Origin of the sequence: Arsukibacterium sp., from assembly GCF_033722355.1 — a bacterium.
GTDB lineage: Bacteria > Pseudomonadota > Gammaproteobacteria > Enterobacterales > Alteromonadaceae > Alishewanella.
On sequence record NZ_JAWVZF010000001.1, the window covers coordinates 1 to 57671 of the forward strand.

A 57671-nucleotide genomic window follows, 5' to 3' on the forward strand; every position below is an offset into this window, starting at 1 on the left:
GGGTTAAATTCGCGAATTTGCTCGTCACTGACATCCCAGGCCCATAATTCACAATAGACGCCAATTTCCCGCACCCGGCGGGCGATAAGCTGGGTGTACTGCGAACCAAAATCCAGAATTAAAATACGATGGTGGTGAATGTTCTTGCTCATAACAACCTTTGCAAAATAAGGCGGCGGGCCAGGCCCGCCGCGTAAACTTAATGTTGTCAGCCTAACCGGTAGTTAGGCGCTTCCTTGGTAATCTGCACATCATGTACGTGCGACTCACCCATACCGGCGGCGGTAACCTTGACAAATTCTGGTTTGGTACGCAGGGTCGTCATATCCGGGCTACCGGTTAACCCCATGGCAGAGCGCAGGCCACCCATTTGCTGATGAATAATATTTTCAATCGGGCCTTTGTAGGCCACGCGGCCCTCAATGCCTTCCGGAACCAGTTTCTCGGCATTGTTACTGCCCTGGAAATAACGATCTGACGAGCCGTTACGCTGCGCCATTGCACCGAGTGAGCCCATGCCACGGTAAGATTTATAGTAACGGCCCTGGTACAGCTCTACTTCGCCCGGGGCTTCTTCGGTTCCGGCAAACATTGAGCCCACCATGACGCAGTGCGCTCCGGCAACCAGAGCTTTGGCCACATCGCCGGAGAAACGGATACCACCATCGGCGATAATGCAAACGTCAGTGCCTTTCACGCCTTCTACCGCATCCGAAATGGCAGTAATTTGCGGCACGCCACAACCGGTAACAATCCGGGTGGTACAAATTGAGCCCGGGCCAATGCCGACTTTAACAGCATTAGCACCGGCATCGGCCAGCGCTTTAGCGCCTTCTGCCGTAGCGACGTTACCGGCGACAATTTGTAAATCGGGGTATTGGGCGCGGGTTTGTTTCACCCGGTCGATAACGCCCTGTGAATGGCCATGTGAGGTGTCAATTAACAGAATATCGACGCCGGCTTCCACTAAGGCGGCGATGCGCTCGTCGGTGCCCGGACCAACACCGACAGCGGCGCCCACCCGCAGCCGGCCTAATTCGTCTTTACAGGCATTGGGCTTACTGGCGGCTTTATAGTAGTCGCGCACAGTAATCAGGCCTTTTAATTTAAAGTTGTCATCGACCACCAGCACTTTTTCAATCCGGTGCTCGTGCATCAGTTTAAAAGCCTGTTCACGCGGGGCATTTTCGTTAACAGTAACCAGCCGCTCGCGCGGGGTCATTACCGAGGTGACTTTGGCCTGCAAATCGGCTTCAAAGCTCATATCCCGGCCGGTAACAATACCTACCAGGTTCTGCTCTTTATCCAGTACCGGAAAGCCGGAAAAGCCATGCTGCTGCGCCAACGCCTGCACTTCGCGCACTGTCATACCGGCAGAGGCAGTTACCGGATCAGAGACCACACCGCTTTCGAACTTTTTCACCTTACGAACATTAGCGGCCTGCTCTTCAATGGTCATATTCTTATGAATAAAACCCAGACCACCTTCCTGCGCCAGCGCAATCGCTAAGCGGGCTTCGGTTACCGTGTCCATAGAGGCCGATACCATAGGAATATTCAGCGTGATGCTTTTGGTCAGTTGAGTGCGTAAATCCGCAGTATGGGGTAAAACGGTAGAGTGCGCCGGTACCAGTAACACATCGTCAAAGGTAAGGGCTTCTTTCTTGATCCTGAGCATTGCAACAATCTCGCTGTGAAGGATGAAAAGATAGGGAATGTTGCGGCGCAATTTTAAAGGATTTATGGCGACAGAACAATCAGTTTTTTCTTTTTGTGTTAACAGTGGGCCTTGGCGTAAACTAGCATTAAAGCAGTTAATTGTAGGCTAATGATGCAAAACCCCGATATTTATACCGTTTCCCGTTTAAACAGCGAAGTCAGGCTGATTCTGGAGCTACAGTTTCAGCGGTTGTGGCTGGTGGGCGAGGTATCTAATTTCGTGCAGGCCGCATCAGGCCACTGGTATTTTTCATTAAAAGACCAGGCCGCGCAGGTAAAGGTAGCGATGTTTAAACAGGCTAACCGCAATGCCTCGGTAAAACCGCAAAACGGCCAGCAGGTATTAATCCGGGCAAGGATCAGCGTGTACGAGCCGCGCGGTGAGTATCAGCTGTTAGCGGAAATGATCGAGCCGGCGGGTGATGGTTTGCTTAAGCAGCAATACGAGCAGTTAAAAGCCCGCTTGCAGGCCGAGGGGTTATTTGACGAAGCACGCAAAAAGCCGCTGCCGGCGCATATTAACCGGGTCGGGGTAATTACCTCGCCCACCGGTGCGGCCATCCGCGATATTGTCAGTGTATTAGGGCGCCGCGCGCCGGCTATTGAAGTGATAATATACCCCTGCCTGGTCCAGGGCGAACAGGCGGCCGGCCAGCTTCGGCAGATGCTGAGCACCGCGATTCGGCGCAGTGAAGTGGATGTACTGATTATCGGCCGCGGCGGCGGTTCGCTGGAAGATTTATGGTGTTTTAATGATGAGCAACTGGCCCGTGCTGTGGCGCAGTGCCCTATTCCGATTGTCAGTGCGGTCGGCCATGAAATTGATTTTGCGCTAACCGACTTTGTTGCCGATGTGCGCGCCCCTACCCCGTCGGCTGCAGCAGAGCTGGTATCGCCCGATCAAAGCCATTTACTGGAGCGTCTGCGCCGGCTGCACAGCGCGTTAGTGCAAGCGCAGCGTAGCCAGTTAAACCGCTTAAAGCCAGACCTGAAGCAACTGGAGCAACGGCTGTTAGCACTGCACCCAAAACGGCGCTTACAACAACAGCAACAACGCTTAGACGAGCTGCAGCTGCGCTTGAACCGGGTGATTAGCCAGCAGCTTAGTAATGCCAAACGCCAGCAGCAGTATTTACAGCAAAGCCTGCAGCACTTATCCCCAGCCAAAGCGATTAAGCAGCAGCACGAACAATTACAACAACTACAACAACGGCTGCAACGCGGTATCAGCCAGCAGCTAAAACAGCAGCAGCAAACCCTTGGCCGCTTAAGCAACCAGCTAAACACCGTAAGCCCGCTAGCAACCTTAGCGCGCGGTTACAGTATTACCTTTGATGACAAACAACAGGTGCTAACCTCCAGCCGCCAGCTAAAAGCCGGGGATAAGGTAGCAATTAAACTGGCAGAAGGTGGTTTTGATGCCGAGGTAAAAAAGCTGAATTGAGGTTCATCATTTTGATTTCTGCGGGCTAAGCTTAACGATCATGATAATGAGGAAGTGATTCAGCATCCTGAACATTCTGCAGAAACTAAAACCGGCCCAGCGACTGTTGCAGCCGCGGTTACTGATAGGTTTATATGAAACGACAAAAAACATCATAGAAAAAGGCCGGTATTTGATACCGGCCTTTAGCAAAGTACGCCAGTTAAACGTTATTAAAACGATCCAACCAGACTCAGCATGGCGTTAATAGGCGCGCCCACTGTTGCCTGATGCGTCGAGTGCGCATTCGGGAAGTACAGCTCGTCTGTCAGGTTTTCAATATGCAGCTGCAACCGAAGGTTGTGAGAAATATCATAGTATGCATAGGCGTCAACCCGGGTATAGCTTGGCAGCACCGCGCTATTGCTGCTATTGATAAAGCTTTCACCCTGGTAAGTGGCACCAATACCGACACCAAACGCATCATTTACCTGATAACTGCTCCAGACTGAAAAGGTGTTCTCAGGCAGTTCAGCCGGGGTGTTGCCGGTAGGGCCGCTGCGATTAACAATTTCACCTTCCATATAACTGTAATTTGCTGATACTGACCAGTCGCTGGTCAGCTGACCACTGAACTGCAGCTCGAAACCAGAAATTTCTGAGTCAATCACATCCAGGGTCGCCGGATCGTTATCCGCTACCTGCGGTGAGCTTTGTTCATTTTCAAACAACGCCGCCGTGAAGCTCAGCCCTTTGGCAAAATCCCATTTAATACCCAATTCCTGGTTTTTAAACGTATCAGGGTCTAACTGATTATTGCTGCCATTAATATCGGCATACTGCTCACCACTGCGGGGCAGAAATGATTCACTGTAGCTGGCATAAACAGAAACGTTCTGCTGTGGTTTATAAATAACGCCGGCGCGGGGAGAGATTTGCTCATCGGTACGAGTTCTGTTTTCCTGCACTGACGGCAGGGCATTAAAGACTTCGATGTCAAACCGGTCAAAACGGGCACCCAGCACCAGTTGCAGTTTTTCTGACAGCTTTATTTCATCCTGCAGATAAAATGAAAACACATCCAGATTAACCCGGGTGTCATCATTTAGATCGCTGAAGGTGGCAGTAACAACCTGGCCGTCAGCATTAAGACCGGTTAAAGCACGGAAATTTAATGGCCGCTGCACATTAAATGTCTCGCGGTCATCCATGTTGGAATCAAATACCGGATTAAAACGGTTCTGATCAGAATCAGTCTGGATAAATTCAGTACCAACAATCACAGTATGGCCAACCCGGCCTGTGTCAAATTCGCTGATAAGATTGCCTGACAGGATCAGATTCTGCCGTAAGGTATTATCGACATAACCGTCCAGCTGAACGGTATTATTGCTCTGATTATAGCCACTGGCATAGAAATTAGAGTAGACCTTATCATAATCGCCATAATGGGCACTGAGGTTACCCTTCATCGTATCCGTGAAACGGTGTTCCAGCGCGGCTCTGAATACATGTGCCTGTAGCTCATGATAATTATTTTCAGGATCGGCAAACACGATATCTTTTAACGCGGCCACTGGCTTGCCATCGCTGCCGGTTGGAATACCACGGTCAATAAAGCGCTGATGATCAACATATTCATAAGACAAATCGACAGCGGTATCTGAGCTTAATTCAATTCTTGCTGTTGGGTTAAAGCCGTAACGATCGCCATCGTAGAAGTCACGATGATTATCAAGTTGTTCAACCATCGCATTAATACGCACTGCAGAGGTGTCGCTGGTAGCAAAATTAGTGTCAATTTCCGCATTGATACCACCAAAAGTATTCAGCTGGCCTTTGTAGCCGGTAAATGCCTGACCAAGCTGCGCTTTTTTCGATACCCGGTTTAAGATGCCGCCGGTGCCGCCCCGCCCGAATAATAACGCATTAGGCCCCCGCAAAATTTCCACTTGCTCAATATTGTACAGAGCGCGGTAGTACTGAACATCGTCACGGTTGCCATCAATATAAAAGTCAGCGGTTGAGCGGACGCCGCGAAATACTACTGAATCGCGATGGCCCTCGCCCTGTGAAGTATTTACGCCGGGGGTGTAGTCAATAATCTCGCCGATACTGGTATAGCCGCGCTCAGTGATTTGCTCGGCAGTGATGATTGATAAGCTTTGCGGCACGTCAATGATCGGAGTCGGTGTCTTTACCGAATTTGATTCATTAATAGACAGGTATTGCCCTTCAACAACGATTCTTTCTACGTCCTTAATATCCTGAGCTACGGCGGTGTTGCTTAAGATCACCGCAGCAGCAATGCTCGTTAGTTTGAATTTCAATTTACATTCTCCACATCTTTAATTGCGTTTTTATGATTCTGAGGTATCGCTGATGTCGGCCAGACCGGAAAGTATCTCTGCTGTCCCGGTGTTGAGGTGCCAACCCGTTTTTATTTGCGGCAATGGTAATACGAATAGTTATTAATTGCACGCTCATTGCGGAAATTTTTTGTCTGAAATAAGAATTAGTCTTGATTGCCAGCAGTAACCGGCTGATTATTTCGTCGCCGGCCAGGAACTTGATAAGATGCTGCCTGATTAATAACAATGCATCTGCATCAGGTAGTGGCAAAAACTCATGTCCCACAATACCATCACAATAAACCAAAAGCGGCAGCCACTGGACCACCTGCAATCGGTCTGGTTATTCGGCTATGGCTCGTTAATTTATAAAGCTGATTTCCCTTTTCTCAAGCGTAAGCCCGCTTGTATTTATGGCTGGCAGCGCCGCTTCTGGCAGGGCTCGCATGATCATCGCGGTACGCCGGAGGCACCGGGGCGGGTGCTGACGCTGACAGAAGCAACGGGCGAACGCTGCGCCGGTATGGCCTATCAGGTTACGCCTGATACCTTTGAGCATCTGGACCACCGTGAGAAAAATGGTTACCTGCGGGTATTTACTGAACTGCACTGGCTGGACGAACCGGGCCGGCAGGAGGGCCTGGTGTATTTAGCCGGCGCTGATAATGACGCTTATCTGGGGCCGGCCAGTGACGAGGCAATCGCTGCTCATATTGCTGCAAGCACAGGGCCCAGTGGCCCTAACAGTGAATACTTACTAAAACTGGCTGAGGCGCTGCGGCAAATGAATGAGCATGATGAGCATGTATTTGCAATCGAGCGCGAGCTGCTAAAATTAGTAAATCGGTAAGCTAGCGGAACTGCAGAGGATGTCAGACTCAACAGGTCAGGTATCAAAAAAAGATATCGTTACGGCACTTTTAGATAACTATGGCGAAACCTACGCACAGGAGCTGTCTGTCAAGCTGGAGAAGGGTACGCCGGCACCGCTGTTTCAGTGGTTATGTGCCTGCGTGCTTTTCAGTGCCAGAATCAGTAACGATATAGCCAAAGATGCGCTGCGGGCGCTTAAAAAAAGCGGCTGGACCACCGCAGATAAAATGGCGAAGAGCAACTGGAAGGACCGGGTAAAAACCCTGAATGACGCTGGTTACGCCCGTTTTGACGAGCGCACAGCCACGATGTTGGGTGACGTTGCAAACGCCATGCAGGAACACTACAACGGTGATTTACGTAAACTACGTAAGGCAGCGGATCGCGACCCGCAACAGCAGCGCAAGCTGCTGAAGAAATTTAAAGGCTTAGGCGATACCGGCGTTGATATTTTTATGCGGGAAGTGCAAGCAATCTGGCAAGAAATTGCACCTTTTGCTGATAAAAAAGCGCTGAAAGCTGCCGGAAAATTAGAGTTAGCAGACGATGCCGAGCAACTGGCAGAGCTGGTCAGCGATAATAACGAATTAGCAAAGCTATGCACCGCGCTGGTCCGGCTGGACTTCTCAGGTGACTATGATGAGCTGAGAGAAAAAGCACGGAATGGCGGTTCCTGAGCAATGGCGGCAGATAACCATTATTCTCTGTGCGACTTAATCACGATACCCGGCCAAATTCTTTGGCGACGTCTTTCATGCTGTGATAGGTCTTGTCGCTGAACTGCTTGATAATGGCCATTTGCTCATCATTGGCGTTATCACGGGCAAATTGTTTAAGCTCATCGCCACTGGCCGGAAAATCGATACCGGCAAAAACGCTGGCAATATTGGCTGCCGATGCCACTTCCATCGCCCGGGCGCCGCCTTTTTTACTGGGCTGATCGTCCGGTTTTTCCTGATGGCTGCGCAGACCGCCAAAGGCCCTGCTAACCTCTGCTGCGTCACGGTATTGCTGCTCAGGCAGCGACTTGATAATCTCAGCAATGTCGCCGGCACGCTCATCATTGTTATCAATGGCGTCTAACAGCTCATCGCGGGAAGCCGGAAACTCAATGCCTTTCAGGGCTTTTTCAAGATCGGCGGCAGAAATGGCCTGCTTTGGGTGGGACGTCAGCATATGCCGCTCCAGCCTGGATTTCTGCTCAAAGGTGGCATCGCAAATATCACATGAAAACTGAGCCATATTATCTTACCTCCCCAACTGCTTTTTCCAGATCGGCCATCGTTTTGAACTTACGCTCAGGCAGCTCATTTAATACCTCAAGAATGTCATCACTGGCATCATGTTCTTCGGCAAACTCCACCACTTCGTCTTTATTTCTGGGAAAATCAATGCCTTTCAGCGCCTTTGCAATGCCGGCTGCGGAAGCACTGTCCAATGCTGCTTTACCACCACGCCGGCCGCCCTTGCTGGGATCACCACGTGGCTCTTTCGGCTCAAGCTTAAAGTCAGGCGTGGTAAACTTGCCGTCTTCAATTGAGGCACCGGGCCAGTTTTTTGGTTTTAATCCCAGAGTGTCAAAAAGTGCAGGCTTGCCACTGATGTCAGCTTCGGTTTCAGCCAAATCATCGTGGGCCCCAATTAATAACAATTGGGCATTTTCGTAATCCAGCAGCCTGGTATCGCTGATATCAATCCAGCGTTTGTCAGCAAATTTTTCTTTCAGCTGTTGCGGATAGTCAGGTTTCTGATCGGGAAAACCCGGGGCATCAATATCAGGGTTTTTGACCGAAATAACAAAACTGGCCTCGGCTAATATCCCAAGCTCTTTTTGAGCTTTGCCCGGTTTATCAGGCTGATGCAGCCGGTAGGCCAGCCTTGTGCTGTCATGGTGTTCAAATATCACGTAGCGGCCAGCGCCGGCCGGAATCGCTTCACCCTGTTGCCGTTCGCCTTCGGTTGAGGTGTCATATTCTAACGGACCAAGCTCGTTGCCAATCTCTGTTGGGCTGGCCGTCAGGTAATTCATCATCCATTCTCTTTGGGTCGATTTGGCTGAGCCGTCGCTGATGTCTGGCAGGCGCTTTTTGCCGATAACAAATAGCCGCGCCTTATCATCGTTATCTGCCACCATCACCAGATAAAAGCGTTGCACATCATCAATGCTGTTAACCTGTTCGCTGTCAATTTTGCTGCGGTAGAAAAAATAAATATCGCCCTGTTCAAGGTTTGCTGTCATAACGCTGACCTCCTGCTGGCATCAGTCAGAATGTGGGTTCGTGCTGTTAAAACACGGCTTCGTTAATAGCAAAACAGCATTCAATAAACATACCAGAACGAACAGAACAAACCGCAGGGTGATAAATCCATTAAAGCGCTGCAGAGCGGGCAAAGCAGGAGCCCGCCCTTGAAAAGACAGAACGCCGGTAACGCCGATGCGTGTATTATGAAAATATTGCCACCTTAAAGCATTTTTTACCGGTGGCAATCAAAGGGTGTCATCGCGCGATTAGGGGCGGCCGGCCTCTGCCTGCTGTTTTAACGAGACTTTTTGCCTGCGCCGCCGAAACAGGTTTTTAAGATCTTCCAGGATCAGATAGAAGCAAGGTACCAGGATCAACGTAATTAAGGTGGCGAACAGCACCGCAAAACTCAGCGATATTGCCATTGGAATAACAAACTGTGCTTGCAGGCTGGTTTCAAACATTATTGGCACTAAGCCAAAGAAGGTGGTTAGTGACGTTAACAAGATAGCCCGAAAGCGCATACTGCCGGCAGAGATAATACTGTCTCTTAATGATAAACCTCTGTCCCGGGCCTGGTTAACATAATCGGTAAACACCAGACTGTCGTTAATGACTACCCCAGCCGCGGCAATCATGCCGAAGAAGGAGAACAGCGACAAGTCAAAGCCAAGGAAGAAGTGTGCCCATAATGCCCCTGTCATGCCAAATGGGATCACTGACATAATGATCACCGGCTGACTGTAGCTTTTCAGCGGAATCGCCAACAGGATATAAACCAACAGCAAACCGGCTATCATATACAACAACATTTGGTTGCGTTGTTTTTGCTGCTCTTCTATCTGCCCACCCAGTTCCGATTTAACCCCGGGAAACCGTTCCAGTAAATCTGGCATAATATCGGTTTTTACCAGCTTCACTACCTCAGACGTTGTCACCTGCTGTTGATCAACACTGGCTTCAATCCGCACATTTCTGAAACCGGCCTCGCGGTTAATCCGTGAAATTCCGGGTGACTCGGTAATATCAGCAACATCACCCAGCATCACAAAGTCTCCGCTGGGCAGTTTCAGGCGGGTGCGCTGAAGCGACGCCACCTGTTGCCGTTGTTCTTTCGGATACCGCACCATAACCCGCACTTCATCACCGTCGCGGATCATTCGCTGCGCTTCTATACCATAAAAACTGTAACCCACCTGCTGCGCCAGCCAGGTAGGTGTTAAACCCAGCTGATGGGCCAGCGGCTTTAATTCCAGGTTAAGCTCTTTGCTGCCTGAATCGATGCTGGAGCCTAAGTCATAAACACCGGGTATATTGCTTAATTCGCTGATTAGCGCATGGCCGGCCGCGTTTAGCTGATCTATGTCGGTACCGTACAAACGATAGCCCAGTTCCCGCTGCTCGCCGCCACTGAATAAATCATCCCTGACCTGAATTGTTCGCACCCCGGCCAGTTCAGGTAAGCTTTCCCGCCAGCGGCGCCCCAGTTCAAAGGCTTTAATAGGCCGCTCTTCTTCGTCCACCAGCGTGACTAACACGGTACCACTGGTCTGATTGTTCAGCCAGGCCATCACATGTTTGATCATCGGTTTGCCGCTTTGCTCTAACACCAACGTTTCCTGCTGATAAACAAGTTGCTCAAGCTGTTGCAGAATCGCCAGGCTTTGCTGCTCAGAGGCGTTCTGATGCATTTCGAAGCGTATTTCCGGATAGTCATGCGGTACAGGCGGGGTCATTACCGTACGGATATGGTTGGCAGAAATTAAGCCAAAGCCGCTGAGCAGGATGCCAAAAAACACCCCCAAAGTGGCATAACGATGCGCCATGCAAGCTTGCAAAAACGGTTGATAGCGCCCTTCAATAAAGCTCTGAAAGCCCTTGTTAAAACGCATACGCCAGCCATTTTCCGGCACCGGTTTTAATTTCGCATGCGCTAAATGAGCTGGCAATATCAGTTTTGATTCAACCAGGCTGAAAAACAAACAACACACGACCACAATAGAAATAACTTTAAATTCATTGGCCTCTATACTATTGCCCAGCATAAACGGAGCGAATACCGCCATGGTAGTTAATACACCAAAGGTTGCCGGGGTGGCTACCCGCTGCGCGCCGCGGATAATATTGTCAATACTATGGCCTTGCAGCTCAGTTTCATGATAAGCACTTTCGCCTATAACAATAGCGTCATCGACGACAATACCGAGCACCATAATAAACGCGAATAAACTGATAATATTGATAGTGACACCGGCGAAAGGCATCAGCCAGATAGCCCCCAGAAAGGCAATGGGTAAACCGAGCATAACCCAGAAAGCGACTTTGAAGCGTAAAAACAGCATCAGCATTAAAAACACCAGTACCGCCCCCTGCAGCAGGTTGCTCCACATCATATTCAAACGGCCATTCAGGTAATATGTCATATCGACCAGGCTGTGCAGCTGGTAGTCACCCTGCAATTGCTTATTTTTAAACTCAACATATTGTTGTACGCTGGCAGCAACATCAGGCAACGACTGCGTTGCTGAGGCTTTCACTGCCATAAATGCTGCCGGTTTGCCGTCGTAACGCATATAGTTAATACGCTCTTCAAAACCGTCATAGATGTTAGCGATATCAGCCAACCGGATCTGTTCGCCCTGCGGCCCGGTTATTATGGGCAGCGCGGCAAATTCATCAGCCCGATAGGCCCGCTGTTCAGAGCGGATGGTAATCATGCCGGCGTCAGCGCGGATCATCCCGGCAGATACATTGTCAGAATGCTGCGCAATCGCCCTGCTGATATCCTGTAAACTGATGTTGTAACGCTCAAGTGTCGCCGGCTCAATTTCAATACCTATTTCCCAGGCCGGCATTGCATCAAAATCAACAAAACTAATATTCTCCAGTTGCAGCAATTCGTTCTTGATTTGCCGTCCCATTGCTTTTAGCGCCAGTTGATCCTCAGTTCCGGTCAGCACCAGATTTACCGCGTCCTGGCGCCACTCCACCTGATAAATTGTTAGCGGCTCCATCGCGCTGGGGAAGGTACTGATGGCATCCATTTTCAGTTTTACCTGATCCAGCCGGGATGAAATATCGGTGCCGGGCACCAGCTCAATACTGACCCGGCCACCACCGCGCCAGGCATTGCTGCGATAACGCTTAATACCTTCAATATCGGTCAGGGCTTCTTCAATTTTAATCAGGATGCCTTCTTCAATTTCCTGAGGCGCAGCGCCGCGAAAAGTGGCATTAACATGAATATAATTGACTTCTACTGAGGGAAACATTTGCCGCTGCATGGTGGCATAGGTAACCAGCCCCATAACGACAATAAAAACCATCAGCAAATTAGCGGCAACGCTGTTACGGGCAAACCAGGCAATAATGCCTTTATCAGGATTATAAGGCATGATTTACTCCGCTTTTACCAGCTCACTGTCGCTTTGTGCCGTGCGCACCACCATACCCGGCTGCGGGAAATTGGGTACCGTTAAGATAAGCTGCTGACCATCAGTTAGCCCGGCTTTGACATAAGCTGATTTACCAATCTGGCGGATAACTTCGACCTCTTGCTGAGCCATGGTCATATCCGGTTGCAACAGCCAGACTTTACCGTCGGATAATGCGTCTTGCGGAATGGTGTAAAGCTTATCTTCAACCCGCCCGGCCAGACGCACTTCAACATATTGGCCAAACCGGATCACCGGTTGCTGGCTTCGCACCGCATAAGGGTCGTCAAGTTGCACCACCAGATGGCTCATTCGGGTCTGGCTGTCAACCACTCCCAAATCACGTACCACTTTAGCTTCGCGACTAAACTGATCAGTTCTCAGCTGAGCCGGTATACCTGCGCGCTCTGCAGGTAAATAAGCCAGATCGAAACTGGCAACAGGGACATACAACTCTGCCTGCTCTACGCTGTAGAGTTCGCCTAACGCAGTGCCAGTGCTTACCACCTGCCCTAAGCCAATATTGCGATTGACCACCAGGGCATCGTAAGGGGCGGTAATTCGGGTTCGCTCTAAATCACGTTGCGCTTTCTGCAGGGATGCCTGAGCCGATTTTAACGCCGCTTCTGCACTTAGCAGCTGAGGCTGGCGCAATGCCAGAGCGGTTATTTGATCACGGGACAAATGCCTTAATTCCTGCTCTGCCACCCGGGCTTGCGCCTGCTCCTGTGAAAGCGCCGATTCGGCACTGGCAACGGCCGCCTGCGCGCTGAGTAAGGCAACCTGATAATCGGAATCATCCAGTTGTACCAGCACCGTGCCTTTGGCAACAACGCCACCGGCGATAAAGTTCGGATCTAAATTGATAACCCGTCCCGACACTTCAGGTGTTAAGGTGGTTTTCTCTTTGGGTTTCACTTCTGCCCAGAGTTGCAGCTCGAAACGATGCGGCTGGGCCTGCAATGTTTGTGTAACGACCAGCGGGGCCAGCGATCCTGACTTATCTTTTTGCAGTGGGGGGGTCGCTGTAGCCTGTATCGCAATAAATACCCCTATTGCCAACCCGAATACGCCTGCCGCAAACAGCCCTTTTTGCCAAGTTTTCATTAATCCGTTCCCACATTGCCGGTAAGCTCTTACCTTAGCAAAGGCTACGTAAAAAGACAGCGGGAAACTGTTAGCAAATATGAACTACTACAGCAGAGAAAGGGATTGCATAGTTTTGGCTATCCAATCCCGGTAACTGGTTGCGGTTACTCTTTTACTACATCGATAAAATACTGCGTCTCACCGGCGATAGTTTCCCGTACCAGACCATGAACGTCGGTTTCAAAGCCCGGGAACTGGCCGTTGAAGGCCCGGGTAAACTTCAGGTAATTGACAATAGTCGGGTTAAAGCGCTCACCGGGCACCATTAGCGGTATACCTGGTGGGTAGGGTGTTACCAGCATGGCGGTAACCCGGCCGGTAATATCGTCAATCGATACCCGTTCAATTTCCCGGTGCGCCATTTTAGCCCAGGCGTCTGCCGGGGTCATGGCCGTTTCAATGGTTGACAGATACATTTCAGTAGTCACTTTCGCCACGTCGAACTGCCGGTAAATATTGTGAATTTGCAGACACAGATCGCGCAGACCCACTTTTTCATAACGCGGGTTTTTAGCCACAAACTCGGGCATCACCCGCCACATCGGCAGGTTCTGATCATAGTCGTCTTTAAACTGCTGCAGCTCAGTGACCATTGAATTCCAGCGGCCTTTGGTAATGCCGATGGTAAACATGATAAAGAACGAGTAGAGCCCGGTTTTTTCAATAATGATGCCATGCTCAGCCAGATATTTACTGACGATGGTAGCCGGTATGCCCTGCTCGTCAAACTGCCCCAGCATATTCAGGCCCGGGGTGATAATGGTCGCTTTAATCGGGTCAAGGATATTAAAACCCGACTCTATCGGCCCGAAACCATGCCAGCTGTCAGTGGCGTGCAACACCCAGTTATCCCGTTCGCCAATACCTTCATCCGGCAAATTCTCAGGGCCCCAGACTTTAAACCACCAGTCGTCATCCCCAAATTCGGCATCCACTTTGCGCATGGCACGGCGAAAATCCATCGCTTCAAACAAACTTTCTTCCACCAGGGAAGTGCCACCCGGCGGTTCCATCATCGCAGCAGCGACATCACAACTGGCGATAATGGCATACTGTGGGCTGGTGGAACTGTGCATTAAATACGACTCGTTAAAGCGATGCGTATCTAAATTACGGTTAGTGGCGTTTTGCACCAGAATTTGCGACGCCTGCGATAAGCCGGCCAGTAACTTATGGGTAGACTGTGTCGCAAATACCAGGGTTTCATCAGAGCGGGGGCGGTCTTTACCAATGGCATGCATATTTTTGTAAAAATCGTGAAAGCTGGCATGTGGCAACCAGGCTTCATCAAAATGCAGCGTGTCGATGCTTGATCCCAGCTGCTGTTTGATTTCCTCGACATTATACAAAATACCATCATAGGTACTCTGGGTTAACGTTAAAATACGCGGCTTTTTGTTTTTAGCATTACGGGCAAAGGGGTTAGCTTCTATTTTTTTAGCAATGGCCTCGGCTGAAAACTCCGCTTTCGGAATAGGGCCAATAATGCCGTAATGGTTACGCGTTGGCATTAAGAATACCGGAATAGCCCCGGTCATAATAATCGAGTGTAAAATCGACTTATGGCAATTGCGGTCGACGACTACGATATCGCCCGGCGCCACCACGGAGTGCCAGACCATTTTATTCGAGGTCGAGGTACCGTTGGTGACAAAAAACAAATGGTCGGCATTAAAAATGCGGGCAGCGTTTTGCTCGCTTTGTGCCACCGGTCCGGTGTGATCTAATAACTGGCCTAATTCATCAACCGAATTACAGACATCGGCCCGCAGCATATTTTCGCCGAAGAACTGATGAAACATCTGGCCAACCGGGCTCTTTAAAAAAGCCACGCCACCAGAGTGGCCCGGGCAGTGCCAGGAATAAGAGCCGTCAGAGGCATAATCCATTAACGCATTAAAAAACGGTGGCGCTAACGCGTCCAGATATTTCTGGGCTTCACGGATAATGTGGCGGGCGACAAATTCCGGTGTATCTTCAAACATATGAATAAACCCATGCAGCTCACGCAGCACATCGTTCGGAATATGCCGGCTGGTGCGGGTTTCACCGTACAAAAATATCGGAATGTCGGCATTGCGCTTACGCACTTCTTTAACAAAGGCCCGAAGCTCGGTCAGCGCGGTGTTAACATCGGCATCGCTGCCACTGCCAAATTCCTCATCGTCTATTGATAAAATAAAGCACGAGGCACGGCTGGCCTGCTGGGCAAAGGCCGTTAAATCAACATAACTGGTGTAGCCAACCACTTCAAAGCCATGACTACCAATGGCCTGGGCTAAGTCACGAATACCTGAGCCGGAAATATTTTCTGAACGGAAATCTTCATCAATTACAATAACCGGAAAACGAAATTTCATCAGTCAGTCCTTGCTGTTAATCTTTTTTTGCCACTTTCTGGCGGGCTTTCATTAACCGCTCACGCTTGTATTTCTGCAGCGCGGTTTCGGTATTTTTCTTGGTTGGGGTAAAGGGGTTTTCCCCTTCACGAAACTCAACCCGAACCGGCGTTCCCATCATTTGCAACGCCTTACGATAATAGTTCATCAGATAGCGTTTGTAAGAATCCGGTAAGTCTTTTACCTGATTACCGTGAATAACAATAATCGGTGGATTATAGCCACCGGCATGGGCATATTTCAGTTTTACCCTGCGACCATGCACCATAGGCGGCTGGTGATCTTCCTGCGCCATTTTCATAATGCGGGTAAGCAGTGAGGTACTGACCCGCTTAGTGGCGGAATCAAACGCTTCTTCGACGGACTCAAATAAGTTACCGACGCCTGAACCATGCAGGGCCGAGATAAAATGCAAGCGGGCAAAATCAATAAAACCTAAGCGGCGGTCAAGTTCGCGCTTCACCTCATCTTTAATACTGTCATCAAGGCCATCCCATTTATTGACGGCGATCACCAGCGAGCGGCCGGCATTTAAGGCAAAGCCAAGAATACTCAGGTCCTGATCAGAAATGCCCTGACGGGCGTCCAGCACCAGCAACACCACGTTTGCTTCTTCGATGGCCTGCAGGGTTTTGATGACTGAAAATTTTTCGACCATGTCATCAATTTTACCGCGCCGGCGCACCCCGGCTGTGTCAATCAGGGTGTAGTTGCGCTCGTTGCGCTGCATCGGAATAAATACGGAGTCACGGGTGGTGCCGGGCATATCGAATACCACCACGCGCTCTTCGCCGAGGATCCGGTTAGTCAGCGTAGATTTACCGACATTGGGCCGGCCGACAATTGCCAGCTTAATATGTTCGCTGCGAAGCCTAGCGGCTTCTGCATCCGCCTGCTCTTCCGTCAGGGTTTCCAGCGCCGGACCGGCAGCCGCAGCCTCGCCCTGGGCCACGGTATTAACCTTATCCGCCAGAAATGGCAGTAATGCATGTTGCAACAATGCTGAAACACCACGACCATGAGCAGCGGCTATCGGATATACCTCCCCCACTCCCAGACTATAAAAATCGGCGATAGCGGTGTCAGCATCAAGTCCATCGGTTTTATTCGCTACCAGAAATACCGGCTTTTCCACCCGGCGGATATGCGCTGCAATGGCGCTGTCACCGACGGTTGCACCGGCCCGGGCGTCTACCATAAACAGCACCACATCGGCCTCAGCAATGGCTTTAAGTGACTGCTCCGCCATTTCCACCTCAATGCCCTGCTCATTACCGTCAATACCACCGGTATCAACCACAATAAACTCCAGGCCGTCAAAATTGACCGAGCCGTATTTGCGATCCCGCGTTAAACCGGGAAAGTCTGCAACCAAAGCATCGCGGGTGCGGGTTAAGCGATTAAACAGTGTGGATTTGCCGACATTGGCGCGCCCCACCAGGGCCACTACAGGTAACATTCAGTCAACCTCAAAAATAAGAAAACAGGCCCAATCAGGCCTGTTCCTTCAGTTATTTGCCTAGAGTACCGGTTAAGGTACTTGTAATAAGACTAGCTCACCATTGCGGCTTGTCACTAACAGATAGTCATCAGTTGCCACCGCCTCGCGGTAAAAACCCGAACTGTCGAAGCTTTGCCGGGCAACAAATTCACCCGTCTCACGGTTCAACCAGTGCAGATTACCTTTAGCATCCCCGACTACCAGATACTCTTTATAAACCGTCGGTCCGGTTAAAAAATGGCGCTGTAAACCCTGCTGGCCCCAGACTTCACTGCCGTTACGCCGGTCTACTGCGTAAATGCCGCCGGTAGAGTCAACCAGATAAAGAATATTGCCAGCAACCGCCATATTACGGAAACTGGCATAGTCACGTTTCCAGATCTGGCGTCCACTGCGCAGTTCCATCGCAACCAACTCACCATTGTAGGCAATCGTATATATGGTACCGGCAATAACGATAGGCTTGGCGTCAACGTCAACCAAACGGGATAAATCGGTACTGCCTTGTGGCACAGCAATAACTTCTTCCCAGGCCTGATAGCCCCGTTCAGCGATCAATACCCCAACCCGGCCTGTACCACTACCGTAAATCACGCCACCGGCCTCAATGACCGGCTCACTGACGCCACGAATGGTCAACGGCGGCTGCTCATCTTCAAACAACCAACGCTGCTCGCCGTTGTCTGCATCCAGTGCGACCAGGGTGCCGGCAGTCGTCGCGATCACAACCAAACCTTCGCCAACTGCCGGGCTGGCAATAACTTCACCTTGCACCGGAGCCCGCCATAACAATTCGCCATTTGCCGCATTCAAGGCAAAGACTTCACCATCTTCCGTACCCAGGTACAATTTGCCATTGGCGAAGGTGACGCCACCAGCGATGCGGGCGGTTTCACCAGTAAACCGGGCCAGCAAAGAGGATTCTCCTTCATTGCGTAAATCAAAGCTCCATAAGGTACGCCCGTTACTGAGATTTTTAGCCACCACAATACCATTTCGGCTTGCGGCATACACTTTGTCGCCAACAATAGCCGGTTTTAAACCTGACTCGTAATGAGCAACTCCGTTACCCACCTTGCTTTGCCAGACTTTATCCGGGTCAATACTGTTCTGTACGTCCGGCAACACCAGCTTCTCCTTGCTGGAACAGGCAGTTAGCGCCAGCGCCACGACCAGAGCCGCCGTAATTCTTCCAAATAATTTCACGCCTACCCCTTGTTAACTGGCTGTAATATGTGCCAATTCATCCAGTTTTACCTGTAATAACGGCTGGCTTTGTTCACTGCTGGCTAACGCTTGCAAATAGGCTGCTTTCGCTTGCGCCAACTCACCGGTTAACTGTAAAACATCGCCTCTTAATTCAGCCTGCTGGGCTGCGAAGCTGGCAGGTACCGGCTGTTGCAATGTTGCCAGGGCATCAGCATAGTTACCTTGCTCACGTTGCACCCGTGCCAGCCGTAACTGGGCAATAGCCTGGATAGGCGCTTGCTCTGCGTTAAGCATAACCCAGTTTAAATGTTCAGTGGCCAGCGAAAGTTGCTGACTGTCGATTGCTTCGCGGGCGGCCAGCAGCGCAGCAAAAACGGCATAACTGGTATCGCTTTGGGCATCGATAAATCCCTGGGCACTGGCCAGCCAGTCACTGCCCTCAACTTGCTGCTGCTCCAGTAACTGGCTGTACTGTGCCGAGACCTGCTCAGCTTGTGCACGTTGCTCTGCCTGAAAATAGCGCCAGCCGTACAAACCGGCTAAACCAATTACCACGCCGCCCAAAATGGCCTTACCGTAGTCATTCCAAAAGCGTTTGATGGCTTCAACCTGCTGTTCTTCGCTGCTGTAAATTTCCAATGTTACTACTCCGTAATATCCTGCTACTTCGGTTTCGTACCGGCTGCCACCGGCTTACTTGTTGTCTGCCGCGGCCCGTACTGTTTTACTGTTCGTTATCTATCGCTGCTATTAAAAAACGCTAACCAGTGACCGTGCTAAGTCTGCCAGCGTCAAAGTTTGTTGTGGTTTATCCTGGCGCAGCCACTTCAGGGTGATTTCACCACGCGCCAGTTCATCAGCGCCCAGAATTAAGCCCAGCTCAGCCCCTGACTTATCAGCCCGTTTCATCTGCTTTTTCAGGTTGCCGCCGCCGCAATGCAAGATAACACGTTTTGGCGCTAACTCGCTACGCAGCTGTTCGGCAATCGCAATAGCGGCAAGTTCCGCGGTTTCTCCTATTGGCATCAGATAAATATCCGCAGTTGTCTCAGGCAGATTAACCAGCTGCAGCGTTTGCAGCAATAACACCAGCCGCTCCATGCCAAGCGCAAAGCCCACAGCCGGGGTTGCTTTCCCACCAAGCTGCTCTACCAGGCCATCATAACGGCCGCCGGCACACACTGTACCCTGTGCTCCCAGTTCGGTGGTGACCCACTCGAACACCGTTTTATTGTAATAATCCAGGCCACGTACCAGAGTCGGGTTCACGGTATAAGTAATACCCGCGGCATCGAGCCGGCGTTTTAACTGGTTAAAATGCTCAGCAGAGTCGGCATCAAGATAATCAGCTAACTGCGGCGCATCGGCTAAAACCTCAGCTAATGCCGGATTTTTACTGTCCAACACCCGCAGTGGATTACTGTGCATCCGGCGTAGACTGTCTTCGTCTAACTGCGATTTATGCTGCTCCAGATAGGCTACCAGCGCATCACGGTAGATTGCACGGGCTTCGTTGGAGCCCAGCGAGTTCAACTGCAGGCTGACATAAGGTGCCAGCCCCAGTTGCTGCCACAGATTCGCTGTCAACATAATCACTTCGGCATCAATATCACTGGTGGCAATACCAAAAGCTTCCAGACCGAACTGGTGAAACTGGCGGTAACGGCCTTTTTGTGGCCGCTCATGCCGGAACATTGGCCCCATATACCAAAGCCGTTGCTCCTGGTTATAAAGCAGGCCGTGCTCATTACCTGCCCGGACACAACAAGCCGTGCCTTCGGGACGCAGGGTCAGACTGTCGCCATTGCGATCAGCAAAGGTGTACATTTCTTTTTCAACGATATCGGTTACTTCGCCGATAGAGCGCTTGAACAGCTCCGTCATTTCGACGATAGGAAAGCGGATCTCGCTGTAGCCGAAGCGGGCCACGGTACTGCGCAATACCTGCTCAAGATGCTGCCATAACGGCGTATCCTGAGGCAGGCAATCGTTCATGCCACGTATTGCCTGAATATTTTTTGCCAAAATTAAATTCTCACTGCCATGCTAAAACCGGCCGATTATACGTTGGATGGTTAATATCACCAAACCACCGTAATATTAATCCAGTTGCTTAATACCTATCAGCTGCTCCCGGGCCACCAGATACTGGCGAACCTGCTGTTCCAGCTGCTCTGCGATGTTGTTATTGTCCAGCCGCAGTTTCTGGCGCTGGCCATTTAAATAAAAGCCACTTTTGCGATTCGCGCCCGCAACGCCTAAATCTGAAATCAGGGCTTCACCGGGACCATTGACCACACAGCCAATCACTGACACGGTTAATGGCTCGACAATGTCTTCCAGTCGCTGCTCCAGTTCATTCATGGTTTTGATAACATCAAACTCCTGCCTTGAGCAGCTGGGGCAGGCGATAAAGTTAATACCGCGCTGGCGGATACGCAGTGACTTTAAAATATCAAATGCCACTTTCACTTCTTCCACCGGATCGGCCGCTAATGAGATGCGTAACGTATCGCCTATACCTTCCGCCAGCAGCATTCCCAGACCAATCGCGGATTTAACTGCACCGGCTCTAGCACCACCGGCTTCAGTAATGCCCAGATGCAGTGGTTGTTTAATCTGTTTGGCCAGTAACCGGTATGCGCCCACCGCCAGAAACACATCAGAGGCTTTAACACTGACTTTAAACTGATCAAAATTCAGCCGGTCCAGAATGTCAACATGACGCATCGCTGATTCCACCAGCGCTTCGGGGGTCGGTTCTGTGTACTTCTCCTGAATATCAGCTTCCAGAGAGCCACCATTTACGCCTATCCGGATAGGAATATTATGATCCCGGGCACTGTCGACCACGGCACGGATCCGATCTTCCCGTCCAATGTTGCCCGGGTTTATCCGCAAACAGTCAGCACCATATTCCGCCACTTTCAACGCGATACGATAGTCAAAATGAATATCAGCCACCAGTGGAATCGTGGCCTGCTGTTTAATCAGCTTAAATGCTTCTGCCGCTTCCATGGTAGGCACAGAAACTCTTACCAGGTCTGCTCCGGCATCAGCGATGGCTTTAATCTGTGCCAGTGTCGCCGCCACATCGGTAGTTCGGGTGTTGGTCATAGATTGCACGGCAATGGGCGCATCACCACCGATGGCAACAGTACCTACGTGGATTTGCGTACTCGGGCGCCGGGTAATAGGATTGTCAGCAAACATGATTAGTCGGGTTCCGCCAGGGTAAATTTCGCCACCCTGCCCGCTGGCAGGGATGACATATCAAAGGGTTGGTTGTTCAGAGTAATGCGCACTACACCGGGGTTACCCAAGGTGACAACAAAGGGCGCCTTGCCGCTTACCGTCATCTGGTAGCCTGGTTCCTTGGTGCCATAAGCAATACGGTTGCCATCGGCATCCAGCACATCTATCCAGCAGCTATCCTGAAAATTCATTGTGATTACATCAGCCTGGGCCGATTCGTCATTTGCCCCTGAACCCGGGCTGGCGGGCTCGGGCTCAGGGGGCATGGCAACAGCATCAGGCAAACTGGCAACGGTACTATCTGACATGCTGAACGGCTCGCTGCCGGCAGGGTTTAACGCTTCTGCCAGTGCCTGACGGTCCGAGCCAGCGTCAATGGCTGTGCTACCGCTGTCTGATGCCATGTTACCGGTAGTGCTGGCGGTGCTGCTGTCAGCTAACTGTTGACTGCCGGTCAGGGTTTGCGTGACCGGTTGTTCTAATCGGCCCTCTGCATCGGGGCTGGCCGTCTGCCATCCCCATAGCACCAGCATCAGCACCAGTAACAGGCCAATGGCATAAGTCAGCCACATAAAGCGGTTTTCAGTTGCTTGCCGGCCGGTGCGGTTTGAAAATGTCCGCATCGGCTTCGCCGGATCAGTACCGCCGCCATGTTGCTGCTCAAACGCCTTAAGCACTTGATTTTCTGGCAATTTGACCAGGCGGGCATAGGCTCGCAGATAACCACGGACAAAGGTGATCAGAATAGAGCTATCAAACTGATCTGCTTCAATTTGCTGGACCAGACTTAACCGCAAATTTAACTGTAATGCGACATCAGCCATACTCAGCTTGCGCTGCTCCCGTGCCTGCCGCAGTAACTGGCCTGCAGTCATCTCTGTTGTTGTCTGCTCAGGTGTACTCATGGTTCAATTCGGGCCGGGTCAATTACAAGCACTTGCTGACCAACCTGTAACTTGCTTTGGTCAGTAAAATTATTCCAGGCCATAAAGCTTTCCAGCCGGATATTATAGCGGTACGAAATGCCAAACATCGTTTCGCCCGCAGCCACCTGATGATAAGGCTCTGACGCATCTACCGGTTCACTGAACTCTGGCAGCCTGGCGACTTTTTGCGGTTGCTGCAGATGCTCCTCTGCAACTTCTGCCAGCCAGATCCGCTGACCGGTTTTAATAACAGACTCGGGGGTTAGTTGATTCCACTCCATCAATCTGGCCAGCCGGATATTATGTGCCACTGAGATGGCATAAAGTGACTCGCCTTCCTGCACAATGTGAAATTCAGCCGGCGGCACGGCATTATCCGATGCATTGTCAGCAACAGTTACCGGGTTGGCAGCGTCTGATTGCTCGTTGCCCTCACGTTGGCTGGTGTTCGTATCGCTTTGGCTGGCGATTTGTTGCGCCATTGTTTCTGGCTCGCTGGGCGGTTCTGATAATACTGTCTCTGCTGGCAGACTAACCGGCGGCGTAGCCGCTAAAATCAGCTGACTGGCAGCTTGCTGCTCAGCCTGTTTTGCTGCAGCTTGCTGCTCTGCCTGCTGGCTGGCAGCAAGCACGTCTGCGGCTTGTTTATCTGCCGCCAGTTGCGCGGCAGCCTGCTGTTCAGCTAACTGTTGTTCAACAGCCCGCTGTTCTGCCAGCTCTTGCTCAGCAGCCTGTTGTTCAGCTAATTGTTTTTCAACAGCGCGTTGCTCAGCAGCCCGTTGTTCTGCCAGCTGTTGGTCGGCAAGTTGTCTGGCAGCCGCTTCATCAGCTTTAAGCTGTTGCTCTGCCGTAACTTGTAACGCAGCTTCGTCAGCTGACGGCTGACTGGTGGCGAGTGCACCGGCAATCGCCTGACTGCTGACTGAACCTGCCACAGTTGCCGCGCGCGTTGCCTGCTGTACCATTTCCGCTGAGGGTTGTGCAATTACTGGCGTATCGTCAGCCGCCTGCTCGGGTGTCTTGCGTCTGACAACTTTTAATCTGGGGTTAGCTACCGGGCCGGTTGCTACTACGTCGGTCAAGGTGCTGTCTGGCAGCACAATATTCGCCATCAGGCTTAATTTGTACTGTTCACGCAGCTGTTCAAATTCGCTTTCCAGCGTACGTTGCTGTAACAGCAGTCGGGCTTCCGGCGTGTCAATATATAATGTCAGCAGCAACTGTTCGGCATGTTTCATTGTGCTGACATCGCCCTGCTTTTCTGCCACCAGATAGTTCAGCAGGGTACTACGGGCAGAAACCCGCCCTAAGCGCTGGATCCGTTGCAACGCTGTTTTGGCGCCGACATTATCGCCCATCGCATAATTTACTGCGGCCAGATTAATCAATGAGCTTATCCGGGTACCATTATGAGACACCGAAGATTCAAGAAAGGTTTTTGCTTTACTAAAGCCCTGCTGATCCAGCTGACATAACGCCAGATTTTCGTAACTTTCCGCTACCCGGATATAACCTGGCCGGGAAATCGCTTTCAGTAACAGCTGTTCTGCTTCATCATATTTTTCTATCTGACACAAAAACGCGCCATAATTATTATAAGCATCGGCATTGTCGCTGTCTTTATTAAGTGCTTGTCGGTAAGCTTCTTCCGCCTGAGCGTGCTCACCAACACTCTGATAATAAAATGCCAGGGCGTTATACACTTCAGGTAAATCAGGTGCAAACGCTTTAGCACGCTCTAAATTGTATTTTGCCTGGGTGGTATCGCCGCGACGTAAATAATTCAGGCCCAGTGAAATTCGGGTACGGGCAGCCTCGCTGTTATCAAGACTTCTCTCGCCAACCTGCCTGTCTGAGCCGACATAACTGCTTTCTGATACGCACGCTGTCAGGGTTAGTGACACACAGAGTGCGAGCCCAACCGAAAATTTCTGCATTACCAATGGTCATCCCTTGGGTTACGGCAGCATTTTAACCAGAATAGGCTGGCCCTTTTGCTGCTTCTTTATCAGTCTCTTGGTTCGATCAATGACATCGCCAACCAGCTGGCCGCACGCTGCATCGATATCATCGCCCCGGGTTTTCCGTACCATAACAGTAAAACCGTGCTGTTGTAACACCTTGTTAAAACGGTCAATCCGCGAATTACTGGACCTTTTATAAGGTGAGCCCGGATACGGATTAAAGGGGATTAGATTAATCTTTGCCGGCGTATCTTGCAATGCCTGCGCTAACTCATGCGCCTGCTCCATGCTGTCGTTGATGCCGTCGAGCATAACATACTCTACTGTGACCTTATCATTGGCTTTAGAGTTCTCAACATAACGACGTGAGGCCGCTAAAAATTGCTCCATCGGATATTTTTTATTCACCGGCACCAGCTCATCCCGCAAAGCATTATTCGGGGCATGCAAGGAGATAGCCAACGCCACATCAATCCGCTCACGCAGTAAATCGAGCGCTGGCACCACACCAGAGGTACTTAAGGTGACCCGGCGTTTCGATAAACCAAAACCATAGTCTTCCAGCATTAACTCCATAGCCGGCACCACGTTATTGAGGTTTAACAGCGGTTCGCCCATGCCCATCATCACGACGTTAGTAACCGGTTTTTCGCCGGTATCACCGTAACTGCCAATGATCTGCGCCACCCGCCAGACCTGGCCGATGATTTCACTGACGCTCAGGTTACGGTTAAAGCCCTGTTGCGCGGTCGAGCAGAAGGTACAGTCCAGCGCGCAGCCAACCTGCGATGAAACACAGAGGGTGCGCCGATCTTTTTCCGGGATCCAGACTGTTTCCACTTCCTGGCCACCGACCAGCCCCATCACAAATTTAATGGTGCCATCACTGCTATCCTGTCGTGTTACCACCTCAGGAGCGGCTATGACTGCCAGGTTTTTCAATTTGTCCCGCAGTGTTTTATTGATATTGGTCATCTTGTCGAAATCATCAACACAGAAGTGGTAAATCCATTTCATTACCTGATCAGCCCGAAATGGCTTTTCGCCCAGGGAGACAAAAAATTCCTGCATTTGAGCACGGGTAAAATCTAACAAATTTACCTTGTTTAACGGCTTGTTCATACCCTGATGACTCCTGCTGACACCTATCAATAACTCACTATTACACTCTGAATCTTCAGCTTACTAAGGCAGAAAAGGGGCTGACGCCCCCTTTCCTTCAGCTAACACAGCAGCGGTTTCCCGGAATTAACGGGTACGGCTGCACAGCTCGTTTTCAGTGAAGAAAAACGCAATTTCACGGGCGGCAGACGCAGCAGCATCAGAACCGTGCACGGCGTTTTCATCAATGCTGTCAGCATAGTCAGCACGTAAAGTACCGGCTAACGCGTCTTTCGGGTTGGTCGCACCCATAATTTCGCGGTTTTTGCGTACAGCATCTTCGCCTTCTAAAACCTGAACCATCACCGGGCCAGAGGTCATAAAGCTGACCAGCGCTTTAAAGAAAGGACGCTCTTTATGCTCGCCATAAAAACCTTCAGCTTGTTCCTGGCTTAAGTGTAGCATTTTAGAAGCGACAATCCGCAGTCCGGCCGATTCGAAACGGTGATAAATAGCGCCGATCAGGTTTTTTGCTACTGCATCGGGTTTAATGATTGAAAAAGTACGTTCTAAGGCCATGTCAGGCTCCTGTTGTAAAGGGTTTAAATTTTAAGGCGGCAAATTATACGCTAATTGCCGGAAAAAACCTACAGTGACTGCATGTCCCGCTTAGTGGCCTTCGCTAACCATATTGACGGTATATTTCGGAATTTCCACTACCAGATCTTCATCGGCGATCCGGGCCTGACAACCCAGCCTTGATTCCGGCTCCAGCCCCCAAGCTTTATCAAGCATATCGTCTTCCAGCTCATCGCTTTCGTTCAGCGAGTAAAACCCTTCCCGGATAATGACGTGACAGGTGGTACAGGCACAGGACTTTTCACAGGCATGCTCAATCGCAATGCCATTTTTTAATGCCACATCCAGCACCGTCTCGCCGCTGTTGGCTTCCAGAGCCGCGCCCTTTGGACATAATTCAGCATGGGGTAAAAATACGATCTTTGGCATGGTTAAACCTCGTCGACTTTGTGGCCCTGCAAGGCCTGCCGGATAGATTTATCCATGCGTCTGGCAGCAAAGTCATCTGTTAAAGTATTGGTATGTTCGATGGCAGCTTTTATGGCTGCGGTATCCTGCTGCTGACGGACTTTCGCCAGATTAGTTAAAGCCGACTTTATTTCAGCCAGCTCCTGCTCATTCAGCAAAACACCATCCTGCGCCAGCGCCGCACTGACGGCTTCCAGCACCCGGTCTGCTTCCACCTGCTGCTCACGCAGCAAACGTTGCTGCATATCCTGGCGGGCATGCTGCATCGAGCCGCTAATCATGGCGGCGACCTGATCATCGGTTAAACCGTAAGAGGGTTTAACCTGAATACCGGCCGCGACACCGGTAGATTTCTCTTCAGCACTGACGCTTAGCAGACCATCGGCATCTACCTGAAATGTCACCTTGATATGGGCGCCGCCGGCAGGCATTGGCGGGATGCCACGTAATTCAAAACGCGCCAGCGAGCGGCAATCTTCTACCAGTTCACGTTCACCCTGTAATACGTGAATAGCCATTGCTGTCTGACCATCTTTAAAGGTAGTGAATTCCTGAGCCCGGGCAACCGGAATGACGGTATTTCGCGGAATCACTTTTTCAGTCAGGCCACCCATGGTTTCCAGACCCAGTGATAGCGGAATCACATCCAGCAGCAGGGTTTCGTGTTCTGCTTTGTTACCGACCAGCACGTTAGCCTGAATCGCAGCGCCCAGCGCGACGACTTTGTCAGGGTCGATTGAGGTCAACGGTTCGGTGGCAAAAAACTCTCCTACTAAACGCCGAACCAGCGGCACCCGGGTTGAGCCGCCAACCATCACTACTTTAGTGATATCTTCTGCTGTTAAATTGGCATCACGTAGCACCTGACGGCAGCTGCGGATGGTTTTTTTTACCAGTGTACGGCTTAGCTGTTCAAATTCAGTGCGACTAAAACTGCCATTCAGATCCTGACCGTCAGCACTGAAGCGGTAGTCGGCAGTCTCGTTATCCGTTAATTGTTCTTTTAACTTGCGGGCAGCAGTTAAATACTGACGACGACCACTATGGCTTAGCTGCTGCTGGCCAGTTTGCTGCTGCAACCAGCTGACGATAACCTGATCGAAGTCATCACCACCCAGTGCTGAGTCACCACCGGTCGCCAGTACTTCAAATACACCGCGCTTTAAGCGCAAAATTGAAATATCAAAAGTCCCGCCGCCCAAATCGTAAACGGCAATCACGCCTTCCTGACCCGAATCAAGACCGTAGGCTAATGCGGCCGCAGTTGGTTCGTTCAGCAAACGCAACACATTAAGGCCAGCCAGCTTGGCCGCGTCTTTGGTTGCCTGGCGCTGGGCATCATCGAAATAGGCCGGTACCGTAATAACAACACCGTTAAGCTCACCACCCAGTACCTGACTTGCTGTATCGGCAAGGGTAGCCAGTATTTCTGCGGAAACCTCAACCGGGTTTTTGACGCCTTCACGGGTTGCCACGGCTGCCAGGCCGCCCTGATCCACCAACTGATAAGGCAACAGCTCTGCCAGCGGCTGAGTTTCTGCATAACCCTTACCCATCAGGCGTTTAATTGAAAAAATGGTATTGCTGGCATCGGCCGCTGCTGCTTGCACCGCATCGCGGCCCACGTCGGTTTTATCCGGGCCATACCGGACAACCGACGGTATCATATCGTTGCCGGCAGCATTGCGCAGCGTATCTGCCTGACCGCTGCGAACCGCAGCGACCAGAGAATTGGTTGTACCTAAATCGATACCTGCTGCCAGTTTATGTTGATGAGGCGCAGCACTCTGGCCGGGCTCTGCAATCTGTAATAACGCCATAGCTTTATTTAATCTTGTAATTGCTGTTCAATTAACTCCAGCTCATGCTGCAGTTTAAAGAAAAATTTGAGTTTACGCACCAGTTCTGCTGCCTGCTGGTTCTGTTCATTGGTATTGGCGTCCAGTGCCGCAGCCAGTTGTTTTAACAGTACTTTACGCTGTTGCTGCAATTGCTGCTCTACCGCCATAATGGCATCATCCGGATCATCACTGTGGCTGATTTCTTCCAGCTGCTCGCGCAGCTCCATCTGCTGCATTAAAAACGCTGGATCAGTAAAGCTGCGCTGTTCCTGGCTGATTTTAAGCCCCCGCAACGCGAGCAGATGCTCGGCCCGCAGCAACGGTTGTTTCAGACTGTGATAGGCATCGTTAATATTGGCGGTTTGCTGCACTGACATCAGCCGGTCACGGTTAGAGGCAGCCGCATAGTTATCGGGATGAAATTTGCGCTGCAGTGCCAGATAACGTGATCCCAATTCAGTTAAGTCCAGCTCAAAAGTTGCCGGTAAATCAAACAACTGAAAATAATTCATCTAATATCGGCCTTACAGCAGTCGAAAAAATTAAACGGTAAAGCTCTCGCCGCAGCCACATTCGCCGTTAACGTTAGGGTTTTTAAACTGAAAACCTTCGTTCAGGCCTTCTTTAACAAAATCCAGCTGAGTGCCATCGATATACACCAGGCTTTTGCCATCGACAATCAGCTTCAGACCATGCTCTTCGAATACCTGATCATCTTCATTCAGCTCATCGACAAACTCCAGCACATAGGCCAGGCCGGAACAGCCGGTAGTTTTAACACCCACCCTCAGGCCCAGGCCTTTTCCGCGATTTTGCAGAAAGTTACGCACTCTTTCAGCTGCCGCTGTGGTCATCGATATTGCCATACCGCGTTAACCCCCGTGCTTTTGCTTGTAATCTGCGATGGCGGCTTTAATTGCGTCTTCCGCCAGAATAGAGCAGTGAATCTTAACCGGCGGCAGTGCCAGCTCGTGGGCGATATCGGTGTTTTTGATTTGCTGGGCTTCATCCAGGCTCTTACCTTTCACCCATTCGGTCACCAGCGAGCTGGAGGCGATAGCACTGCCACAGCCATAGGTTTTGAATTTGGCATCTTCAATAATGCCCTGCTCATTGACCTTGATTTGCAGTTTCATCACGTCACCACAGGCAGGCGCACCCACCATACCGGTTGCAATGCTGGGGTCATCTTTGGCAAAAGATCCCACATTACGTGGGTTCTCATAATGATCGATTACTTTATTGCTGTAAGCCATGATCTGTTACCTCGTTAGGCCGGACGGCGCTTAATGCGCAACCCATGCCACTGTGTTTAAATCAATACCGTCTTTGAACATATCCCATAACGGCGACATTTCCCTTAGTTTGTCAATCGCCTGATGAACAATCTTAATCGTGTGATCAATTTGCTCTTCAGTGGTAAAGCGACCGATGCTGAACCGGATGGAACTGTGGGCCAGTTCATCATTCAGGCCCAGCGCCCGTAAGACATAAGATGGCTCCAGGCTCGCCGACGTACAGGCTGATCCCGATGATACGGCCACATCTTTCAGCGCCATAATCAGCGATTCGCCTTCAACAAAATTAAAACTGATATTGGTGATATGGGGCACACGTGGTGCATCGCCACCATTTAAATATACCTGTTCAATATCTTTAATGCCGTTCCATAAGCGGTCGCGTAATGCGGTAATCCGCTCGCGCTCAGCGGCCATTTCTTCTTTAGCCAGCCGGAATGCCTCGCCCATTGCCGCAATCTGATGTGGCGCCAGGGTACCTGACCGCATACCGCGCTCATGGCCACCGCCGTGGGTCTGAGCCTCTAAGCGAATGCGTGGTTTACGACGCACATACAGGGCACCGATGCCTTTCGGACCATAGGTTTTGTGACCGGAAAAAGACATCAGGTCCACTTTCAGATTCTGTAAGTCAATCTCTACTTTACCGGTGGCCTGGGCCGCATCAACATGAAATACAATCCCTTTACTGCGGCATAACTCACCAATGGCTGCGATGTCCTGAATAACACCAATCTCGTTATTAACAAACATGATACTTACCACACTGGTCTCAGGTCGCATCGCAGCTTCCAGCTTGGCAAGGTCAACCAGACCATTACTTTCCACATCCAGATAGGTTACCTCAAACCCCTCACGCTCAAGCTGGCGCATGGTATCGAGTACGGCTTTATGTTCAGTTTTGGCAGTAATTAAATGTTTACCCTTCTTCTTGTAGAACTGGGCAGCCCCTTTAATCGCCAGGTTATTTGATTCAGTTGCCCCGGAGGTGAACACAATTTCCCGAGGATCAGCGTTAACCAATTCGGCTATCTGACTGCGGGCAATTTCCACTGACTCTTCTGCCTGCCAGCCAAAACGATGTGAACGGGACGCCGGGTTACCAAACTCGCCGTCCATCGTCAGATATTGGATCATTTTTTCGGCCACACGCGGGTCAACCGGAGTGGTCGCCGCATAATCCAGATAAATAGGTAGCTTCATTGTTGGCTCCGTAATGCGTTTACAACTGGCAGCTGACTTTAATGTCAGTTGCAGGATTCTTAACATTGCGACTGTTCTGCCGCTGTGCAATATTCTGCACGTCTTGCTGGCTGACCAGTGCCGCCAGGCTGATGTTGGTTAAAAAGTCTTCTATCCGGTCACTTAAATCGTGCCACAGCGTATGGGTAAGACATTTAGCGCCGCTCTGGCAATCTGATTTGCCCTGACAGCGAGTGGCATCTACCGACTCATCAACCGCGGCAATTACCGCTGAAATAGAAATGGCTTCCGGTGCCAGACCAAGCTGGTAACCGCCGCCCGGGCCCCGCACGCTGCTGACTAAACCTTGTTTACGCAAACGGGCGAATAATTGTTCAAGATAAGATAGCGAAATACCCTGCCGCTCAGAAATATCGGCCAGCGGCACCGGCCCCTGCCCGGCGTGCAGCGCCACATCAAGCATGGCAGTAACGGCATAGCGACCTTTCGAGGTTAATCTCATAACAGGCTCCCTGACTTCATGCTGGCTATTGTACAATCCTGACTATTTTAGTCAAGTATATATCCCAGCAGCACAGTCAGGTATTAGCTATCCTCAGCACTTCAGATCCCAGGATCAAATGCCTCTACTTCTTTTCGCCGTTGTTCAGCAGCTTGCTGTTCGGCTCGTTTAAAGTCTTCCTCAGGTAAACTAAGCTCAGGCATTTCAGCACAAACATTACCGCCAAGACTATTCACACTGCTGCATAACTCGGCTACTTTATTATCCAGCAGATGAATATGATCCAGCAAGGTGCCAATCGCACTGGCGACCGGATCGGGGTTATCTGCTGACACGGCATAAGCATCGAAACCAAACTTCTTCGCCAGATGCTGACGCTGCTCACTGACTTGCGCCGCCACCTTAGCAACAACGCGGCCCGGAATACCCACTACAGTGGCAGCGGCGGGCACATCACGAACCACCACAGCATTAGAGCCGATGCGGGCATTTTCCCCCACATACAGCGGGCCCAGCACTTTGGCACCGGCACCAATCACCACTCCATTAGCCAGAGTAGGATGGCGTTTGCCAGGATTCCAGCTGGTACCGCCCAGCGTTACCCCATGATACAAGGTGCAGTCGTCACCAATCTCAGCCGTCTCGCCAATCACCACACCCATGCCGTGATCGATAAAAAAGCGGCGACCGATTTTCGCACCGGGATGAATTTCCACTCCGGTCAGCCAGCGGGCGATGGTACTTAGAAACCGTGCCAGCCATTTAAGATTAGCCCGCCACAGCTTATGGTTAAGCCGGTGCCACCAGATGGCATGCAAGCCCGGATAATTAGTCAGCACTTCAAAGCTACTGCGAGCCGCCGGGTCGCGGTCAAAAACGCTTTTTATGTCTTCTCTGATACCGGCAAACATCGCTTTACTCCTTGTGAGTATTGCCATCGACTTTTTCAAGCCGTTGCATTGAGCTTAAAATACCGCGCAAAATGTTATATTCAGCTTCTTCCGGGCGCGCCCGGTTAAACAAACGTTTTAATTTTGCCATGACCACACCGGGATGCTGCTTAATAATAAAACCGGTGTGTTGCAAAGCAACTTCAAGATGCTGATAAAAATTTTCCATCTGGATTGAAGTCGGATAGTTCACCGCCTCAGATTCTGCAACAACCGGTTCGCCAGTCAGATACGCCATCCGTACCTCATAACAGAGTATCTGCACGGCCATTGCCAGATTAAGCGAACTGTATTCAGGGTTAGCGGCAATACAGACATGGTAATTGCAAAGCTGCAGCTCATCGTTAGTCAGGCCACTCGACTCACGCCCGAAGACAATAGCCACTGGCTTGTCACTCTGAGCTATTGCCAGCGTTGCGCATTGCCGCGGATCGAGCATTGGCCAGCTGAGCGTGCGGGAGCGGGCACTGCTGCCGACCACCAGAGCGCAATCGGCTACTGCATCAGCCAGCGTGTCAAACGTTGTCGCCGCTGCCAGAATTTCACTGGCCCCCGCTGCCAGCGCATAAGCCTGACCATCCGGCGCGGTCTTTGGCGCCACCAGATACAGTCTGGAAAGGCCCATGGTCTTCATTGCTCTGGCTACCGAGCCAATATTACCGGTATGGGTGGTCCCCACCAAAACCACTCTGATGTTGTCCAAAGCCGACGGCATGTTGTTTGCCAAAGTGTTGCCTTCTTTGCGGTCCATAGGAATAGCCCGATAATGCTTACTGAAAAAAGGCAGGCATTCTAGCACAGGCCCCGCCAATTGTTGATTGAAATTTAGCAGTCTGGCCATCTAAATACGCTTACTGCCAGCTGTCGATAAACACTGCAATTCAGCGGTGGCTTTGCTAAACTAGCGCCACTTTTATTAAAGAGAGTCTGAAGATGAAAACACTTAGTAAAGTTATAACGTTATCAGCAATACTCTTGTCGTTGCCACTGCTGGCAGACAGCACCGCCGACGCCGTTAAGCAAGCGACTGACCATCATGTGCGCAGTGAGCAGAACAAAAGCCGGGATATCTACCGTAATCCGGTGCAAACACTGCAGTTTTTTGAAGTGACGCCAACCAGCACCGTGGTGGAAATATCACCAGGTGGTGGCTGGTATACAGAAATTCTGGCGCCGTTATTAGCAGCCCATGGTACCTATTACGCCGCCCACTTCCCGGCTGACAGCAGTTCAGATTACTTTAAAAGAAACCTGGCTGCGTTTAAAGAAAAGCTGGCATCAGACCCGATATATAACCGGGTGATCCTGACGGAATTTGCTCCGGGCAACAGTGATGCGATTGCGCCGGCCGGCAGCGCTGATGTTGTACTGACCTTTCGTAACCTGCATAACTGGTATGGTCAGGGTGGAGATGAGGCTATGGTAGCGATATTTAAAGATTTTTATAAAGCACTGAAACCCGGTGGTGTGCTTGGCGTGGTAGAGCATCGGCTGCCTGTCGCCCAGGCTGATGGTGACTGGACGAAAACCGGTTACTTTCCGGAAGAACTGACAATTCGCCTGGCAGAACAGGCGGGCTTTGAACTGGAAGCAAGCAGTGATATCAATGCTAACCCTAAAGATACTGCTGTTCATCCACGGGGTGTCTGGACTTTGCCACCGGTATTAGCGCTGGGCGAGCAAGACAAAGCCAGCTATCTGGCGATTGGTGAAAGCGATCGTATGACCTTAAAATTTCGTAAACCTGTAGCACAATAAAACGGAAAACCCGATGAAAGTACTGGTAATCGGCGGCGGTGGCCGCGAACATGCGCTGGCCTGGAAGGCAGCGCAATCTCCTTTAGTCAGTCAGGTTTATGTGGCGCCGGGCAATGCCGGTACCGCGCTTGAAGCTAACCTGCAAAATGTGGCCATTGCCGCAGATGATGTACCAGCACTGCTGGCTTTTGCCACCGATAACGACGTAGCGCTGACCATAGTAGGTCCGGAAGCGCCGCTGGCTCTGGGCGTGGTTGATAAATTTCGCCAACAGGGGCTGGCTATCTTTGGCCCGACCCAGGCAGCTGCGCAGTTAGAGAGCTCAAAAGCCTTTGCCAAAGACTTTTTGGCGCGTCATCACATTCCAACTGCTGCTTACCAGAACTTTACCGATATAGACGCCGCCAAAGCCTTTGTTAAACAGCTGGGCACCCCTATTGTTATAAAGGCCGACGGCCTGGCAGCAGGTAAAGGCGTTATTATCGCCAACACCGAAGCTGAAGCCTTTGCTGCGATTGACGATATGCTGGCAGGTAATAAGTTTGGTGATGCCGGTAGCCGGGTCGTTATTGAAGAATTTCTGCACGGTGAGGAAGCGTCTTTTATCGTGATGGTCGATGGCGAACATGCATTGGCTTTTGCGTCATCTCAGGATCATAAAGCCCGTGATGATGGCGATAAGGGGCCCAATACCGGCGGTATGGGGGCTTATTCGCCAGCACCGGTTGTGACACCTGCAGTGCATGACTGGGTAATGGAACAGGTCATTTATCCTACTGTGCGCGGTATGGCAGCAGAGGGTAACGTCTTCACCGGTTTCTTGTATGCCGGCCTGATGATTGCACCCGATGGCTCGGCTAAAGTACTGGAGTTTAACTGTCGCTTTGGTGATCCGGAAACCCAGCCGATTATGCTCAGATTGAAATCCGATCTGGTGGCACTTTGCCAGGCTGCGGTTGACGGTAAGTTAGATCAGGTAAGCATAGACTTTACTGAGCAGGCTGCGGTAGGCGTGGTACTTGCTGCCGGTGGCTACCCTGAGGGATACGCCAAGGGCCTTCCGATTTCAGGCCTGGATGATATAGACAGCACTGATGGCAAAGTGTTTCATGCCGGTACCGAGCTAAAAGACGATAACGTATTAACAAATGGCGGACGGGTACTTTGTGCCACGGCACTAGGCACTAATGTCAGTGCCGCACGCCAGGCAGCATATAAACTCGCGTCCCAGATTAACTGGGACGATATGTTTTACCGACGTGATATTGGCCATCGCGCGGTTGCCCGTGAACAAGGTCAAACAGGCTGAATTATGCGTGCATTATTACTTATCCCCGTTATACCGGCTCTGCTGAGCCTTGCTGCATGCAGTAAACCGGAGCAGCAACTTAGCTGCGACAGTCCTTATCAGGCCGTGGTCGCTATCTCGGCCATCCAAGGCCAGGCAGACCAAAGTCCGTTACTGGGCAAGCAGGTCATTACCCAGGGGGTTGTAATAAGCGACGTATACCCTGACTCACCGCTGCCCGGGTTGATGCTGCAGAGTTTAGCAGAAGATGATAAGCCGCTGACCTCAGAAGGGTTATTTGTGCAGCTTACTGAAACCAGCAGCTATCAGCAGGGCGATGTGCTGCTGTTGCAAGGCACAGTCGCTGAAATTAACGATCTGACCTCGCTGGTTGATATCAGCCAGCTAACCCGTTGCGGAACAGATACTCAAGTTAAGCCCACGGCGGTAACATTGCCACTGAGTCCTGAGCAAAGTTTCGAAGCACTGGAAGGAATGTGGTTGAGCTTTAATCAGGATCTGATTGTGAACGACAGCTACCAGCTGGGCCGGTACGGGGAGCTCATCCTGGCTGATCAACGCTTGTTTGTTCCCACTCAAGTCAGACAACCTGGGGCGGATGCCCGGCAATATGAACAACAGCAGTTACAGCAGATGCTGGTGCTGGACGACGGACGCTGGCAGGAGAATCCGGATCCGGTGCCTTTCCCGCCATCAGGTTTGACCGCAGATAACAGCTTGCGATTAGGGGATACCGTTCGCGGCCTGAGCGGCGTGCTGTTTCAGGATGAACGCGGTTACCGGATTTTACCCAGCCAGTCCCCTGAATTTATTCAAACTAATCCCCGACCTGCCGCGCCTGTTGCCAAACAACCGGATGAGCTGCGCATCGCCGTATTTAATGTGCTGAACTTTTTTACCGGCCATGGCCAGGCGGAGCCGTTCCCAACCCGCCGCGGTGCCCGCAGTGCAGCCGAATTAGCCCGTCAGCAAGCGAAACTGGTTAGTGCCCTGGCGGCAATGGATGCAGATATTATTGGTTTACTTGAGCTTGAAAATAACGGCTACGGCAGTGGCAGTGCCATTGCTACGCTGGTAACGGCGTTAAATGAGGTGGTGAGTTCTCCCTACGCTATGGTGGAAACCTCCGAGACGCCGGGCAGTGATGCCATTAAAGTCGGTTTAATTTACCGCCCCGCCACTGTCAGCCAGGCTGGCATTGCTGCTACGCAAACCGCAGAACCTTTTACAAGACTCAATCGGGCCCCGGTCGCCCAGACATTTCAGCACCTGACCAGTGGCAACAATGTTACCGTGGCTGTTAACCACTTTAAGTCAAAAGGCAGCTGTCCACGTGATGATCACCCACAGTTCCAACTCCAGCGTGATCAGAACGATGGCCAGGCGTGCTGGAATGCCGCGAGGGTGGAGGCCAGTCAGGCGTTATCAGCGTGGTTAGCGACGACGCCCACCGGGGTGATGACGCCTTACCAGCTGATCGTCGGCGATTTAAATGCCTACCGGATGGAAGACCCGGTGCGGGCGCTGGAGCAGGCCGGCTGGCAGTATTTACACGACGAGCAGCACTCTGGCCTTTCTTATGCATTCAGAGGCCGCAGCGGAGCGCTGGACCATGCCCTGGCAACGAAGCAGCTGGCAGATAACCTGAGCTCGCTGCAACACTGGTCTATTAATGCCGATGAACCGGTGCTGCTTGATTACAGCAGCCGCTATAAATCGCCAGCCGCCCAGCAGCGGCTGTACGGGCCAACCCCTTACCGCTCGTCAGATCACGACCCGGTCATTGCCACCTTCAGTTTCTGAGCTGTAACTAAAGCCAGCGGTCAGCCATACTGTGCTGACCGCCAGCTGATGTTAACCAGACATCACTGCGTCAGATAAAAGTTGCAGCCGGTAGCAGTGTTGCTTTATGGTATCTGCAACTCTGTTAATGGCGCCGCTTATGTCTCATAAAAATCCAATTATTGCGATCACCGGTTCGTCAGGCGCCGGTACCACCACCACTACCATCGCATTCCAGCATATATTCCGCACCCTGGGTATTGACGCCGCCTTCGTCGAAGGAGATTGTTTTCACCGCTTCAGCCGGCCAGAAATGGATTTAGCGGTACGCAAGGCTAAAGAAGCCGGCCGCTATATCAGCTATTTTGGTGCCGAAGCCAACGATTTCGGGGCGTTGGAGAGCTTTTTTTCCAGCTACGCAGAAACCGGTACCGGCCGGATCCGGCATTATCTGCATACGTTTGATGAAGCCGTACCTTACAACCAGCTACCGGGTACTTTTACGCCGTGGCAGGATTTACGGGCTAATACTGATTTGTTGTTTTATGAAGGCTTGCATGGCGGGGCGGTTACCGAGCAGCATAATGTGGCGCAACATGTCGATTTGCTGATTGGCATGGTACCTATTGTTAACCTGGAGTGGATCCAGAAAATTATCCGGGATACTTCCGAGCGGGGCCACAGTCGGGAAGCAGTTCAGGCCAGCATTGTGCGTAGCATGGATGATTACATCAATCATATTACGCCGCAGTTTTCCCGCACCCATATCAATTTCCAGCGGGTGCCTACAGTAGATACCTCTAACCCCTTCAGTGCTAAAGACATTCCGTCACTGGATGAAAGCTTTGTGGTCATCCGCTTTCGGGGCATAAAGCATGTTGATTTTCCGTATTACCTGCGGATGATTCATGGCTCTTTTATGTCCCGGGTTAATACCCTGGTGGTGCCGGGAGGCAAAATGGGCCTGGCGATGGAGCTGATTTTAACGCCGTTGATTGAAGCGATAATGCAAAAGCGGCGCCATGCTCGTGGTCAGGCAGACTGGCTGGGTAAGTAACCCCCCTCGGCACTGGCCAACGGCCGGTGCCGCTGAGGTTGTTAGTAAGTTTGGGCTTATTTCATCTCGGGTAAGTTACGGCCGTAGAAAATTTCCCGGATTTCTTTAAACACCTTTTTACTGATCACTTTCTGCTCGTCAGCAGTCATGCTGTCAGTACCCATCCCGAACAGGTAGTTATTCAGATCGGCTTCTTTTAACATCATTTTGGTATGAAACAGATTTTCCTGATAAACATTGACATCTATCATCTGAAAAGCCTGCTTGGTGTCACTGTCCATAAAATTCTGAATCGATGTGATCGGATGGTCGATATAATGCTTGGTGCCGCTGATATCACGGGTAAAACCACGTACCCGGTAGTCAATAGTTACCACATCTGACTCAAAGCTATGGATCAGAAAGTTCAGCGCCTTCAGTGGTGAAATAATGCCACAGGTAGACACCTCGATGTCTGCTCTGAAAGTACAGATCCCATCGTGCGGATGCACTTCGGGGTAGGTATGCACACAGATGTGGCTTTTGTCGAGGTGGGCCACCACTGTCTCCGGCAACGGACCCGGATTTTCAGAATTGTCCGGATCAACCAGTACCGGCTCTTCACTGACCAGAATCGTCACGCTGGCTCCCTGAGGGTCATAATCCTGCCGGGCAATATTCAGGACATTGGCACCAATAATATCGACAACTTCTGTCAGAATATCAGTTAACCTATCAGCATTATATTGCTCGTCAATGTACTCAATATATTCCTGCCGGTGCTGCTCAGTTTTAGCGTAACAAATATCATATAAACTAAAGCTTAAGCTTTTTGTCAGGTTGTTAAACCCATGCAGCTTCAGTTTTTCAAAAGGCTTTACCAATTTCTGCAATCTCCACTACAGCGTTCGCTGTATTGTTCAGCTGGGCAATTACGCAGACGCAGTGGTCTGGTTTGCATTGTTAATACTATAGGAATGGCTTACAGCAACACTGCCGGCCAGCATAATGGACACCGAGCAATATTTATCTGCTGATAAATTGACCGCCCGCGCCACTTGTTTATCGTTAAGATCATGCCCGGATACCACAAAGTGCAGGTGAATTTTTGTAAATACCCTGGGAATGCTATCTGCCCGCTCTGCAGTCAGTTCCACTTCACAACCCAGCACCTGCTGGCGGGCTTTTTGTAAAATACTGACAACATCGACTGAGGAGCAGGCACCGGCTGACATCAGCACCATTTCCATCGGACTTGGCGCTGAACTGTCGTTACTGTCAGCGTCAAACACCACCGAATGACCAGTGGCAGAGCGACCGATAAATCTCAGGTTATCTACCCAACTGACTTTGGCTTGCATATGTAATTCCGACATGAAAATTCAGGGTGGATATTCTACGGAAATATGGGGCGGGTAGCCAGCATTAATCCGGCTGAAACAAGGCTAATCGATCAATCTGGCGATAGCAGTATCAAACAGGTTTTTGATTAACAATGCAATTTCATTGATAAGTTCTGCCTGTTCAACAGTGGCTTTTTTTTCCAGTACGCTGCTTAGCACTTCCTGAAAATCGTACATAATGCCATCAACTTCCCGGATGATCATGCTGCGATGATTAACTTCCAGCTCTGTGTGCTGAGTGCAAAGAATGATAATCTGCTCAGCGATGCGTTCTTCCAGTATCACGCCGACAGTCTTACCCGAAGCCAGGGTTGTCCCCTCTTCGGTAAATAATGAGAGATGTTCAGTTAAAAACTGAATCAGATGCTCGTAGCCGGGTTGATCAGTCACCATTTGGAAGGTACCTGCATTATCGGGTGTTAAAAACCAATACAATACCTCAATTTAAACAAAATGTCGGTAAGAAAACAAATCGGGGCCGCAGCCCCGATTTAACAGACTAAAATGTCAGGCCTGGCGATAACTGCTCAGGCATTGTTACCTGATCCAGTTCTACCGACGCCACAGGGTAGGCACAGTAATCAGCGGCATAATAAGCGCTGGCGCGGTGGTTACCACTGCCACCGATGCCGCCAAACGGCGCCGCTGAGCTGGCACCGGTTATTGGCCGGTTCCAGTTAACAATACCGGCACGGATCCGCCGGTAAAAATGCTGATACAATTCCTGACTGTCGCTAAGTAAGCCAGCTGATAAACCAAAACTGGTGTTATTAGCGGCATCGATAGCTGCATCGAAATCATTGAAACGGAATACTTTTAATAATGGCCCGAAGTGCTCTTCATCAGGAAAGTTTTTAACATTACTGCATTCAATAATACCTGGTGATACCAGGGCTGTATCGTTTTTCAGGTGTTGCAGTTCAACTAATACGTCACCGCCAAGCTCAATCAGCTGCTGCTGGGCAGCACGCATACCTTTGGCGGCAGCGACAGAAATCATGGCACCAATGAAAGGTTGCGGGTCGGCATCATAAAGGCCGGTTTTAATGTTGCGGGTCACTTCAATTAAGCGGCTGAGAATAGCATCGCCCTGCGCATTTGCCGGTAAAAACAGCTTGCGGGCACAGGTACAGCGCTGACCTGCTGAAATAAAAGCCGATTGAACAATATCATGCACCACGGCATCAATATTACTGACATCCTGCACAATAAGTGGGTTATTACCGCCCATTTCCAGCGCCAGGATTTTTTCTGGCCGGCCGGCAAATTGCTGATGTAAATAGTGACCGGTACGGGAGCTGCCGGTGAAAAACAAGCCATCAATGCCATCATGGCTGGCAATCGCTTTGCCGGTATCCACTTCACCCTGCAATAAGTTCAGTACCCCTGCCGGCAGACCAGCCTTTTCCCATAACTTTACGGTATGTTCGGCAACCATCGGCGTTAATTCAGAAGGCTTAAATACCACAGTGTTTCCGGCTAATAACGCAGGCACTATGTGGCCGTTAGGTAAATGTCCCGGGAAATTATAAGGGCCAAATACTGCCACTACGCCATGGGGTTTATGCCTGACAAACGCGCGGCCCTGTGGCATTGGGTTTTCTTTGGTGCCGGTGCGTTCTTCATAAGCCCGCACCGAAATATCGACCTTACCAATCATGGCGGCCACTTCAGTGCGACTTTCCCACAGGGCTTTACCGGTATCCCGGGCAATACAAAGTGCCAGGGCTTCTTTATTTGCCGCTAATTGCTCAGCAAACCGTTTTACCACCTCAACCCTGCTGTCGAAACTCAGATCGCCCCAGCTGTACTGGGCTGCACGCGCAGCACTGATCGCTGCATCTACCTGCTCGGGACTGGCAGCTTCACCCTGCCAAACCTGCTGGTTTTTAGCCGGGTCAAGTGATGTAAACGATTTACCCTCTCCCGCCAGCCAATGGCCATTAATAAATTGCACTGCGTGGCTCATGTATTACCCCTGCTTAAATTCTGGTTAATCTGACCTGATCGCCGGCTTTTACTCCCAAAGCATCGGCGCAGGCCTGTGGCAGAACCACCTGGTCGCTTTGTTCTGTAACAGTTAGCGGTAGCCAGGTAGCACGAAAATTTTCGATAATTGTATTGCAGATTAAATAAGGCTGACTATCTGGCCCCGGGCTGCCAATCTGCACCTGCAGCTTGCGACTATACCGAATTGAGCGGATATGCTCTACCCTGGCCTCTACGGTAGGCCCGGCATCGAAAATATCAACATAGCCCCGGTTAGAAAACCCCTCTGTCTGCAACAGCGCCAGCGCCGGCCGGGTTTTATCGTGCACTTTACCGATGACCTGTTGCGCTTCTTTACTTAACAGACTGACATAGATTGGATACTTGGGCATCAGCTCAGCAATAAAAACTTTCTGGCCTATACCTGTCAGGTAGTCAGCGGTTGGAAAATCGACAGAGAAGAAATGTTCCTGCAACCAGCGCCAGAACGGTGAATGGCCATTCTGGTCCGACACCCCCCGCATCTCGGCAATTACCCGATCAGCGAAGCGCTCAGCAAATTCCGCCATAAACAGAAAACGGGCCTTGGACAGCAGGCGGCCATTGTTTTTCTCGCGCCGGTTTTCCCGCAGAAATAACGTACACAGCTCACTGACGCCGGTGTAATCATTGCACAGAGTCAGAATATCTACTGTTTTATATACGCCAAGCGAACGTGAGCTATGCACAACTTTACCCAGATGATAATGATAAAAAGCATCATCCAGTCCCACGGCAGCTTCCAGCGCACTGGTACCGCAGACTTCGCCATTGCTGGTGTCTTCCAGGACAAATAAATACCCTTCATCTCCGGGACAGTTGACCGTTTTCTGTAACGACTGCTCAGAACGATTGATTTTGCGCATCAGCAGCTCATCATTTACCGGCAGTGAGGTAAACCCATGCCCCGATTCGACTGCCATCTGATAGAGCGCCGGGTAATCATCCGCTCGGATTGGGCGAATCACCATCATCGTCGCTTACTCCATTTTTGCTTTATAACCTGCAGGACCCGCTAAGCTGCCCCGCGCTGCTTCATTGTGCGATCTTTATGCCGCTTCATTTTTTCTGGTGTGACAGGTTTAAACCTTCACGCCTCAACTACGTGTTTTACCGCGGCAGCAAAGCGCTGCATACCTTCACGGATATCCTGCTCGGTAATAACCAAAGAAGGAGCAAAACGAATGACGTCGGGCCCGGCAACCAGCGCCATTAAGCCGTGATCTGCCGCGGCCAGAAAGAAATCGCGGGCACGGCCACGGTATTTTTCATTAAGTACTGCCCCCAAAAGCATACCTTTGCCCCGAACTTCAGAAAACACCTGATACTGGCTGTTAAGCTGCTGCAGACATTCGCGGAATAGCTGCTCATTACGCAGCACATTCTGCATAATTTCCGGTTGATTAATGGTATCAATAACGGCTTCAGCCACGGCACAAGCCAGGGGATTCCCTCCATAGGTACTGCCATGAGTGCCAACTTTTAAGTGACTGGCAATATCATTAGTAGTCAACATGGCACCGATGGGAAAGCCACCGCCTAATGATTTGGCTGTCGTTAAAATATCCGGGGTAACACCATAATTCATATAGGCATAGAATTTACCGGTGCGGCCCACTCCGGTTTGTACTTCATCAAATACCAGTAGGGCATTGTGCTGGTCACATAAATCCCGCAGCCCCTGTAGGAAAACAGGATCAGCCGGAATAATGCCACCCTCACCCTGAATGGGTTCAACGACAATCGCACAGGTGTTATCTGAAATAAGCGCTTTAACACTGTCCAGATTATTAAATTCTGCGTGGGCTACGGCGCCAGGTTTCGGACCAAAACCGTCAGAATAGGAAGGTTGCCCCCCGACAGTGACGGTAAAAAAAGTACGACCATGAAAACTTTTGCCAAAGGAAATAATCTGTTGTTTCTGTTCACCGAATTTATCCAGTGCCCAGCGCCGCGCCAGTTTAAAGGCCGCTTCATTGGCTTCTGCCCCTGAGTTTGCAAAATACACCTTGTCTGCAAAGGTCGCATCAACCAGCTTTTTAGCCAGGCGCAACGCCGGCTCATTTGTCAGCACGTTGCTCAAATGCCACAACCTGTCAGCTTGTTGTTTCAGAGCGGTAATCAGTGCCGGGTGGCAATGTCCCAGGCTGCTTACCGCTATACCCCCGGCAAAATCGATATACTCGCGTTCATTCTGATCCCAGACCCGCGACCCCTGACCACGGACCGGTATAACACTGGCCGGGGCATAATTTGGCACCATCACTTCATCAAATAAGGCTCGGTTTACTGCAAAGTTTGTCGTCATGTTCCTTCCTCTTTCTTGAGCGGGGTCGGTCTGCAGCTCAGAATTATGCTGCTACTGCCGGTTATTATCGCAGCATTATTGCAGGTTTCGGGGCTGTTGTCTCGTTGGCAAAAATGGCTAAAGCCAGAAAAATCAAGGGTTACAGATAGATTTGCAGCTGAACTGAATAACTAAGCATCTCCCGGGTTTACCGCTTAGAACAAACCGCTTGCCAAGGTAAAGGTGCTGCTGGCGATACAGCCAGCTCTCGCCACTGTTCAGTGGTTTGCATGAATATGGCTAAAAAAAATGTTATAAATCGATATTCAGCCGTTTCAGATTGGTCTTAGCCAATGCATTTAACTGTTCTTCTGTCAGATTGACGGCCGCAAACCACTTTTCTCCGTCCTGTACACTGGCTTTACCCGCCGCGTTTAAATGCTGCCACTGCACATAGACCTGCGCCTGTTGCACCAGTCGCCCCAGCGGACTGATACCGGTAAAGCCTATGCCCTCTGCCAGCTGGTCCAGCGTCTGACAAAGTGGTAAGTATTGTAATGACCAGCGGGAGCATATATCAGCACTTAAGATCTCAGCAAACTCCAGTAAGCTGTCACTTAAAAAACTGGCATCCGGCTCCAGGCCATCCAGCGCATCTGTCAGTTCACTGTTGCGCTCATCCCGGGCTTTGAGCAGCTCTTCCTGCTTAATTTGCTGATAGGTACGCAGATAATTACGGGTCACCACGATATGCCCCAGCGGATGAAACAAACCAATACAAAATGCCGCATATGGCAATTCTGCACTGTCTTCAGCTAAGCGGCGTGCCGCGATAGCACAGGCCAGTGTATAATCCCATAAGCGGGTTTTAAAACCGACAAAAGGATCGGTAGCATGGGGTAAGCACCGACGCATTCCGTATACCGGTATGATCAGTTGCAGGCTTTCCACACCAAGAAATCGTAGGGCAGTTTTGACATCCTTGATAAGTGAACCCGAGGCGGTACGATTACGGTATTGTGGCTGATTGACCAGCTTCAGTAAGTCTTCTTTTAGCCAGTCAACCTGACTGATTAACGGGTCCAGCTGGTTCGTGGTCACGGCTTTATAAGCCAGGGTGTCCAGCACCTGATGGTAATGCTCGCCTAAATCAAATATTGAGGCACTCACCAGCGAAATATTCCCCAGCCGCTGAAACAGCTGGTCGGCGACCTGATCATGCATATGCGCCTGAGCAAACTCGATAAACTGCTGGCGTGCCTGCTGACCAGCCAGTCTTTGCTGCATCGCTTGCGCATCAACTGCTAATAATTTGCGGGTGGTTGGCAAGCCTGTTTTCACCTGATACTGTAACCGGCTGGCTGCCGGATTGACACCGATAAAATCATCCCAGAAAAGTTGGTGTAAGGGGGTTTCCAGATCGCTCATTACTCGTTAACCGCATGTTGTTCAGACCCGACAGCGGGGACTTGCAGAAAATTATTCAGCATCGCTTTACCCGCCTCACTTAAAATAGCTTCCGGATGAAATTGTACGCCATGGATGGCCATATGCTGGTGCATCAGCCCCATTATTTCATCAGGCTGTTGTGCTTTGCCGGTCCAGGCTGTGATTGTCAGCCCGGCCGGCAGGCTGGCAGACTCAACCAGCAACGAATGATAACGGGTTACCGCCAGCGGGCTGGGCAGGCCGTAAAATAGTGACTGGTTCTGATGATAAATTTCAGAGTTTTTACCATGCATAACCTTAGCGGCCCGGCAGACCTTACCCCCAAATACCTGCGCTATCGCCTGGTGGCCAAGGCAAACACCTAATAAAGGTATTTTCCCGGCAAAATGCTCGATTGCGGCCAGACTTACCCCTGCCTGATCAGGCGTGCCGGGCCCGGGAGATATCACCAGGTAATCCGGCGCTAATGCCGCCATTTGCGCGACATTAATCTCATCGTTGCGTTTTACCACAACCTGCTGGCCTAGCTCAGCAAAGTACTGCACCAGATTCCAGGTAAAAGAGTCATAATTGTCGATCATCAACAGCATGGCTGACTCCACCACAATGGTGGTATTAGCTTATTGAGGAACAACGAAACCTACCGCATCATTAACTTTAGCCAGTGTTGCTGCAGCGCGGCTCCGGGCTTTTTCAGCACCGGAGCGCATGACATTGTGCAGTAACGGTAAGTCGGCCCGCAATTCACCGAAGGATTTTTGGACCGGTTCCAGCAAGGCAATCACTGCATCAGCCACATCACCTTTCAGATGGCCATACATTTTACCTTCATACTCGGCTTCCAGTGTCTGAACAGATTTTCCAGTCACACCGCTCAGAATACTCAGCAGGTTTGCTACCCCGGGTTTGGCGTCGATGTCAAATCTGACCCGTGGCGGGTCTTCAGAGTCCGTCATGGCTTTTTTGAATTTTTTGCTGATCATTTTTGGATCTTCCAGCAAACCGACGAAATTCCATGGATTCTCATCTGATTTTGACATTTTTTTCAGCGGATCCTGCAAACTCATCACCCTGGCAGCAACCGGCGGGATATAGGGCTCTGGCACAGTAAAGATATCACCATGGCTCGCATTAAAACGCATAGCAACATCGCGGGCTAACTCTAAATGCTGTTTCTGATCATGCCCTACCGGGATTTGATTGGCCTGATACAGCAAAATATCAGCAGCCATCAGTACCGGATAAGTAAATAATCCGGCATTGACGTTATTATTATGGCGCTCAGATTTATCTTTGAACTGAGTCATCCGGCTAAGTTCACCAAACTGGGTATAGCAGTTAAGTACCCAGGCTAACTGACTATGCTCAGGCACATGTGATTGCATGAATACCGCTGAGCGTTTTGGATCAATACCACAAGCCAGATATAAAGCCAGACTGTCCAGTGAGGCACTGCGGAGTGCTACCGGGTCCTGGCGCACCGTTATGGCATGCAAATCTACAATACAATACAGACAGTCATAGTCATCCTGCATCTGGTCCCATTGCCGCAGTGCGCCCAGATAGTTACCAATGGTGAGTTGACCTGACGGCTGGGCACCACTTAATACAATTGGTTTGCTACTCATGATGGGTTTACTGTCCTCGGTTAAAACTGATAAAAAGAGCGGCATTATAGCCGCATGCGGCCGGTGACCGCAGTAAATTATTTACTTACATTCGCCAACTGCTGACGCATGTGGTGTATTGTCTGCTGATAATCGTCACTGTTAAAAATCGCCGAACCGGCAACAAACATATCGGCACCCGCGGCGGCTATGTCAGCAATATTATCGGCGGTGACACCGCCATCAACTTCCAGTCTGATAGGCAAGCCGCTGCTATCAATAATCTTTCGCACCTGCGCCAGTTTATCCAGAGTCGCAGGAATAAATTTCTGGCCACCAAAGCCAGGGTTTACTGACATCAGCAGAATAACATCCAGTTTATCGAGAATGTAATCCAGATAACTTAAAGGCGTTGCCGGATTGAAAACCAAACCAGCCTGACAGCCATGGCTTTTAATCAGTTGTATCGTGCGGTCAATATGGCGCGATGCCTCAGGATGAAAAGAAATGATACTGGCACCGGCCTCGGCAAACTGGGGGATCAGACTGTCAACCGGCTCAACCATCAGGTGGACATCTATTGGCGCCGTGATGCCATAATTTCGTAACGCTTTGCATACCATAGGGCCGATTGTCAGATTAGGAACATAATGATTATCCATCACATCAAAATGGACAACATCGGCCCCGGCAGCTAATACCTTGTCAACGTCGCTGCCGAGCCTGGCAAAATCTGCTGATAAAATTGAAGGGGCAATTAAATATGGCAACATAACGGGACTCCACAAATCTGAAATACCGACTTTACTTAATTAGCTGCAAAAAAGCACGCTCGGTCCGCTGCACAAAAAACAGGCAGTTGCGCACCAGTTAAGCGCAACATAGTGTTAGACGCGGCGCTGGATATTCGCAAGCAATTGTATTTAATATATTATTTCAATTGGCACACTTATTGGAATGACTTTAGTCAGGGAATAAACATAAGGGCAATACCAATGAAAATGACAACAACACTTTCCAGCTTAATTACTGCCAGCCTGCTTCTGGGCCTGTCTGCCACCAGCCCCAATAGCCAGGCCGTTGAGCTCAATGGTGACATTACTTTTACTACGGATTATGCGTTTCGTGGTATTTCACAAACGGATGAAGCGCCTGCAATTCAGGGTGGCCTGACTTTAACTGATACCTCAGGTTTTTATGTTTCTGTATGGGGGTCAAGTGTTGATTTTGGCGGTCAGGGCACTCTTGAGTTTGATGTGATGCTGGGCTGGAGCGGTGCGATAAATGATGCCTGGACAGCAGACGTAGGCATTATGCGCTACGGCTACCCGAATACTGAATTTGCCGGCTCGAATTTCTATGAGCTGTATGGTTCGTTGTCATATCAGGATTTCACTTTCGGTCTGGCTTACAGTGACGACTATTATGCAAACGCGGGCACCTATTTTTATTTGTATGGTGGCTACAGTTACGCCCTGACTGATAACCTGGCGCTCGACTTACATGTTGGTCAGAATGAATACGATGACAGTTCAGCCAGTTATCTGGACTGGAGTATTGGCCTGAGCACTGAAGTCCTTGGCGCCGGCTTAAGCCTGGCTTACGTAGATACCGATATTAACGACTGTGACTTGTGTGATAGCCGGGTAATATTTAGTGTGTCAAAAAGCTTCTGACTCTGACGGAAAACCATAAACTACAGTTGCTCAGATAAGCTGAGCAACTGATCCTGCTAACAAGTGCAGCGTATATTAAATAAGCAACTTGTATCGTCAATGCAGATCTATTACACTCTGCCACTAGTGATTAAAGCGTTAACTGGATTTAACATGAAAATTACCTTTAACAGTAAAGCTTTGGCGATAGGAGCGGCCTTGGTTCTGGCTGTGAGTGCCATCGGCTACTTTAAAACCAGCCCGCTGTGCCAGGATGCTGGCAGTTCAACGGCTAATGAATTATGTCAGAATGTCCAGCAAAACTGGTTAAGCTGGATTAAAGGTGACAGCCGTTCCACTCAGTTTCATTTTGTTGATTTTCTGGAATTATTAAACCGGTTAACTCCATCAGGCAGTAAAGCAAGCTAATGGCCGAAACCAAGGCCGGAACCTGGCAGGTCATTAAAGCCGTGCTTGGGGCTTTCGCCGGGGTGCAATCTGAAAAACAACGTCAGCTCGATTTTCAAACGAAAAGTATTCTGCCTTACCTTATTGTCGGTATTATCTTTGCAATGTTGTTTGTTGCGGGCTTGCTGTTGACAGTGACTCTGGTCCTTGCTTAACCGCAGGATATACTGCAAATAATTCTGCCACCTTACCTCTGCCCGCGCCGTTTTGACTGATAGACCGTCCAACCTGAATACTGTGAAGCACAGCCTGCTGGTATATTTTACGGGTCCAGGTTGTATCATGATTACTTATCAGAACACTATTGCCTTTTAACTGAGCCTGTTCAGCCATATTGGCTAACTGGGCCTGATCATCCAGATTGAAGCCCTGCCGGGCATAGCTGGTAAAGCTGGCTGTTTTGCTAAGGGGCACATAGGGGGGATCACAATAGACAACAGCATCAGCTTGCAACTGCGCAAACACCTCTTGATAACTATGGCAGCTGAAGCGGGCTTTTTGCGCTTTTTCTGCAAAGAAATACAGCTCAGCCTCCGGAAAGTAGGGTTTTTTGTAACTGCCAAACGGCACATTAAATTTCCCAGAGAGATTATAACGGCAAAGTCCATTGTAGCCATGCCGGTTCAGATAGAGAAACAGCAATGCCCGCTGATAGGGATCTGTACTGCTGTTAAATTGCTGGCGGAACGCCAGATAACTGCTGCGCAGATTAGCGCTGGCACAAAACAGACTGCTGGCGTCAGCAACAAAAGCATCCGCCTGATGCTGCACTATCTGGTATAACTGAATTAAATCAGCATTAATGTCGTTCAACAGATAATGCGGATAATCCGTATTAAGAAATACTGAGCCTGCGCCGACAAAGGGTTCAACTAATTGAGGGCCGTCCGGCAGATGTTTAATCAGCTCTGGCACCAGACTATATTTTCCACCAGCCCACTTCAGAAAAGCCCGGTTTCGTTTCACATCCACCCGATTATTCCTGTTCCAGAGCGTCAGCACGCAGTCGCGCTAAGGCTTTAATTTCTTGTTGTACCTGTACGACAGGTTTGATAAAAGGACCGGTTTCGCGCAAGCGCTCTGGCAATAAAGCTCTGGCCTGTCTGGCGCTGCTGGTATCCGGATAATACTGCTTCGCCAGGATGACCCATTGTAACTGCCCTTGCCAGCTACGCTGATAAACCATGATGCCGGTATCAGGAAACGAGCGGACAAACCGAGCTACAGCGGCATCTGATGTCAGGACAGCCAACTGCAATACTTTGATTTCGGGCGGCAGGCTCAGCAACAACGGTTCCTGGTACAATGCCTCAGCTGCTACAGTCACTGGTTCAGTACTGTCAGGCGCTTTTGTGGTGGCTGCCGGTTCAGCATTTTCCTGTGGCGCAGACCGGATTTCCTGGGGCATAACCGCTGGCGGTTCAGTTGCTGTCGATTCAGCCTCCCGGGGTGGCTCAACAGCAGACACAGCGCTATTGTTCACAGGCTCAGGGCTTTTTTCAGCAGACTCCGCGCTGATTATTTCAGGCTCAGGGCTATTTTTCAGATTAGTGCTATCACTAAGCGCGGGGCCAGTTGCAGGCTCAACGCTGTTTTCTCCGGTGGCATTATCAGCTTGCGCTGTATTAAGAGCGGATGGCAGATCACTTGCGGTGTCAGAACTGCGTTGTCCCACCAACTCAGGGGTGTCGGTTATCTTTGGTTCAACCACATTGTTGCTGACTGGCAACAACCAGTAAATTGCAGCTGCCATCACCAGCAGTACAATGGCAGCCGGCAATAACCAGTATGCGGCGCCTGCAGATTTACGCTCCTCTGGCTGGATAACAGCACTGTGTAATAAATGCATATTGCCATGACTGGCAGCAAAACGTTCGGCAACTGCCAGAGGCTCAAGTTGCTTATCACGCAGCACCTGGCTGGCATCTTGCAGCGTTGGGATATTGATACTTAAATTTAATGCCATATCAACAGAAGGTTCGGACAGCAGGAAGAAGCCGAGACAATCAAGCTGCAATAGTTTCTGTCTTGCACTGGTGGCTAACTGATTAAAATTATCGACGATTAACAATAACGGCAGCGCCCCGGCTGCAGGCTCAGCCATTAATTGCGCCAGAGTCGGTTCAGGCCGCTGCCGCCCAAACCAATGTTGTAGCAACTGAGATTCAATTTCTGTCTCTGACACAGCGCCATTTAGCAGTGCAACATTTGCCTGCTCTGAGAACAGCTCAGCCAGCGCAAGTGCAAGGGTAGATTTACCACTACCTTCCCCTCCCACCAGACCTATATTCTGAAAGTCATTAAATGCCAGCTGAAATAACAACCTGTTCAGCAGTTCATGTTGGGAGGGCAATAAGTGACGCTGCTCAGCCAGCCTCTGCTGAAGTACTGTGATATCCATCAGCCAAAAACCTGGAATAGTTCGGCTTCAGTGACATCTGCAACCAGGCTGGCACGGCCAATCGCTGGCAGTAAGACAAAGCGCATCTGGCCGTCTTTGACCTTTTTATCTGTTTTCATAAACGGCAGAAAATCGGCTATCTGCATCTGCTCAGGCACACTGACCGGCAATCCAAATGACTGCAGGGCCGAGCGAACAGTAGCAACCTGTTGCTCATTCAACCAGCCCCGATGAGCTGACAATTCTGCAGCCATCACCATACCGACCGCAACAGCCTCACCATGTAACCACTTACCATAGCCCATAAACGCTTCAATAGCGTGGCCGAAGGTATGCCCAAGATTCAGTAAAGCCCGCTCTCCTTGCTCAGTTTCATCGCGACTGACGATAGCGGCTTTCATCTGACAGCAGTGGCGGATCATCCGGGCCAGACACGCTGGCTGTTGCTGACAAATCTGTTCACTGGATTGCAGCAGCCAGTCTAAAAAAGCTGCATCACCAAGCAAGGCATATTTAACCACTTCCGCCATACCGGCGGCAAATTCACGCCGTGGAAGGGTTTGCAGGGTAGCCGTACTGATCACAACCTGTTCAGGCTGTTTAAAGGCACCAATCATATTTTTGCCAAGTGGATGATTGACAGCTGTTTTGCCACCCACTGAAGAGTCAACCTGAGAAAGTAAGGTAGTGGGAATTTGCACAAATTGAACACCGCGCTGATAGCAGGCGGCAACAAAACCGGTAAGGTCACCAATAACACCGCCACCAAGCGCAACCAGCAACACGTCACGCGACATCCCTTTTTCAAGTAAAAAGGATAAGATGGTTTCAAAAGACGCCAGTGTTTTGAAGGCTTCACCGTCTTCAATCAAAATATGCGATGGCGGGTAATGGAAAAGTGACTTAGCCTGCTCTAAATACAACGATGCCACGGTAGGGTTGGAGACAATAACCACGTGCCGGCGGCCGGCAAGGGATGCAGGTAAGGCAGTAAAACCGTCATCAATAACTATCGGGTAGCTGCGATCGCCAAGTTGGACTTCAACTTTTTGCATTTGCAGCCCCCCGTATACGTTAGAAACCCAATTGATCAATTATCTGGTTTGCGACAGCCCGGGCACTTTGCTCATCGGTACGAACGGTAAAGTCAGCAATTTCCTCATAAAGAGGATTTCGCTCGGCGGCAAGGCGCTCCAGCACTTCACGTGGCGCCTCTTCTGTTTGCAGCAAAGGCCGGCGTTTATCGCGTTGGGTTCGGGCAACTTGTTTCTCAATGGGTGTTTCCAGATAAACAACAATTCCTCTGGCTGACAAACGGTTGCGGGTTTCCTTACTGATTACCGAACCACCACCTGTCGCTAAAACAATACCTTGTAATTCAGTTAAATCTGAAATGACTGTCTCTTCGCGAACTCTGAAACCCTCTTCACCTTCCAAATCAAAGACCCAGGCTATATCCGCACCCGTGCGGCGCTCGATTTCCTGATCTGAGTCATAAAAGTCAAGATGAAGCATGTCTGCTAAATGACGTCCAATGGTGCTTTTGCCTGCGCCCATTGGGCCAACAAGGAAGATATTACGTTTTTCTGCCATATGTCGTAGTGCTAAATCAGCTTACTCAATGAAAAGTTGAATTCAAGGACCAAAAGGCTCCCGCGAAAATTTGAAGCGCTGAATTATGTCAGGAATGGCCTTTCGTTGGCAAGTTAAATCTGACTTAATGCGGGAGCGTTTGACCGGCTCCCGCATCAGATAACGATTACTGGCCTTCGGTCAGAATCTTCGGAGTAACAAAAATAAGAAGTTCATTTTTCTCATTAACGTCACGTTTTGACCTGAACAAAGCACCAACATAAGGGATATCACCAAACATCGGGACCTTAGACACGGTAGATAAAATTTGCTGCTGATAAATCCCGCCCAGCACTATGGTTTCACCATTATCAACCAGCACCTGAGTTTGAATTTGCTGAGTATCAATGGCTGTCGCAGGTCCGGTTGGCGTTTGTACCGTCTCACCGCGGGTATTCTGGGTAATCACCAGATCCAGAATGATTTTATTATCCGGAGTAATTTGCGGCGTGACAGTCAGACTTAGCACAGCTTTCTTAAATTCAACAGTGGTTGCACCGCTGGACGCTGCCTGAACATAGGGTATTTCAACACCTTGCTCGATGCGGGCTTCTTTCTGATTAGACGTAGTTATCCGCGGACTGGCGATAATTTCACCTTTATTCTCCTGCTCTAATGCTGATAGTTCAAGATCCAGAAGCGTGCCATCGGCTAATCGGGCCACATGGAAAGCAATACTGCCAGCCGGATTCTGAATAGGCAGGTTTACATTCCAGCGATCGTCCAGCGCCGGGAACTGGCCGGTAGAAATCGTGTTAGCGCCGTTAGCATTACCTGATACACCACGGTTACCGCCGCTGGTGCTTTGCTGATCACTGAAACCCCAGCGGATACCCAGCTCGTCAGTCACGCTGTCACGTACCGTCACCATTCTTGATTCGATCAGCACCTGACGAACCGGTACATCGAGCCGCTCAATCAGCTTGCGGACGCTTTCGATATTCTTGGCCGTATCTTTAATTAAAATGGTGTTCGTCCGTTCATCAACTACCACACTACCGCGGCTGGATAGCAGGGTGGCGTCTTTGTTGGCCAGCAAACCTGCCAAATCGGCTGCTTTAGCATAGTTAATAGTCAGATAATCAGAATACAATGGCTCCAGCTGTTCGACCTGCTGTTTCGCTTCCAATTCACGGGCTTCCCGGGCTGACAGCTCTTCGGTCGGTGCAACCATCAGGATATTACCATCCATCCGTTTGTCCAGACCTTTCACCCGTAATACGATGTCAAGTGCCTGATCCCACGGTGTGCCATCCAGGCGCAGAGTGATATTACCCGTTACGGAGTCACTGGTAACCAGGTTAAAGCCGTTATAATCTGCAATAATCTGTAACACAGTTCTGATAGGAATATCCTGGAAATTTAATGAAATCGGCCGCCCTTTATATTCACGCCCCCCACCTAAAATACTGCGGTTCGTGGTATCGCGCTCAATATTTAACGTGAAAATATTATCTATCTGCTGATAAGTATAGGTAAAGGCATCACTGGTCGAAATCTCCAGTCTGGCAGACGCGCCGTCTTTAAAGGTTTCGATGCCGGTAACGATAGTACCAAAGTCCATAACATCTAACTGATACAGCAACTCATCAAGAATATCAGTATTATGAAACTCAACAATCAGTTTTCCTGCACGCTCAGTGACATCTACCGCTGCTGTATTTTCCCGAAGGAACACTAAAACGCGGGCTTCACCTTCTTCACCGCGCCGAAAATCAATCGCCTGTATCCGGTTGATGTATGTCGGAACAACATCTGCAGCCTGACCAACCTGCTGCGCAGTCGGATTATCAGAGATGTGCATATAAAATACGTTACCGCGTACTCTGGTACGGTAAATTTTCAGATAGTCCAGATAGATAGTTGACTTAAAACCTTCACCAAGAAACTCAGATTTTATTCTTTTTACCCCGGCTTTATCGATTAATACTTCTTCCAGCTTTTCCTCATAATCGGAATTATCAAAATAGAGTTCGATCCGCGCGGGCTCGTTAAAAACCTGAATGCTGGGATCGGTGTAGAGATCTTCATCGAAAATAAATTCGATCTCCGTTTCGCCGGTGAGCAAGGGGTTATACCTGACATCGTACAGCAATGGGACTGCTGCTGCTGGCAAAGCTAACAACAGTAACGCTGCCAGACATAGCCGGGTGCCGGTGATTCCTCGTGAAATTCTTTTGATTATTTTATCCATGATATACTCGCACACCTATCAATTACTCGTCATTGCTGTATTTTCGACCATTTGAATCATGGTAGTCCGCTCTTTCCAGCAACCTGCCCCGTCCGGGATCAACTCTAACAATTCAACATGGGTTGGCTCTACACTGATAACCCGACCATGAAATAAACCAACATAATTATTTAACGTTATCCGGTGCAGCGTTTTATCAGAAGCCTCAATTAATGCCCAGATATTACCGGTATCTCCCAGAGTGCCGCGCATTTTCAGGTTGTCCAGCGCATATTTTTCTAGGGGCTCTTTGCGCCGGCGCGGGTCCGGATGCAAACAATCCTGCACCTGCAAGAATCGATCCTGAACTGCTTCAGGCCGTGGCTCCGAAAAAGGGCTACGGGTATTTTGCGCTGCATAAGCAATATGCTCGAACTCTTTCACCTCTGGCAGGGGCTCAACCCGGGGTTGAGTACTGGCCTTAACCTGATCCATATGTGCCTGTACGTCGCTTAAGTCATCAAAGCAACCCGTCAATACAGTTGCAACAGAAACAGCTATGATGAGTTTTCTCATTGCGCCGTCTCCTTGTAACGATAAGTTTTAGCGGTAACATTGAAACGTAACCGGTCATTCTCAGCCGTTTGAATTGAGAAGTCATGTAAGCTTACTATCCGGGGAAGTTTCGCCACCTCACTGACAAAATTACCAAATTGATGGTAATCACCAATAACGTCTATTTTAATCGGCAGCTCAGTATAAAACTCTTTCTCTATTTCTGGCTCCCAGTTTATCCGCAGGAATGTCAAACCACTGGTTGTGCCAACATAGGTAATGTCATCCAGCAAACCAGGTGTCTCATGAGTAGTGGGTAACTGCTTCAGTAAAAATGAAAAAGTATTTTCCATTTCAACCATCTGCTGTTTGTATAAATCCAGATTAACTGCTGATGCATAGCGGGTTCGATAAACCTGCCTTAACTCGGTTTCTTTTTGCTTAGCACTGTTTAATTCGTCAATTTTACTGTCAATCAGCAAAAAATAACTCAGGGTGCCAACCAGAACCGCCAAAATAATGGCGAAAATGACTTTAGCGGCGACAGGCCACGACCCCATATTTTCGACATCAAGATCATTAATATCAATTTCAGACAAATTGAAGTTCATGCTCATCTTGCACCACCTTCCGCAGCGGGTTTAACAGGCTGACTTTCCTGAACTGCTTCATAGCCTTTAACGGTAAGATGCATTTTAAAATTACTCAGTAACCGGGATTCTTCTTTACCAGCTTCAATAAACTCAAGCAGCGGACTATCCAGTAATTCAGATTGTTCCGCATCCCGCAGCATGGTCGACAATCGGTTGTTAGATTCACTTCGGCCAATTAACAATAAATTTGAGCCCTTTTTCTCTAACTGAGTCAGATAAATGCCTGATGGCACCACCCTGGCAATTTCAGACATGATTTCTGTACCCAGATTACGACTACCCTGCAGTTGTTCAATCAGACTCATCCGTTGTTGTAAACTGCGCTTAGTCTCGTTCAGGTTGCGTATTTCAGCAATTTTCTGATCCAGAATCTTGATTTCATTTTCCAGATAGCGATTACGCTGATACTGACCGTCAATCATGCTGCTATAAACCATATTGATCAGAAAAAACACCAGAAAACTGAATACAGCTGTCATAGCCAGAATGGTCACATACTGCTTTTGTTTTTCTTTGCGCGCAGCTTCACGCCAGGGCAGTAAGTTTATATATGCCATGATGAAAAACTCCGTAAGGCAAGACCGCTGGCTACCATCAACTGCGGCGCGCTTTTATTTAACTGCTCGCGATCAACTGACGTCGCAACTTCGATCGTTTTAAAGGGATTAGCCACCACAGTATGGATGCCAAGTTCATCTATCAGCAGCTTGTCGATCCCTTCGATTAATGCGGTACCACCTGAGACAATCAGATAATCCACTGCGTCCCGGCCGCTGCTGGTTAAATACATCTGAATACCGCGGCGAATTTGCTGCAATAACATTGTCTGAAACGGTGCCAGTACTTCAAAAGTATAGTTCGGCGGCAAATCACCGCTGACCTTTGCCAGTTCAGCTTCCTCGTAGCTTTTGTTGTAATAAGACAAAATACTGCGGGTATACTGTTCTCCACCAAACGCCTGGTCACGGGTATACAGGGTTTTACCCTTTTCAACGATACTAAGCAGAGTCATCGTGGCGCCAATGTCCACCAATGCGACAACTTTGCCTGCAGCATCATCTGGCAGCTGACTAAGACACAATTCAGA

At 50.1% G+C, this 57671-nt stretch carries 55 protein-coding genes (1 of these 55 running past the window's edge); 10 read left to right on the forward strand and 45 right to left on the reverse strand.

The genetic code is table 11. From position 1 onward, the window contains the following. Together R3177_RS14795 and guaB are read right to left on the reverse strand one after the other, a co-directional pair. The coding region (locus R3177_RS14795; RefSeq protein WP_413229048.1) for a glutamine amidotransferase-related protein at positions 1–152 on the reverse strand (152 nt) is incomplete at its 3' end. 56 nt (positions 153–208) lie between these two features. Then, positions 209–1678: an IMP dehydrogenase gene (guaB, locus tag R3177_RS00005; RefSeq protein WP_318968983.1), complete on the reverse strand. Its 1470-nt coding sequence runs from the start codon at positions 1676–1678 to the stop codon at positions 209–211. 153 nt (positions 1679–1831) lie between these two features. Between guaB and xseA the strand changes: the two genes are divergently transcribed. Further along, complete coding sequence (xseA, locus tag R3177_RS00010) at positions 1832–3163, forward strand: exodeoxyribonuclease VII large subunit (RefSeq protein WP_413229049.1); 1332 nt, start codon at positions 1832–1834, stop codon at positions 3161–3163. A gap of 212 nt (positions 3164–3375) precedes the next feature. On the opposite strand, the gene R3177_RS00015 is transcribed toward xseA, so the two are convergent. Next, on the reverse strand, positions 3376–5472 hold the full coding sequence (locus R3177_RS00015) for a TonB-dependent siderophore receptor (protein WP_318968985.1): 2097 nt from the start codon (positions 5470–5472) through the stop codon (positions 3376–3378). 298 nt (positions 5473–5770) lie between these two features. Between R3177_RS00015 and R3177_RS00020 the strand changes: the two genes are divergently transcribed. Together R3177_RS00020 and R3177_RS00025 are read left to right on the forward strand one after the other, a co-directional pair. Further along, a complete protein-coding gene (locus R3177_RS00020) occupies positions 5771–6343 on the forward strand; it encodes a gamma-glutamylcyclotransferase (protein WP_318968986.1) in 573 nt (190 codons plus the stop codon). A 19-nt stretch (positions 6344–6362) separates the two neighbouring features. Further along, positions 6363–7043, forward strand: coding sequence for a hypothetical protein (locus R3177_RS00025; protein WP_318968987.1), 681 nt, complete (start codon positions 6363–6365; stop codon positions 7041–7043). 40 nt (positions 7044–7083) lie between these two features. Here R3177_RS00025 and R3177_RS00030 read toward each other — a convergent pair whose 3' ends face one another. From R3177_RS00030 to trmJ, 23 genes are all read right to left on the reverse strand, one after another. Then, the gene (locus R3177_RS00030) at positions 7084–7608 is read right to left on the reverse strand and encodes a DUF2795 domain-containing protein (protein ID WP_318968988.1); all 525 of its coding nucleotides are present in this window, start codon (positions 7606–7608) and stop codon (positions 7084–7086) included. A 1-nt stretch (position 7609) separates the two neighbouring features. Beyond that, on the reverse strand, positions 7610–8605 hold the full coding sequence (locus tag R3177_RS00035) for a DUF2795 domain-containing protein (protein WP_318968989.1): 996 nt from the start codon (positions 8603–8605) through the stop codon (positions 7610–7612). 270 nt (positions 8606–8875) lie between these two features. Then, positions 8876–12004 carry an efflux RND transporter permease subunit gene (locus R3177_RS00040; RefSeq protein ID WP_318968990.1) on the reverse strand — a complete coding sequence of 1043 codons (3129 nt, stop codon included), beginning with the start codon at positions 12002–12004 and terminating at the stop codon, positions 8876–8878. A gap of 3 nt (positions 12005–12007) precedes the next feature. Continuing rightward, on the reverse strand, positions 12008–13150 hold the full coding sequence (locus R3177_RS00045) for an efflux RND transporter periplasmic adaptor subunit (protein WP_318968991.1): 1143 nt from the start codon (positions 13148–13150) through the stop codon (positions 12008–12010). A 146-nt stretch (positions 13151–13296) separates the two neighbouring features. After that, positions 13297–15552, reverse strand: coding sequence for an arginine/lysine/ornithine decarboxylase (locus R3177_RS00050; protein ID WP_318968992.1), 2256 nt, complete (start codon positions 15550–15552; stop codon positions 13297–13299). Positions 15553–15568: 16 nt separating this feature from the next. Beyond that, positions 15569–17050: a ribosome biogenesis GTPase Der gene (gene der, locus R3177_RS00055; RefSeq protein ID WP_318968993.1), complete on the reverse strand. Its 1482-nt coding sequence runs from the start codon at positions 17048–17050 to the stop codon at positions 15569–15571. Positions 17051–17122: 72 nt separating this feature from the next. Beyond that, positions 17123–18298, reverse strand: coding sequence for an outer membrane protein assembly factor BamB (bamB, locus tag R3177_RS00060; protein WP_318968994.1), 1176 nt, complete (start codon positions 18296–18298; stop codon positions 17123–17125). Positions 18299–18310: 12 nt separating this feature from the next. Next, positions 18311–18940, reverse strand: coding sequence for a tetratricopeptide repeat protein (locus R3177_RS00065; protein WP_318968995.1), 630 nt, complete (start codon positions 18938–18940; stop codon positions 18311–18313). A gap of 111 nt (positions 18941–19051) precedes the next feature. Continuing rightward, complete coding sequence (hisS, locus tag R3177_RS00070) at positions 19052–20326, reverse strand: histidine--tRNA ligase (RefSeq protein WP_318968996.1); 1275 nt, start codon at positions 20324–20326, stop codon at positions 19052–19054. Positions 20327–20401: 75 nt separating this feature from the next. After that, the gene (ispG, locus tag R3177_RS00075; RefSeq protein WP_318968997.1) at positions 20402–21514 is read right to left on the reverse strand and encodes a flavodoxin-dependent (E)-4-hydroxy-3-methylbut-2-enyl-diphosphate synthase; all 1113 of its coding nucleotides are present in this window, start codon (positions 21512–21514) and stop codon (positions 20402–20404) included. 2 nt (positions 21515–21516) lie between these two features. Beyond that, a complete protein-coding gene (locus tag R3177_RS00080; protein ID WP_318968998.1) occupies positions 21517–22461 on the reverse strand; it encodes a RodZ domain-containing protein in 945 nt (314 codons plus the stop codon). Next, complete coding sequence (gene pilW / locus R3177_RS00085; protein WP_318968999.1) at positions 22458–24419, reverse strand: type IV pilus biogenesis/stability protein PilW; 1962 nt, start codon at positions 24417–24419, stop codon at positions 22458–22460. The genes R3177_RS00080 and pilW overlap by 4 nt, the downstream gene beginning before the upstream one ends. Positions 24420–24440: 21 nt before the next feature. Continuing rightward, positions 24441–25568 (reverse strand): bifunctional tRNA (adenosine(37)-C2)-methyltransferase TrmG/ribosomal RNA large subunit methyltransferase RlmN, encoded by a 1128-nt coding sequence (locus tag R3177_RS00090; RefSeq protein ID WP_318969000.1) that lies wholly within the window; start codon positions 25566–25568, stop codon positions 24441–24443. A 126-nt stretch (positions 25569–25694) separates the two neighbouring features. After that, positions 25695–26126: a nucleoside-diphosphate kinase gene (gene ndk / locus R3177_RS00095; protein WP_318969001.1), complete on the reverse strand. Its 432-nt coding sequence runs from the start codon at positions 26124–26126 to the stop codon at positions 25695–25697. 90 nt (positions 26127–26216) lie between these two features. Further along, positions 26217–26555: an ISC system 2Fe-2S type ferredoxin gene (gene fdx, locus R3177_RS00100; protein ID WP_318969002.1), complete on the reverse strand. Its 339-nt coding sequence runs from the start codon at positions 26553–26555 to the stop codon at positions 26217–26219. A 2-nt stretch (positions 26556–26557) separates the two neighbouring features. Continuing rightward, positions 26558–28414 (reverse strand): Fe-S protein assembly chaperone HscA, encoded by a 1857-nt coding sequence (gene hscA / locus R3177_RS00105; protein ID WP_318969003.1) that lies wholly within the window; start codon positions 28412–28414, stop codon positions 26558–26560. 8 nt (positions 28415–28422) lie between these two features. Continuing rightward, positions 28423–28947 carry a co-chaperone HscB gene (gene hscB, locus R3177_RS00110; RefSeq protein WP_318969004.1) on the reverse strand — a complete coding sequence of 175 codons (525 nt, stop codon included), beginning with the start codon at positions 28945–28947 and terminating at the stop codon, positions 28423–28425. A gap of 30 nt (positions 28948–28977) precedes the next feature. Then, entirely contained in the window at positions 28978–29301 is a 324-nt protein-coding gene (iscA, locus tag R3177_RS00115) for an iron-sulfur cluster assembly protein IscA (protein ID WP_318969005.1), read from the reverse strand. A 6-nt stretch (positions 29302–29307) separates the two neighbouring features. Next, on the reverse strand, positions 29308–29691 hold the full coding sequence (gene iscU, locus R3177_RS00120; RefSeq protein WP_318969006.1) for a Fe-S cluster assembly scaffold IscU: 384 nt from the start codon (positions 29689–29691) through the stop codon (positions 29308–29310). 30 nt (positions 29692–29721) lie between these two features. Further along, entirely contained in the window at positions 29722–30936 is a 1215-nt protein-coding gene (locus tag R3177_RS00125; protein ID WP_318969007.1) for an IscS subfamily cysteine desulfurase, read from the reverse strand. A 19-nt stretch (positions 30937–30955) separates the two neighbouring features. Further along, positions 30956–31438 (reverse strand): Fe-S cluster assembly transcriptional regulator IscR, encoded by a 483-nt coding sequence (gene iscR, locus R3177_RS00130; protein ID WP_318965986.1) that lies wholly within the window; start codon positions 31436–31438, stop codon positions 30956–30958. A gap of 101 nt (positions 31439–31539) precedes the next feature. Beyond that, on the reverse strand, positions 31540–32349 hold the full coding sequence (cysE, locus tag R3177_RS00135; protein ID WP_318969038.1) for a serine O-acetyltransferase: 810 nt from the start codon (positions 32347–32349) through the stop codon (positions 31540–31542). 4 nt (positions 32350–32353) lie between these two features. Further along, positions 32354–33187 (reverse strand): tRNA (cytosine(32)/uridine(32)-2'-O)-methyltransferase TrmJ, encoded by an 834-nt coding sequence (gene trmJ, locus R3177_RS00140; protein ID WP_413229045.1) that lies wholly within the window; start codon positions 33185–33187, stop codon positions 32354–32356. Positions 33188–33321: 134 nt separating this feature from the next. On the opposite strand from trmJ, the gene R3177_RS00145 reads away from it, so the two are divergent. The 4 genes from R3177_RS00145 (at position 33322) to R3177_RS00160 (ending at position 38294) form a co-directional block, all read left to right on the forward strand. Then, positions 33322–34146 (forward strand): methyltransferase, encoded by an 825-nt coding sequence (locus R3177_RS00145; RefSeq protein WP_318969008.1) that lies wholly within the window; start codon positions 33322–33324, stop codon positions 34144–34146. Positions 34147–34159: 13 nt separating this feature from the next. Continuing rightward, complete coding sequence (gene purD, locus R3177_RS00150) at positions 34160–35455, forward strand: phosphoribosylamine--glycine ligase (RefSeq protein WP_318969009.1); 1296 nt, start codon at positions 34160–34162, stop codon at positions 35453–35455. Positions 35456–35458: 3 nt separating this feature from the next. Beyond that, positions 35459–37258: an ExeM/NucH family extracellular endonuclease gene (locus tag R3177_RS00155; RefSeq protein WP_318969010.1), complete on the forward strand. Its 1800-nt coding sequence runs from the start codon at positions 35459–35461 to the stop codon at positions 37256–37258. Positions 37259–37397: 139 nt separating this feature from the next. Next, a complete protein-coding gene (locus tag R3177_RS00160) occupies positions 37398–38294 on the forward strand; it encodes a phosphoribulokinase (RefSeq protein ID WP_318969011.1) in 897 nt (298 codons plus the stop codon). Positions 38295–38350: 56 nt separating this feature from the next. Here R3177_RS00160 and speD read toward each other — a convergent pair whose 3' ends face one another. The 10 genes from speD to rpe all read right to left on the reverse strand — a co-directional run bounded on the left by speD (position 38351) and on the right by rpe (position 47820). Continuing rightward, positions 38351–39157: an adenosylmethionine decarboxylase gene (speD, locus tag R3177_RS00165; RefSeq protein ID WP_318969040.1), complete on the reverse strand. Its 807-nt coding sequence runs from the start codon at positions 39155–39157 to the stop codon at positions 38351–38353. Between the two features lie 48 nt (positions 39158–39205). Next, entirely contained in the window at positions 39206–39649 is a 444-nt protein-coding gene (locus R3177_RS00170; protein WP_413229046.1) for an OsmC family protein, read from the reverse strand. Positions 39650–39718: 69 nt separating this feature from the next. Beyond that, entirely contained in the window at positions 39719–40069 is a 351-nt protein-coding gene (locus R3177_RS00175; protein WP_318969012.1) for a DUF3802 family protein, read from the reverse strand. Between the two features lie 106 nt (positions 40070–40175). Beyond that, positions 40176–41645, reverse strand: a complete 1470-nt coding sequence (gene astD, locus R3177_RS00180) for a succinylglutamate-semialdehyde dehydrogenase (RefSeq protein WP_318969013.1) — start codon at positions 41643–41645, stop codon at positions 40176–40178. Between the two features lie 13 nt (positions 41646–41658). Further along, entirely contained in the window at positions 41659–42678 is a 1020-nt protein-coding gene (astA, locus tag R3177_RS00185; protein WP_318969014.1) for an arginine N-succinyltransferase, read from the reverse strand. A gap of 116 nt (positions 42679–42794) precedes the next feature. Further along, positions 42795–44012, reverse strand: a complete 1218-nt coding sequence (locus R3177_RS00190; protein ID WP_318969015.1) for an aspartate aminotransferase family protein — start codon at positions 44010–44012, stop codon at positions 42795–42797. A 291-nt stretch (positions 44013–44303) separates the two neighbouring features. Beyond that, positions 44304–45419 carry an HDOD domain-containing protein gene (locus tag R3177_RS00195; protein WP_318969016.1) on the reverse strand — a complete coding sequence of 372 codons (1116 nt, stop codon included), beginning with the start codon at positions 45417–45419 and terminating at the stop codon, positions 44304–44306. Further along, positions 45419–46030, reverse strand: a complete 612-nt coding sequence (locus R3177_RS00200; protein ID WP_318969017.1) for an aminodeoxychorismate/anthranilate synthase component II — start codon at positions 46028–46030, stop codon at positions 45419–45421. Before R3177_RS00200 ends, R3177_RS00195 begins: the two co-directional genes overlap by 1 nt. Positions 46031–46060: 30 nt before the next feature. Further along, the gene (trpS, locus tag R3177_RS00205) at positions 46061–47068 is read right to left on the reverse strand and encodes a tryptophan--tRNA ligase (protein WP_318969018.1); all 1008 of its coding nucleotides are present in this window, start codon (positions 47066–47068) and stop codon (positions 46061–46063) included. Between the two features lie 77 nt (positions 47069–47145). Continuing rightward, positions 47146–47820, reverse strand: a complete 675-nt coding sequence (gene rpe / locus R3177_RS00210) for a ribulose-phosphate 3-epimerase (protein ID WP_318969019.1) — start codon at positions 47818–47820, stop codon at positions 47146–47148. 222 nt (positions 47821–48042) lie between these two features. Between rpe and R3177_RS00215 the strand changes: the two genes are divergently transcribed. From R3177_RS00215 to R3177_RS14800, 3 genes are all read left to right on the forward strand, one after another. After that, positions 48043–48723 carry a TorF family putative porin gene (locus R3177_RS00215; RefSeq protein WP_318969020.1) on the forward strand — a complete coding sequence of 227 codons (681 nt, stop codon included), beginning with the start codon at positions 48043–48045 and terminating at the stop codon, positions 48721–48723. Between the two features lie 153 nt (positions 48724–48876). Beyond that, positions 48877–49131, forward strand: coding sequence for a hypothetical protein (locus tag R3177_RS00220; protein ID WP_318969021.1), 255 nt, complete (start codon positions 48877–48879; stop codon positions 49129–49131). Further along, the gene (locus R3177_RS14800; RefSeq protein WP_413229047.1) at positions 49131–49325 is read left to right on the forward strand and encodes a DUF2970 domain-containing protein; all 195 of its coding nucleotides are present in this window, start codon (positions 49131–49133) and stop codon (positions 49323–49325) included. Before R3177_RS00220 ends, R3177_RS14800 begins: the two co-directional genes overlap by 1 nt. Here the strand turns inward: R3177_RS14800 and R3177_RS00225 are convergent. The 9 genes from R3177_RS00225 to R3177_RS00265 all read right to left on the reverse strand — a co-directional run. Next, positions 49264–50136, reverse strand: a complete 873-nt coding sequence (locus tag R3177_RS00225; RefSeq protein WP_413229050.1) for a Dam family site-specific DNA-(adenine-N6)-methyltransferase — start codon at positions 50134–50136, stop codon at positions 49264–49266. The two genes, R3177_RS14800 and R3177_RS00225, sit on opposite strands and share 62 nt — an antisense overlap. A gap of 10 nt (positions 50137–50146) precedes the next feature. Then, positions 50147–51571 (reverse strand): hypothetical protein, encoded by a 1425-nt coding sequence (locus tag R3177_RS00230; RefSeq protein WP_318969023.1) that lies wholly within the window; start codon positions 51569–51571, stop codon positions 50147–50149. Further along, entirely contained in the window at positions 51571–52626 is a 1056-nt protein-coding gene (aroB, locus tag R3177_RS00235; RefSeq protein WP_318969024.1) for a 3-dehydroquinate synthase, read from the reverse strand. The genes R3177_RS00230 and aroB overlap by 1 nt, the downstream gene beginning before the upstream one ends. Before the next feature lie 19 nt (positions 52627–52645). Continuing rightward, on the reverse strand, positions 52646–53164 hold the full coding sequence (gene aroK / locus R3177_RS00240; RefSeq protein WP_318969025.1) for a shikimate kinase AroK: 519 nt from the start codon (positions 53162–53164) through the stop codon (positions 52646–52648). Between the two features lie 166 nt (positions 53165–53330). Beyond that, on the reverse strand, positions 53331–55397 hold the full coding sequence (locus tag R3177_RS00245; RefSeq protein ID WP_318969026.1) for a type IV pilus secretin PilQ family protein: 2067 nt from the start codon (positions 55395–55397) through the stop codon (positions 53331–53333). Between the two features lie 18 nt (positions 55398–55415). After that, positions 55416–55952 carry a pilus assembly protein PilP gene (locus tag R3177_RS00250; RefSeq protein WP_318969027.1) on the reverse strand — a complete coding sequence of 179 codons (537 nt, stop codon included), beginning with the start codon at positions 55950–55952 and terminating at the stop codon, positions 55416–55418. Beyond that, a complete protein-coding gene (locus R3177_RS00255; RefSeq protein WP_318969028.1) occupies positions 55949–56548 on the reverse strand; it encodes a type 4a pilus biogenesis protein PilO in 600 nt (199 codons plus the stop codon). The genes R3177_RS00250 and R3177_RS00255 overlap by 4 nt, the downstream gene beginning before the upstream one ends. After that, the gene (locus R3177_RS00260; RefSeq protein ID WP_318969029.1) at positions 56545–57141 is read right to left on the reverse strand and encodes a PilN domain-containing protein; all 597 of its coding nucleotides are present in this window, start codon (positions 57139–57141) and stop codon (positions 56545–56547) included. The genes R3177_RS00255 and R3177_RS00260 overlap by 4 nt, the downstream gene beginning before the upstream one ends. Then, on the reverse strand, positions 57129–57671 hold the 3' portion of the coding sequence (locus R3177_RS00265; protein WP_318969030.1) for a pilus assembly protein PilM. Its footprint extends 537 nt past the window's final position; 543 of the gene's 1080 nt are visible here — the last part of the coding sequence; its start codon lies beyond the right edge, outside the window; its stop codon occupies positions 57129–57131. The genes R3177_RS00260 and R3177_RS00265 overlap by 13 nt, the downstream gene beginning before the upstream one ends.

Excerpts from the sequence above, each read along its gene's own strand:
- guaB (WP_318968983.1), bottom strand. The coding sequence starts at position 1,678 with ATGCTCAGGATCAAGAAAGAAGCCCTTACCTTTGACGATGTGTTACTG.
- xseA (WP_413229049.1), top strand. The coding sequence starts at position 1,832 with ATGCAAAACCCCGATATTTATACCGTTTCCCGTTTAAACAGCGAAGTC.
- R3177_RS00020 (WP_318968986.1), top strand. The coding sequence starts at position 5,771 with ATGTCCCACAATACCATCACAATAAACCAAAAGCGGCAGCCACTGGAC.
- R3177_RS00025 (WP_318968987.1), top strand. The coding sequence starts at position 6,363 with ATGTCAGACTCAACAGGTCAGGTATCAAAAAAAGATATCGTTACGGCA.
- R3177_RS00030 (WP_318968988.1), bottom strand. The coding sequence starts at position 7,608 with ATGGCTCAGTTTTCATGTGATATTTGCGATGCCACCTTTGAGCAGAAA.
- R3177_RS00035 (WP_318968989.1), bottom strand. The coding sequence starts at position 8,605 with ATGACAGCAAACCTTGAACAGGGCGATATTTATTTTTTCTACCGCAGC.
- R3177_RS00040 (WP_318968990.1), bottom strand. The coding sequence starts at position 12,004 with ATGCCTTATAATCCTGATAAAGGCATTATTGCCTGGTTTGCCCGTAAC.
- R3177_RS00045 (WP_318968991.1), bottom strand. The coding sequence starts at position 13,150 with ATGAAAACTTGGCAAAAAGGGCTGTTTGCGGCAGGCGTATTCGGGTTG.
- R3177_RS00050 (WP_318968992.1), bottom strand. The coding sequence starts at position 15,552 with ATGAAATTTCGTTTTCCGGTTATTGTAATTGATGAAGATTTCCGTTCA.
- der (WP_318968993.1), bottom strand. The coding sequence starts at position 17,050 with ATGTTACCTGTAGTGGCCCTGGTGGGGCGCGCCAATGTCGGCAAATCC.
- ispG (WP_318968997.1), bottom strand. The coding sequence starts at position 21,514 with ATGTTTGCTGACAATCCTATTACCCGGCGCCCGAGTACGCAAATCCAC.
- R3177_RS00080 (WP_318968998.1), bottom strand. The coding sequence starts at position 22,461 with ATGAGTACACCTGAGCAGACAACAACAGAGATGACTGCAGGCCAGTTA.
- pilW (WP_318968999.1), bottom strand. The coding sequence starts at position 24,419 with ATGCAGAAATTTTCGGTTGGGCTCGCACTCTGTGTGTCACTAACCCTG.
- R3177_RS00090 (WP_318969000.1), bottom strand. The coding sequence starts at position 25,568 with ATGAACAAGCCGTTAAACAAGGTAAATTTGTTAGATTTTACCCGTGCT.
- ndk (WP_318969001.1), bottom strand. The coding sequence starts at position 26,126 with ATGGCCTTAGAACGTACTTTTTCAATCATTAAACCCGATGCAGTAGCA.
- fdx (WP_318969002.1), bottom strand. The coding sequence starts at position 26,555 with ATGCCAAAGATCGTATTTTTACCCCATGCTGAATTATGTCCAAAGGGC.
- hscA (WP_318969003.1), bottom strand. The coding sequence starts at position 28,414 with ATGGCGTTATTACAGATTGCAGAGCCCGGCCAGAGTGCTGCGCCTCAT.
- hscB (WP_318969004.1), bottom strand. The coding sequence starts at position 28,947 with ATGAATTATTTTCAGTTGTTTGATTTACCGGCAACTTTTGAGCTGGAC.
- iscA (WP_318969005.1), bottom strand. The coding sequence starts at position 29,301 with ATGGCAATATCGATGACCACAGCGGCAGCTGAAAGAGTGCGTAACTTT.
- iscU (WP_318969006.1), bottom strand. The coding sequence starts at position 29,691 with ATGGCTTACAGCAATAAAGTAATCGATCATTATGAGAACCCACGTAAT.
- R3177_RS00125 (WP_318969007.1), bottom strand. The coding sequence starts at position 30,936 with ATGAAGCTACCTATTTATCTGGATTATGCGGCGACCACTCCGGTTGAC.
- iscR (WP_318965986.1), bottom strand. The coding sequence starts at position 31,438 with ATGAGATTAACCTCGAAAGGTCGCTATGCCGTTACTGCCATGCTTGAT.
- cysE (WP_318969038.1), bottom strand. The coding sequence starts at position 32,349 with ATGTTTGCCGGTATCAGAGAAGACATAAAAAGCGTTTTTGACCGCGAC.
- R3177_RS00145 (WP_318969008.1), top strand. The coding sequence starts at position 33,322 with ATGAAAACACTTAGTAAAGTTATAACGTTATCAGCAATACTCTTGTCG.
- purD (WP_318969009.1), top strand. The coding sequence starts at position 34,160 with ATGAAAGTACTGGTAATCGGCGGCGGTGGCCGCGAACATGCGCTGGCC.
- R3177_RS00155 (WP_318969010.1), top strand. The coding sequence starts at position 35,459 with ATGCGTGCATTATTACTTATCCCCGTTATACCGGCTCTGCTGAGCCTT.
- R3177_RS00160 (WP_318969011.1), top strand. The coding sequence starts at position 37,398 with ATGTCTCATAAAAATCCAATTATTGCGATCACCGGTTCGTCAGGCGCC.
- R3177_RS00170 (WP_413229046.1), bottom strand. The coding sequence starts at position 39,649 with ATGTCGGAATTACATATGCAAGCCAAAGTCAGTTGGGTAGATAACCTG.
- R3177_RS00175 (WP_318969012.1), bottom strand. The coding sequence starts at position 40,069 with ATGGTGACTGATCAACCCGGCTACGAGCATCTGATTCAGTTTTTAACT.
- astD (WP_318969013.1), bottom strand. The coding sequence starts at position 41,645 with ATGAGCCACGCAGTGCAATTTATTAATGGCCATTGGCTGGCGGGAGAG.
- astA (WP_318969014.1), bottom strand. The coding sequence starts at position 42,678 with ATGATGGTGATTCGCCCAATCCGAGCGGATGATTACCCGGCGCTCTAT.
- R3177_RS00190 (WP_318969015.1), bottom strand. The coding sequence starts at position 44,012 with ATGACGACAAACTTTGCAGTAAACCGAGCCTTATTTGATGAAGTGATG.
- R3177_RS00195 (WP_318969016.1), bottom strand. The coding sequence starts at position 45,419 with ATGAGCGATCTGGAAACCCCCTTACACCAACTTTTCTGGGATGATTTT.
- R3177_RS00200 (WP_318969017.1), bottom strand. The coding sequence starts at position 46,030 with ATGCTGTTGATGATCGACAATTATGACTCTTTTACCTGGAATCTGGTG.
- trpS (WP_318969018.1), bottom strand. The coding sequence starts at position 47,068 with ATGAGTAGCAAACCAATTGTATTAAGTGGTGCCCAGCCGTCAGGTCAA.
- rpe (WP_318969019.1), bottom strand. The coding sequence starts at position 47,820 with ATGTTGCCATATTTAATTGCCCCTTCAATTTTATCAGCAGATTTTGCC.
- R3177_RS00215 (WP_318969020.1), top strand. The coding sequence starts at position 48,043 with ATGAAAATGACAACAACACTTTCCAGCTTAATTACTGCCAGCCTGCTT.
- R3177_RS00220 (WP_318969021.1), top strand. The coding sequence starts at position 48,877 with ATGAAAATTACCTTTAACAGTAAAGCTTTGGCGATAGGAGCGGCCTTG.
- R3177_RS14800 (WP_413229047.1), top strand. The coding sequence starts at position 49,131 with ATGGCCGAAACCAAGGCCGGAACCTGGCAGGTCATTAAAGCCGTGCTT.
- R3177_RS00230 (WP_318969023.1), bottom strand. The coding sequence starts at position 51,571 with ATGGATATCACAGTACTTCAGCAGAGGCTGGCTGAGCAGCGTCACTTA.
- aroB (WP_318969024.1), bottom strand. The coding sequence starts at position 52,626 with ATGCAAAAAGTTGAAGTCCAACTTGGCGATCGCAGCTACCCGATAGTT.
- aroK (WP_318969025.1), bottom strand. The coding sequence starts at position 53,164 with ATGGCAGAAAAACGTAATATCTTCCTTGTTGGCCCAATGGGCGCAGGC.
- R3177_RS00245 (WP_318969026.1), bottom strand. The coding sequence starts at position 55,397 with ATGGATAAAATAATCAAAAGAATTTCACGAGGAATCACCGGCACCCGG.
- R3177_RS00250 (WP_318969027.1), bottom strand. The coding sequence starts at position 55,952 with ATGAGAAAACTCATCATAGCTGTTTCTGTTGCAACTGTATTGACGGGT.
- R3177_RS00255 (WP_318969028.1), bottom strand. The coding sequence starts at position 56,548 with ATGAGCATGAACTTCAATTTGTCTGAAATTGATATTAATGATCTTGAT.
- R3177_RS00260 (WP_318969029.1), bottom strand. The coding sequence starts at position 57,141 with ATGGCATATATAAACTTACTGCCCTGGCGTGAAGCTGCGCGCAAAGAA.